General features: G+C 37.4%; 53 protein-coding genes, 1 other RNA gene, 1 pseudogene and 1 other annotated feature (1 of these 56 running past the window's edge). Of the genes and pseudogenes, 29 read left to right on the top strand and 26 right to left on the bottom strand.

Features of this window, described 5'->3' with window-relative positions:
* The 18 genes and pseudogenes from N7603_RS04485 to N7603_RS04400 form a co-directional block, all read left to right on the top strand.
* Window positions 1–842: transposase (locus tag N7603_RS04485; protein WP_262096156.1), on the top strand; the 842-nt coding region annotated here is incomplete at its 5' end.
* Window positions 843–1,034: 192 nt separating this feature from the next.
* Window positions 1,035–1,964 (top strand): hypothetical protein, encoded by a 930-nt coding sequence (locus tag N7603_RS04480; RefSeq protein WP_262096155.1) that lies wholly within the window; start codon window positions 1,035–1,037, stop codon window positions 1,962–1,964.
* Window positions 1,961–2,701: a type III pantothenate kinase gene (locus tag N7603_RS04475; protein WP_262096154.1), complete on the top strand. Its 741-nt coding sequence runs from the start codon at window positions 1,961–1,963 to the stop codon at window positions 2,699–2,701. The genes N7603_RS04480 and N7603_RS04475 overlap by 4 nt, the downstream gene beginning before the upstream one ends.
* A 69-nt stretch (window positions 2,702–2,770) precedes the next feature.
* Window positions 2,771–4,441 (top strand): phospho-sugar mutase, encoded by a 1,671-nt coding sequence (locus N7603_RS04470; protein ID WP_262096153.1) that lies wholly within the window; start codon window positions 2,771–2,773, stop codon window positions 4,439–4,441.
* Window positions 4,442–4,452: 11 nt separating this feature from the next.
* The gene (locus N7603_RS04465; protein ID WP_262096152.1) at window positions 4,453–5,697 is read left to right on the top strand and encodes an aminopeptidase P family protein; all 1,245 of its coding nucleotides are present in this window, start codon (window positions 4,453–4,455) and stop codon (window positions 5,695–5,697) included.
* Window positions 5,698–5,778: 81 nt separating this feature from the next.
* The gene (locus tag N7603_RS04460; protein ID WP_262096151.1) at window positions 5,779–6,405 is read left to right on the top strand and encodes a hypothetical protein; all 627 of its coding nucleotides are present in this window, start codon (window positions 5,779–5,781) and stop codon (window positions 6,403–6,405) included.
* Window positions 6,402–7,184, top strand: a complete 783-nt coding sequence (locus N7603_RS04455) for a hypothetical protein (protein WP_262096150.1) — start codon at window positions 6,402–6,404, stop codon at window positions 7,182–7,184. The genes N7603_RS04460 and N7603_RS04455 overlap by 4 nt, the downstream gene beginning before the upstream one ends.
* Window positions 7,171–7,743, top strand: coding sequence for an ATP-binding cassette domain-containing protein (locus N7603_RS04450; protein ID WP_262096149.1), 573 nt, complete (start codon window positions 7,171–7,173; stop codon window positions 7,741–7,743). The genes N7603_RS04455 and N7603_RS04450 overlap by 14 nt, the downstream gene beginning before the upstream one ends.
* The gene (locus N7603_RS04445; protein ID WP_262096148.1) at window positions 7,730–8,398 is read left to right on the top strand and encodes a hypothetical protein; all 669 of its coding nucleotides are present in this window, start codon (window positions 7,730–7,732) and stop codon (window positions 8,396–8,398) included. Before N7603_RS04450 ends, N7603_RS04445 begins: the two co-directional genes overlap by 14 nt.
* A gap of 61 nt (window positions 8,399–8,459) precedes the next feature.
* Window positions 8,460–8,586 (top strand) — a sequence feature (ribosomal protein L20 leader region).
* Window positions 8,587–8,598: 12 nt separating this feature from the next.
* Window positions 8,599–9,150 (top strand): translation initiation factor IF-3, encoded by a 552-nt coding sequence (gene infC / locus N7603_RS04440; protein ID WP_262096147.1) that lies wholly within the window; start codon window positions 8,599–8,601, stop codon window positions 9,148–9,150.
* Between the two features lie 18 nt (window positions 9,151–9,168).
* Complete coding sequence (gene rpmI / locus N7603_RS04435) at window positions 9,169–9,369, top strand: 50S ribosomal protein L35 (protein ID WP_262096146.1); 201 nt, start codon at window positions 9,169–9,171, stop codon at window positions 9,367–9,369.
* A gap of 10 nt (window positions 9,370–9,379) precedes the next feature.
* Window positions 9,380–9,733: pseudogene (gene rplT, locus N7603_RS04430) on the top strand (50S ribosomal protein L20); the annotation flags it as partial.
* 63 nt (window positions 9,734–9,796) lie between these two features.
* Window positions 9,797–9,934: a Rho termination factor N-terminal domain-containing protein gene (locus tag N7603_RS04425; protein WP_262096159.1), complete on the top strand. Its 138-nt coding sequence runs from the start codon at window positions 9,797–9,799 to the stop codon at window positions 9,932–9,934.
* A 68-nt stretch (window positions 9,935–10,002) separates the two neighbouring features.
* The gene (locus N7603_RS04420; RefSeq protein WP_262096145.1) at window positions 10,003–11,457 is read left to right on the top strand and encodes a hypothetical protein; all 1,455 of its coding nucleotides are present in this window, start codon (window positions 10,003–10,005) and stop codon (window positions 11,455–11,457) included.
* 27 nt (window positions 11,458–11,484) lie between these two features.
* Complete coding sequence (galU, locus tag N7603_RS04415) at window positions 11,485–12,366, top strand: UTP--glucose-1-phosphate uridylyltransferase GalU (protein WP_305071974.1); 882 nt, start codon at window positions 11,485–11,487, stop codon at window positions 12,364–12,366.
* Between the two features lie 322 nt (window positions 12,367–12,688).
* Window positions 12,689–14,332, top strand: coding sequence for a DEAD/DEAH box helicase (locus tag N7603_RS04410; protein ID WP_262096144.1), 1,644 nt, complete (start codon window positions 12,689–12,691; stop codon window positions 14,330–14,332).
* Window positions 14,333–14,412: 80 nt separating this feature from the next.
* Window positions 14,413–15,486: a Fic family protein gene (locus N7603_RS04405; RefSeq protein WP_262096143.1), complete on the top strand. Its 1,074-nt coding sequence runs from the start codon at window positions 14,413–14,415 to the stop codon at window positions 15,484–15,486.
* Window positions 15,483–16,019, top strand: coding sequence for an RsmD family RNA methyltransferase (locus tag N7603_RS04400; RefSeq protein WP_262096142.1), 537 nt, complete (start codon window positions 15,483–15,485; stop codon window positions 16,017–16,019). Before N7603_RS04405 ends, N7603_RS04400 begins: the two co-directional genes overlap by 4 nt.
* A gap of 27 nt (window positions 16,020–16,046) precedes the next feature.
* On the opposite strand, the gene fdxA is transcribed toward N7603_RS04400, so the two are convergent.
* Window positions 16,047–16,214 carry a 4Fe-4S ferredoxin gene (fdxA, locus tag N7603_RS04395; RefSeq protein ID WP_262096141.1) on the bottom strand — a complete coding sequence of 56 codons (168 nt, stop codon included), beginning with the start codon at window positions 16,212–16,214 and terminating at the stop codon, window positions 16,047–16,049.
* A gap of 136 nt (window positions 16,215–16,350) precedes the next feature.
* Between fdxA and N7603_RS04390 the strand changes: the two genes are divergently transcribed.
* Together N7603_RS04390 and N7603_RS04385 are read left to right on the top strand one after the other, a co-directional pair.
* A complete protein-coding gene (locus N7603_RS04390) occupies window positions 16,351–16,566 on the top strand; it encodes a YneF family protein (RefSeq protein ID WP_262096140.1) in 216 nt (71 codons plus the stop codon).
* Window positions 16,567–16,624: 58 nt separating this feature from the next.
* Window positions 16,625–17,506 carry a hypothetical protein gene (locus N7603_RS04385; RefSeq protein WP_262096139.1) on the top strand — a complete coding sequence of 294 codons (882 nt, stop codon included), beginning with the start codon at window positions 16,625–16,627 and terminating at the stop codon, window positions 17,504–17,506.
* 13 nt (window positions 17,507–17,519) lie between these two features.
* On the opposite strand, the gene N7603_RS04380 is transcribed toward N7603_RS04385, so the two are convergent.
* Together N7603_RS04380 and plsY are read right to left on the bottom strand one after the other, a co-directional pair.
* Window positions 17,520–18,326, bottom strand: a complete 807-nt coding sequence (locus N7603_RS04380; protein ID WP_262096138.1) for an AAA family ATPase — start codon at window positions 18,324–18,326, stop codon at window positions 17,520–17,522.
* 75 nt (window positions 18,327–18,401) lie between these two features.
* Window positions 18,402–19,073: a glycerol-3-phosphate 1-O-acyltransferase PlsY gene (gene plsY / locus N7603_RS04375; protein ID WP_262096137.1), complete on the bottom strand. Its 672-nt coding sequence runs from the start codon at window positions 19,071–19,073 to the stop codon at window positions 18,402–18,404.
* A 141-nt stretch (window positions 19,074–19,214) separates the two neighbouring features.
* Between plsY and parE the strand changes: the two genes are divergently transcribed.
* The 6 genes from parE to pyk all read left to right on the top strand — a co-directional run bounded on the left by parE (window position 19,215) and on the right by pyk (window position 30,128).
* The gene (gene parE, locus N7603_RS04370) at window positions 19,215–21,173 is read left to right on the top strand and encodes a DNA topoisomerase IV subunit B (protein WP_262096136.1); all 1,959 of its coding nucleotides are present in this window, start codon (window positions 19,215–19,217) and stop codon (window positions 21,171–21,173) included.
* Window positions 21,166–23,922: a DNA topoisomerase IV subunit A gene (gene parC, locus N7603_RS04365; RefSeq protein WP_262096135.1), complete on the top strand. Its 2,757-nt coding sequence runs from the start codon at window positions 21,166–21,168 to the stop codon at window positions 23,920–23,922. Before parE ends, parC begins: the two co-directional genes overlap by 8 nt.
* Before the next feature lies 1 nt (window position 23,923).
* Window positions 23,924–25,561, top strand: a complete 1,638-nt coding sequence (locus tag N7603_RS04360) for a nucleoside kinase (protein WP_262096134.1) — start codon at window positions 23,924–23,926, stop codon at window positions 25,559–25,561.
* A gap of 19 nt (window positions 25,562–25,580) precedes the next feature.
* Window positions 25,581–26,651: a hypothetical protein gene (locus N7603_RS04355; protein ID WP_262096133.1), complete on the top strand. Its 1,071-nt coding sequence runs from the start codon at window positions 25,581–25,583 to the stop codon at window positions 26,649–26,651.
* Window positions 26,652–27,488: 837 nt separating this feature from the next.
* Window positions 27,489–28,463, top strand: a complete 975-nt coding sequence (locus N7603_RS04350; protein WP_262096132.1) for an asparaginase — start codon at window positions 27,489–27,491, stop codon at window positions 28,461–28,463.
* Between the two features lie 249 nt (window positions 28,464–28,712).
* Window positions 28,713–30,128 (top strand): pyruvate kinase, encoded by a 1,416-nt coding sequence (pyk, locus tag N7603_RS04345; protein ID WP_262096131.1) that lies wholly within the window; start codon window positions 28,713–28,715, stop codon window positions 30,126–30,128.
* A gap of 81 nt (window positions 30,129–30,209) precedes the next feature.
* Here pyk and N7603_RS04340 read toward each other — a convergent pair whose 3' ends face one another.
* From N7603_RS04340 to lepA, 11 genes are all read right to left on the bottom strand, one after another.
* Entirely contained in the window at window positions 30,210–30,578 is a 369-nt protein-coding gene (locus N7603_RS04340; protein WP_262096130.1) for a hypothetical protein, read from the bottom strand.
* The gene (locus N7603_RS04335; RefSeq protein ID WP_262096129.1) at window positions 30,575–31,765 is read right to left on the bottom strand and encodes a hypothetical protein; all 1,191 of its coding nucleotides are present in this window, start codon (window positions 31,763–31,765) and stop codon (window positions 30,575–30,577) included. Before N7603_RS04335 ends, N7603_RS04340 begins: the two co-directional genes overlap by 4 nt.
* A 9-nt stretch (window positions 31,766–31,774) precedes the next feature.
* Entirely contained in the window at window positions 31,775–32,947 is a 1,173-nt protein-coding gene (locus tag N7603_RS04330) for a phosphopentomutase (RefSeq protein ID WP_262096128.1), read from the bottom strand.
* Window positions 32,947–33,846 carry a site-specific tyrosine recombinase XerD gene (xerD, locus tag N7603_RS04325; protein WP_305071973.1) on the bottom strand — a complete coding sequence of 300 codons (900 nt, stop codon included), beginning with the start codon at window positions 33,844–33,846 and terminating at the stop codon, window positions 32,947–32,949. The genes N7603_RS04330 and xerD overlap by 1 nt, the downstream gene beginning before the upstream one ends.
* Window positions 33,843–34,934 carry a radical SAM family heme chaperone HemW gene (gene hemW, locus N7603_RS04320; protein ID WP_262096127.1) on the bottom strand — a complete coding sequence of 364 codons (1,092 nt, stop codon included), beginning with the start codon at window positions 34,932–34,934 and terminating at the stop codon, window positions 33,843–33,845. Before hemW ends, xerD begins: the two co-directional genes overlap by 4 nt.
* 68 nt (window positions 34,935–35,002) lie before the next feature.
* Window positions 35,003–36,439 (bottom strand): UDP-glucose--hexose-1-phosphate uridylyltransferase, encoded by a 1,437-nt coding sequence (locus N7603_RS04315; RefSeq protein WP_262096126.1) that lies wholly within the window; start codon window positions 36,437–36,439, stop codon window positions 35,003–35,005.
* 9 nt (window positions 36,440–36,448) lie between these two features.
* Window positions 36,449–37,411 carry an aldose epimerase family protein gene (locus N7603_RS04310; RefSeq protein WP_262096125.1) on the bottom strand — a complete coding sequence of 321 codons (963 nt, stop codon included), beginning with the start codon at window positions 37,409–37,411 and terminating at the stop codon, window positions 36,449–36,451.
* A complete protein-coding gene (locus N7603_RS04305) occupies window positions 37,404–38,558 on the bottom strand; it encodes a galactokinase (protein ID WP_262096124.1) in 1,155 nt (384 codons plus the stop codon). Before N7603_RS04305 ends, N7603_RS04310 begins: the two co-directional genes overlap by 8 nt.
* Before the next feature lie 62 nt (window positions 38,559–38,620).
* A complete protein-coding gene (locus N7603_RS04300; protein WP_262096123.1) occupies window positions 38,621–39,097 on the bottom strand; it encodes an ABC transporter permease subunit in 477 nt (158 codons plus the stop codon).
* A complete protein-coding gene (locus N7603_RS04295; RefSeq protein ID WP_262096122.1) occupies window positions 39,094–39,330 on the bottom strand; it encodes a cupin domain-containing protein in 237 nt (78 codons plus the stop codon). Before N7603_RS04295 ends, N7603_RS04300 begins: the two co-directional genes overlap by 4 nt.
* A 340-nt stretch (window positions 39,331–39,670) precedes the next feature.
* Entirely contained in the window at window positions 39,671–41,494 is a 1,824-nt protein-coding gene (lepA, locus tag N7603_RS04290) for a translation elongation factor 4 (RefSeq protein ID WP_262096121.1), read from the bottom strand.
* A 193-nt stretch (window positions 41,495–41,687) separates the two neighbouring features.
* On the opposite strand from lepA, the gene N7603_RS04285 reads away from it, so the two are divergent.
* Window positions 41,688–42,644, top strand: coding sequence for a hypothetical protein (locus tag N7603_RS04285; protein WP_262096120.1), 957 nt, complete (start codon window positions 41,688–41,690; stop codon window positions 42,642–42,644).
* Window positions 42,645–42,747: 103 nt separating this feature from the next.
* Here the strand turns inward: N7603_RS04285 and rnpB are convergent.
* From rnpB to truB, 7 genes are all read right to left on the bottom strand, one after another.
* Window positions 42,748–43,078: RNase P RNA component class B (gene rnpB / locus N7603_RS04280), an RNA gene on the bottom strand.
* A gap of 35 nt (window positions 43,079–43,113) precedes the next feature.
* Window positions 43,114–43,449 (bottom strand): hypothetical protein, encoded by a 336-nt coding sequence (locus N7603_RS04275; RefSeq protein WP_262096119.1) that lies wholly within the window; start codon window positions 43,447–43,449, stop codon window positions 43,114–43,116.
* A 46-nt stretch (window positions 43,450–43,495) separates the two neighbouring features.
* Window positions 43,496–45,628, bottom strand: a complete 2,133-nt coding sequence (locus N7603_RS04270; RefSeq protein ID WP_262096118.1) for a polyribonucleotide nucleotidyltransferase — start codon at window positions 45,626–45,628, stop codon at window positions 43,496–43,498.
* 116 nt (window positions 45,629–45,744) lie between these two features.
* Window positions 45,745–46,014: a 30S ribosomal protein S15 gene (gene rpsO / locus N7603_RS04265; RefSeq protein WP_262096117.1), complete on the bottom strand. Its 270-nt coding sequence runs from the start codon at window positions 46,012–46,014 to the stop codon at window positions 45,745–45,747.
* A 99-nt stretch (window positions 46,015–46,113) separates the two neighbouring features.
* Window positions 46,114–46,437: a cyclic-di-AMP receptor gene (locus tag N7603_RS04260; protein ID WP_262096116.1), complete on the bottom strand. Its 324-nt coding sequence runs from the start codon at window positions 46,435–46,437 to the stop codon at window positions 46,114–46,116.
* An 86-nt stretch (window positions 46,438–46,523) separates the two neighbouring features.
* Entirely contained in the window at window positions 46,524–47,435 is a 912-nt protein-coding gene (locus tag N7603_RS04255; protein ID WP_262096115.1) for a bifunctional riboflavin kinase/FAD synthetase, read from the bottom strand.
* Between the two features lie 2 nt (window positions 47,436–47,437).
* Window positions 47,438–48,298: a tRNA pseudouridine(55) synthase TruB gene (truB, locus tag N7603_RS04250; protein WP_262096114.1), complete on the bottom strand. Its 861-nt coding sequence runs from the start codon at window positions 48,296–48,298 to the stop codon at window positions 47,438–47,440.
* A gap of 86 nt (window positions 48,299–48,384) precedes the next feature.
* Here truB and N7603_RS04245 point away from each other — a divergent pair, with 86 nt between their 5' ends.
* The gene (locus N7603_RS04245) at window positions 48,385–48,831 is read left to right on the top strand and encodes a GNAT family N-acetyltransferase (protein ID WP_262096113.1); all 447 of its coding nucleotides are present in this window, start codon (window positions 48,385–48,387) and stop codon (window positions 48,829–48,831) included.
* A 40-nt stretch (window positions 48,832–48,871) separates the two neighbouring features.
* On the opposite strand, the gene trxA is transcribed toward N7603_RS04245, so the two are convergent.
* Together trxA and N7603_RS04235 are read right to left on the bottom strand one after the other, a co-directional pair.
* Complete coding sequence (gene trxA, locus N7603_RS04240; protein ID WP_262096111.1) at window positions 48,872–49,189, bottom strand: thioredoxin; 318 nt, start codon at window positions 49,187–49,189, stop codon at window positions 48,872–48,874.
* Window positions 49,190–49,264: 75 nt separating this feature from the next.
* Window positions 49,265–51,580, bottom strand: coding sequence for an endonuclease MutS2 (locus tag N7603_RS04235; protein WP_262096110.1), 2,316 nt, complete (start codon window positions 51,578–51,580; stop codon window positions 49,265–49,267).
* A gap of 63 nt (window positions 51,581–51,643) precedes the next feature.
* Here N7603_RS04235 and rnhC point away from each other — a divergent pair, with 63 nt between their 5' ends.
* Window positions 51,644–52,516, top strand: coding sequence for a ribonuclease HIII (gene rnhC, locus N7603_RS04230; RefSeq protein WP_262096109.1), 873 nt, complete (start codon window positions 51,644–51,646; stop codon window positions 52,514–52,516).
* Window positions 52,517–52,542: 26 nt separating this feature from the next.
* Here rnhC and N7603_RS04225 read toward each other — a convergent pair whose 3' ends face one another.
* The 3 genes in view from N7603_RS04225 to N7603_RS04215 are tightly spaced (each overlapping or abutting the next) and all read right to left on the bottom strand, a layout consistent with a single transcriptional unit that may run on beyond the window.
* Window positions 52,543–53,454 carry an RluA family pseudouridine synthase gene (locus tag N7603_RS04225; protein WP_262096108.1) on the bottom strand — a complete coding sequence of 304 codons (912 nt, stop codon included), beginning with the start codon at window positions 53,452–53,454 and terminating at the stop codon, window positions 52,543–52,545.
* Window positions 53,451–53,906: a signal peptidase II gene (lspA, locus tag N7603_RS04220; protein ID WP_262096107.1), complete on the bottom strand. Its 456-nt coding sequence runs from the start codon at window positions 53,904–53,906 to the stop codon at window positions 53,451–53,453. Before lspA ends, N7603_RS04225 begins: the two co-directional genes overlap by 4 nt.
* On the bottom strand, window positions 53,903–54,217 hold the 3' portion of the coding sequence (locus tag N7603_RS04215) for a hypothetical protein (protein ID WP_262096106.1). The gene runs 81 nt beyond the window's last position; the window shows 315 of its 396 coding nt (coding positions 82–396); its start codon lies off the right edge, out of view; it ends in the stop codon at window positions 53,903–53,905. The genes lspA and N7603_RS04215 overlap by 4 nt, the downstream gene beginning before the upstream one ends.

Raw genomic sequence — 54,217 nt, 5'->3', positions numbered from 1 at the left:
CAAAACAAATTCATAAGCACACAACCGAATTAAACCATTTAAGTGATTTATCACTAGATATCCCCACACCCAAATGTATCCAAACCAAACCAATCAAAGAAATCACCATCAAGTCCTACTATGATGGAAAGTACATCGAAGTGGTCTATGTCTATTTAGATGAAACACCTAAAATGAAATTAGATGATCTTACCGAAACGATGGGAATAGATTTTGGGTATAACAATCTAGCATTTTGTTCCATAACCAATAATACAAACTTACTCATTGATGGAAAAAGGTTAAAGAGTATGAATCAGTTTTATCATAAACGAATCGTGAAACTAGCGAGTAGTAGACCCAATCAAAATGTCTTAACAAAACAAATGATTCGTCCAATGGATAAGCGTAACCATCAAATGGATTACGGCATCTATAAAGCAGCTAAACTCATTATCCATCACGCGATTGAAAACCGGGTTAAACAAATCATCATTGGTTATAATGATACGTTTAAAGATGAGCGACTATCTGACACGTATAATCAGTGGACGAAAAGTATACCTATAGCGAGACTAAGAGACCGAATCCTTTATTTAGCTGAACAGATAGGTATTGAAACCAAAGTGATTAATGAAGCATATACTTCCAAAGCGTCCTATCTAGATCAAGATGAATTCGTAAAAGGTGATTTCTCAGGTGTTAGAATCAAAAGAGGTTTGTATAAGAGTCAAAAAGGCACTTTGATAAACGCTGACCAAAATGCCTCATTAAATATGATTGGAAAAGGTAATCCCGATGCCTTATGGATAGGGAATAAAGGAGTGAACACTCCTAAGCGTACATACCTATTTGGTGTGTAGTCGTTTTTAAATAAGACGAGTTAAATCGTTAAGTGGAAATGAATCATTCTTTAAAGGGTGATTTATTCACCTCTTTGTTCCTAAATGAGGATTTACAACAAAAACGAGTACCTTTTTCTTGAAGTGAAATTTAAAAAGCATTATAATGACACTATACTTATGGGACCCTTCGTGGCCTAAAAAGGAGAAAATATGAGAGATAAGAAATTGTTTCAACTCACACTGACCGCCGTATTTGTGACCATTATTTTGACGATGTCATTATTACCACAAATTGGATTCATTACGGTAATGCCTGGGGTATCTGTTACCTTAGTACACATTCCTGTAATCGTCGGTGTTTTTTTACTGGATCGTCGTAACGCGATCATTTTGGGTTTCTTTATGGGGCTAGGTTCGCTCATGGCTTCCTATATTTATGGAGCAACCGCATTCGATTTGGCATTTCAATTACCCTGGATTTCGGTTTTACCACGTATGTTGTTCGCTTGGTTAGCGTTTGAAATCGTACAGTTATTTAAAACGATTGAAACCATCAAATTGGGTAAAATCATCTTATTCGGATTGGTATCTTTAGTTACATTATTCGCATTATTCTATGGTTCAAAAGCGATTGTGACTGCGAATGCATGGGCAGAATACAATACCAAACAAGCTGAAATGGTCAGTCTTAGAAGTGAAGCAGATTCAATTGAAGACGACAAACCCATTGAAGCTCTGGCATTAAGAGCAGAAGCTTTGGTCATCGAACTTAATTTACCGACTTTGAGTGAAGAAGCAACGAATCGTGAAGCCAAAGTTTTAAATATTACAACACCTTTAGTTCTCTTACTTAGTGTCTTATTTTTAGTTGTTTACTACTGGTTTATAGAAAAACACCAAGGTAGTTTTGTATTTATACCATCGTCATTCATCCTCGCAACCGTAATTCATACCGTTTTAGTATTGGCGACAGTAGCCATCTTTAAGCCAGCCATTTTCAGTGCTGGATTTACCGATGTGATTTCGATTATTTATGGTATCGCAATGACCAATGGTCTAATGGAAGCCTTAGCAGCTGTCTTAATCGGAACTCCAATCATTGTGGGTATATTAAACTATACAAGAAGGGAACTTATATGATAATTCTCATTGATGTGGGAAATACCGAAGTTAAAATCGGGATAACTCAAGGCAAATCGATTGACCAAAAATTTCGTATCACAACCGATCGAAACTTGTCTGCTGATGCCTATTACTTACTGATAAGTCCATTTATTAAAGGCGAAAAAGTCGAAAAAGTGGCTATCTCATCGGTTGTTCCAACTGTAACTAAAGCTTTAAGAGACATGTTTACTAAGTATTATCAAACTCAACCACTAATAGTGGGGCCTGGCATTAAAACCGGTATTAACGTCAAAACCGATTATCCAAAAGAAGTTGGTGCTGACTTAATTTGCGCTGTAGCGGGAGCAAGAAATGAACCCACACCTGTTTTAATTGTGGATTTAGGTACTGCAACCAAATACATCTATATGGAAAAAGCAACCATCAAAGGTGTCATCATTACCCCAGGTGTGATGATTTCAATGCGTGCGATGGTTTCGAATACGGCATTATTACCAGAATTTGACTTAGAAGTACCTTCAAAAGTACTGGGTACCAATACGATTGCGTGTATGCAATCCGGTGTAACTTATGGGGTTGCTGCTCAAGTCGATGGCTTAGTCGAACGTATCAAAAACGAAGTGGGTGTTCCATTTAAAGTCATCATGACCGGTGGATTATCTGAAATCATAGAACCACTTTGCCATACTAAGGTCGAACGTGATGAACATCTCGTCCTTGAAGGCTTACTGGATATCCTTTTAAAAAATTAACAGCTTCGGCTGTTTTTTTGTTAATTTATTGTCTGAATCGTTTATAATATTCACATGAGGAGTGATTATATGGATTATATCCAAAAATATCAAGCTTGGGTAAATAACAATACCTTAGATGCAACATTAAAACAAGAACTATTAAACATGACAGATGCCCAAAAAGAAGAGGCATTTTATGTCGATATTGAATTTGGTACAGGTGGGATTCGTGGCCTCATGGGCGCAGGAACCAATCGTGTTAATGTCTATACCATCATGCGCGCTACTTTGGGATTCTCACGCTACATTTTGAATCAAAATCGAAACAAACGTGTCGCAATCTCTTACGATAACCGTTTAAATTCATACGCTTTCGCAAAACGTGCAGCGGGTGTATTAGCGGCTCAAGGCATCGATGTGTTTATCACAAGTGCTTTACGTCCAACCCCATATCTATCCTATATGGTTAGACATTTTGATTGTGATGGCGGTATTATGATTACGGCTTCACACAATCCAAAAGCTTACAACGGATATAAAGTTTACGATGAAACTGGATGCCAAATTGTCCCACGTATTGCTAATATCGTGATTAGTGAAATTCAATCGATTGATGATTATTTCAATATTGATTTTGAAGAAACATCTCCATTTATTCACTGGGTGGATGAGTCTTTTGATGAGCACTATCTTGAAGCAGTTAAGACCATCCAAATTGAAGATTTACCAAATAAACCATTAAAGCTTGTATACTCTCCACTTCATGGAACAGGTGGAACGATGGTCCCTAGACTATTAAAAGAGCTTGGCTACAAAGTAATCCCAGTCGAAAGCCAAATGGTAAATGATCCAAACTTTGGAGCAACACAATCTTCGAACCCAGAAGAAAAAATAGCTTATGATGGCGCATTAGCACTAGCCAAAGAGGTTGGTGGCGATTTGGTATTGGTTACAGACCCAGACGCAGATAGACTTGGTGTCATGGTTAAACACCAAGGTAAATTCCACTTCTTAAGTGGTAATCAAACCGCAGCCTTAACGCTTTACTATATCCTTTCTCGAAAACAAGAGAAGGGCCTAATTCCTGATAATGGTTATGTATTTACAACCAACGTAACTACCCCTTTGATCGATAAGATTGCGACATCCTTTAAACTCAAAGTAGAAACGACTTTAACTGGATTCAAATTCATTGGTGAAAAAGCGAGAGCCATTGAAGGCAAAGGTGTTTACATGTTTGGTTGTGAGGAGTCTTACGGGTCTTTAGTATCGGATTTTGTTAGAGATAAAGACGCAGTTCAAGCTGTTTATATGCTTTCTGAAATGGCCACTTATATGCACAGTCAAGGTAAAACACTGATTGACCTGCTTACAACAGTGTACAACACCTATGGTTACTTCTTAGAAGAAACCCTGAATTTAAACCTTTCTGGTATTGAAGGTAAAAAGCGAATCGAAGCGATTATGACATATTTTAGAAACAATCGTTTATCGATTAAAAATAAGGAAATCGTTCAAATTGATGATGTTTTGAAACTTCAAACTTGGCGAAAAACAGGTATAGAAGCGCTAGACTATCCATCTTCAAATGTCTTGAAGTTTTATTACCGAGACGGGTCTTGGATTGTTTTAAGACCATCAGGGACAGAACCTAAATTAAAGATTTATATGTCTGTTGTTGGTAATACCAAACACGATGCAGAAGAGGCTTTAGAAAATTATAAAATCACCGTTCAAGGGTTACTTGGACAAGTATAGGAGTATAAATTATGTATACACACAATCGAAATCAAGTATTTAAAAAGATGGAACAACAAAGTTTTGCAGTATTCTTTTCTGGTATCGCACCACTCTCAACTGCAGACGAACAATATCCATTCGAAGTCAATCGTAACTTCTTTTATTTAACCGGTATTGAACAAGAAGATGTCGTACTCGTGTTATTTAAGGGGGCGGGATTAGAAAAGGCATTACTATTCATTGAACCTGTTGACCCTGTTCAAGCCCTTTGGGTCGGTGCTGGTTTTACTAAGGAAGAAGCGATGTTGAAATCTGGTATTACCGATATTTATGATCGTAAGGATTTAGATTCGGTGATAAGCCGCTACCTCCAAGATTCAAGAGCTGCGATATTTGGCGCAATTAAAAACTTATACTTAGACTTAGAACGTAGAGATATACGTCATATGCCAACCCTTGCAAATCAATATGGGCAAATGATGACATCAAAATATCCTAACTTAATTGTCGGTAATTTACACTCTGAATTGGGTGAACTTCGTAGTGTCAAACATCCAGAAGAAATTGAAACGATGAAGCACGCGATTAAAATTACCAAAGAAGGTATTGAAGCCCTCTATCATGCTGCAAAACCTGGAATCAAAGAACACCAATTAGAAGCTCACTACAACTTCGTATTGAATCAACATGGTGTTAAACCATCATTTGGTACCATTGCAGCTCAAGGTGGGAACGCAACCATCTTACACTACCGTAAGAATAACGCAATGATTGAAAAGGATAGTCTTATTTTATTTGACCTTGGTGTCCAATATGAAATGTACTGCTCTGATATCACCCGTACATTCCCTGTTAGTGGTAAATTCACAGAACGTCAAAAAGCGTATTATGAAATAGTTCTTGAAGCCAATAAACGCTCCATCGAATTCTTAAAACCAGGTGTAACATTCAAGGAATGGAACGATTTTGGGAAAAAGATTTTAGCTGAAGGGTTGATCAAACTCGGTAAAATCAAAGAAGAAAGTGAAGTTACAAAATACTATTATCATTCGTTAGGTCATTTCTTAGGGTTAGATGTCCACGATGTCGGTAATTACACCAAACCATTTGAAGCGGGTCAAGTCTTAACGGTTGAACCGGGCTTATACATCGCCGATGAGGGTATTGGTATTCGTATTGAAGATAATGTCTTGCTAACACCCAATGGTCGAATTAATTTATCGGAATCCATCATTAAGGAAGTTAAAGATTTAGAAGCGTTCATGAAAAAATAATCAATTGAAAGAGAATGAATTTCATTCTTTTTCTTTTTTTTTCGTCTTTATTTGTATGTATTGGGTAAAGGAGGTTTCACAATGAAAAAATACTATTTAGCTTGTTTACTGATATGGTTACTTTGTTTAGTAAAAACGCCTTTAAATGCGAATGCGGATTATTTAGCCTACGAATCCATTACTTTGAATGAAGGGGAGTTTTTAAGTGAGTACAGCGAAACCGATTATAAATCTTATTTGAAAAAGGTGAACAAAAGACGATTTGCGGGCTGGAATGTTCATTATGTTCACTCAGATCTTAAAGTAACCTATAAAACAGAATCCGTCTTTTCTTATTATAATGATGGGACAACACCGATTGAATACTCGTATAAGTTTGAAAGTACTTATACAACCTCACGGAACATCTCATCGACGGGTTCGATTGGAATCAACATGTCAGGGCCAGTTAAGAAGTTTAAAGGGAATCTAGATGGGTCGTTAAAAATTACAGCACAAACTGAAACAGCACGTAAAGAGGTCGAATCCTGGCAAGTGAAGATGCAAGTTGACCCTCAAACGATGGCTAATTTATATGTTGTTGGTGAAGGTAAAATTACTAACGGGGTAGCATCCAGGTATCTCTTTTGGATTGAATTAGAAAAGGGTGGGTTTGAAGTATTTACCATCACGACACAATTCTACCGATTAGAAAAGGTGAAAATATGAGGAAATTCGCATTTGTGTTCGTAACGGCTGCGATGATACTTCTAATCGTATTAAGCATCCAAGCTGATCGTATCCCCTCTGATAAACTTTTGTTTAAACAAACTTTATATTCTCAATTAACCACGGATGATACCCTCATCGTTGAAGGATTTGCTAACCGCAAGAATTTATATACAGATAGTGCAGCGATTGAGTCCATTTACTTATCTAGTTTGGATGAACATTATAAACTTGTTCCGACCCTAGATATGATTGAAAAAGGTGGAGAATACAATTACTTAGGGGATGTTTACATCAAATATCGATATATTTTTAAACTGCCTAAGTTAGAAGTGGATTATTACATTAAATCCTGTTATATGACCATGATTTTAAAGAACGGCGATCATTTACAAGTCAGTATTGGACGGTTATCTTTAATGCGTCCGAGTCATCAGTCAGACTTGAGTATTGTTAATCAGTATGGTGAAAATGAAGAGGGTAGTTCGTATTTATCTAAAATTACATTAGACGTCAAAGCAAATCGACTGCTAACAATTCAAACGATTTGTTATACTGTTTCACACTGTACACCAATTGACCAAGTAGTTACCGACTCCAAAACCATTCATATTGATTTAGGACTCGATGTATTTCACTTCAACCAAACCCCTCTTAGGGTTAATTACCTCATCGATGGCATTGAGCATTCAGAGACCATCGATACATTCAGATATTTTGAAACGCTGTCTTCGGATATCCCTGAAAACAGTCAAAACCGCGTCTATGTCATTGATTGAACTGAGAGAAGTCTCAAAACGCTATGGCGACCACACCCTTTTTGAAAATCTCAGTTTGTCATTTGATACAGGTACTATTCACTTGTTGGTAGGTAAGAATGGATCAGGAAAAACAACATTATTAAAGTTGTGTATGAACCGAATCCAAACCGATTCTGGAAGTATTTATCATCAAAAGAAACTAAAATGTCGCTACATGCCGGATTTCGTTGAATTACCTTACGTCGACCGTCCTTTTACATTCATCAGTTGGATGTTATCGATAATGCGTGTACCACTGGACTTGAAATGGTTATCTGAACTGGATATTGACATGGGTAGTGAGGTATCGAATTTATCGAAAGGTAATAAACAAAAAGTATTACTATATTTAAGTTTGGTAGGTTCACCGGATGTGGTATTCATGGATGAGCCCTTTACGGCTTTGGATGATAAAACCATCAAGGTTGTGATGAAACGGATTGCTTACTTACAAGCACAAGGCACCTGTATGATTATATCTACCCATGAAATCAAACTTTTTTCGAAATTGGACGTCGTGATCCATGCACTGGATTAAGTTTTTTCAATACGAGTGGGTCAAAAAGCGTAGCCGTAAATGGCTTTTAATGAACTTAGGGATTAATTTAATTTGGTTATGTTTGTTATTGTATTTTAGTCAATTGTGGGGACCTTCACTTGAGCGCGCATTGGATGCACGTTATTTAATCACTTACTATAAAGAACAAAGCAGCTACATTGCGTATCTATTGATCGGTTTTAATATCATCAGACATTCACTCGATTGGATGGGGGAAAAACATGTTTTTTTAGAAGTGATGTTTGGACCTCAGTATCTATTTTGTAAATGTGTTTTATTTTTGGTTGAAACCTTATGGAGTGTTTGTTGGTATTTTCTATGGATTCAAGTCTTTTATGTCTACGCATTTAACGATTTCACGTTTTTAATCGATATTTGGATTAAATTAGCTGTAAACGCGTGCGTATTTAGTGGATATGTGGTATTATGGAACAGGATTAAATCGAATTTGAGTATGGTCTTTGGATTATTACTTTTGGTATTGCACCCAAATCTGAACCATATATCCATTAGATGGGTTGATTTTCAAATTATATTACCGTTCATGACAAATCATTTTCCGAAACATGCGATTGGGCTCGTTATGCTCTATTATTGGTTGGGTTTTCAAATGAGTTTGTTGAAGTCGAAATAATATTCAATTTGTCTTGACATCCCCTTGTGAATTCGATATAATACATAAGGAAACTAGAAATAGTGAAAAGAAGAAGTACCTACTTCTCGCCTGATCGATGAATCGGTAGGCAAAAAGTCACGTTAAATTTATACGAAATTAACGTCAATAAGTGGGTACCGTAAATGTACGCACTTTTTCTTTTTAATAACACTTAGGAGGTGGAGTTTATCAAGGGTCCTGTTAAAGGCAATAAGCAAGTTGTGGATGTCTTAGTAAATGAAGGCATTCAAGCACGAGAAATGTTGGTCATTGACGATCAAGGTCAAAATTTAGGATTAATTAAAATTCATCAGGCTTTATATGAAGCCCGTGCCCGTGAATTAGATCTTGTGGTTGTATCCCCAGATTCTAAACCAGTGGTTGCGAAAATCATGGATTATTCTAAATTCAGATACGATCAACAACGTAAACAACGCGAAATGAAGAAGAATCAACATGTCGTTGATGTGAAGGAAATTCGTTTATCCCCAGTCGTCGACAAACATGATTTAGACACAAAAGCAAAACAAGCCATCAAATTCATTGAAAAAGGCGATAAAGTCAAAATCTCATTACGTTTCAAAGGCCGTATGATTGTGCATAGCGATCAAGGTATCAAGGTAATGGAAGGCTTTATTCAATCCTTAGGCGATACTGTCGTGGTTGAGTCCGCAGTGAAGATGGAAGGCCGTCAACTATTTGCGACGGTCGCACCAAAACCAACCAAATAATAAAGGAGAGCAAACATTATGCCAAAACAAAAAACACATAGCGGTTTAAAGAAGAGAATTAAAGTTACTGGCTCTGGTAAACTTATGAGAGGCCAAGCTTATTCAAATCACTTAGCTGCAAGCAAAACAACAAAACAAAATAGACAATTAAGAGGCGAAACAGGTGTGTCTGCATCAGACTACAAACGTATTAAACAACTGATTTCGAACTTGAAGTAGGAGGACACACATGCCAAGAGTAAGAGGAAACGTGCAAACAAGAGCACGCCGTAAGAAAATATTAAAATTAGCCAAGGGTTACTTTGGTTCCAAACACACACTGTATAAGACAGCCCATGAAACCGTCATGAAGGCGCTTGCTTATGGATACAGAGACAGAAAACAAACAAAGAGAAACATGCGCAAACTCTGGATTACCAGAATCAATGCAGCATGCAGATTAAATGGATTCAAATATTCATCTTTAATCAATGGTTTATTAAAAGCTGGCGTACAAGTTAACCGTAAGATGTTAGCTGACCTTGCTTTAAATGACCCTAAAGGTTTTACTGCAGTTGTTGAAGTCGCTAAAAAAGGTTTAGCTGGCGAAATCAAACCACAAGCTGTTGAAGCAAAAGTAGTTGTTAAAGCTGCTAAAGTTGAAAAAGTGGCTGAACCACAAGTTGAATTAGAATCCTTGACTGTTGCACAATTAAAAGAAATGGCACAAGGTTTAAACTTATCCGGTCTTTCTGGTTTAAAGAAAGCTGAATTAATCGAAGCCATCAAACAAGCTCAAAAATAATCAAAACAATAAAGAATGGACACTCCATTCTTTTTTTTGTATAATTTAGTATATACCGAGGGTAAAATATGTCACGCCGATTACTGATTGCTTTAACTATAGGGTCATCCATCATCGTAAGTATGGTGATTGCATCCTATTTTCTAAAACCGGATGAACAGACCATCTATGTATTGATTAGCGTGTTGTTTCTACTATACGTTGCTTTATATTTATTTGGTGGTCTAGCTAAACTCATCGTATTCTTTATATACGGTGTTTTAATTGCGGTTTCGTTAGCGTTATTGGATGAACGGTTCAGTCTGGTCATCATTTTCATAGGAACCCTCTTGTTTGTTTTAAATCCATTAGCAGATTTTGAAAACTATATGAATAAAACCTTGGATGACCAAGAGATTGAACCTTTTAAAGTCACTTGGTTAGGTAAGTATGAGACTTTTTATGCTTATCGAAAAGAAATGAAGTCTCATTATCATCTACCCCAAGTTCGAAAACTCTATACGAAAAAATGGTACCAAAAAGCCCGTACATTTATGGTGTTTGGGTTGTTTGCTATCGATATTTTCATGTTGATGTTTGTTGCGAATGACATTGCTATCTTTAGAACCATTACACCAAATAATGTATTGATCATCTATTTCATAACGATTGTATTCATCATGATGGTTTTCTTACATAAAAAAGGATTTACCACGATGATGCGTGTTGTGAGACTTTCGGTGTTCTTACCGATTATTTTCATTCTCGCCATCACGGATGACATCTCAAATATGCATAAATGGATCTTTTTACCGATGTTAACGGTATTTGGTCTAACGATGGGGATCATTGAACTTGTACGTTATTATGGACGTGTGACTTACAGTGCTTATCAATATTACGATCAAGACCGTAATGAACTCGTTTTTGCTAATGCTTTATTTGAACCCTTAGTGTATAATGAACATACGACAGAAATTGGACACTTCGGCATGGAGGTCTCTCTAGAGACATTTCAAACCCATTTGATCGAAATTTTGGTTTATGCAAATCTCTTTAAATTCATCATTACGGCTTATACACATAACAAGAAGTACGCTTATATTTATGTTGAATATCACCCTTCACAAAATAAACGTATATTAAAGTTTCAAACGTTTTTGGAAGGGGTATTCAAAACACATGTCGGTTTAAGACAGTTTTCGGATCTCAACCGTAAATTCTATGAAAACACATTCTTTCACAATCCGGATTATATTGTAGCTAGAGCGCTCAATTTAGCCCACTTACTCAATGAACTTGAAATCCGTGGTGAGGTTATTCTTTCCATGGTTGTTTATTTCAAACATAAGAATCATGTCAAAAACTACTTAAAGGCTTATCCATCGAAAGAACTCGATTACAATGAATCTGATGTAATCACTATGCAAACCAATGTCAAAGTGATTAACCTCGATTATATCATCGAGAATACGGTGCGAGACATATTATTAGAGTTAAAGATGAATCAGGGCACATATGTGCGCCTCATGCTTTACTATTAGAAAGGAGATACGCAACGCGTAATCACTATGATTAAAAAAGCAGTTATTCCAGCCGCAGGGTACGGTACAAGATTTTTACCCGCAACCAAAGCCCTCGCCAAAGAGATGTTTCCGATCATCGATACCCCGACGATTCAATACATTGTCGAAGAAGCCCTCGCTTCAGGGATTGAGGAAATTCTTATTATCGTTTCTGCCAATAAGAACGCCATTATGGATCATTTTGACAGAAACCTAGAACTTGAAAATATCTTAAGAGAAAAGAACAAGAATGTTGAATTGAAAATCATTACAGATGTATCCAACTTGGCTAACATCCACTACATTCGTCAAAAAGAACAATTGGGGTTAGGTCACGCTGTATTGTGTGCGAAGGCTTTTATTGGTAACGAACCTTTCGCTTTATTATTAGGGGATGACCTTTATGTAGGTAAAAATGAACCGGTCTTAAAACAATTGATTGACAAATACAACACCTATGGTGGGTCTTTCTTAGGGACACTTCCGGTTAGTTATGAAGATACTCAAAAGTATGGGATTTGTGAACCTATTGAAGAACTTGAATCCGGTCTTTATAAACTTTCTTCCGTAGTCGAAAAACCAAAACCCGAAAATGCACCTTCTCGAAGTGCAATCGGAGGGCGCTATATTTTGAGTCCAACGATTTTTAAATACCTCGAAAATCAACCCCGTGGTGCTGGCGGTGAAATCCAATTGACCGACGCAATTAAGCGCATGATGGCGGAAGAATCGGTATTTTCTTACGATGTGGTTGGCAAACGTTATGACATCGGATCACGTATTGGTTATATCGAAGCGACCCTTGATTTTGGACTCAAGCGTGAGGACGTCAGACCTCAAGTCATTGACCTCTTAAAGAAGAAATTATCGGAGCTTGAATCCAAGTAGCGGATTTGACAAGACTTACCTTAGAGTGATACAATGAAAGTGCCTAGAAGGTAAGCTGTGGAACCCAACCATCCGAAACGGGAATTGAGTCCTTGCGGGGTTAGAAAGCCTATATATTTAGGAATCACAAAGTAAAGGACGATTTTACCCACTGTAACACTTTATGTTCTCACACCTTTCTAGGTAATATATGCTAAATTAAGCCCATTTTTGATGGGCTTTTACTTTGTAAGCACTTTTACAAATTAAAGTTCTAAAACTTTAGGTTTATCGCAGTAAATATGATATAGTATTAAGGTATTATACAGAATTGAGGACTTAGATGATTACATTCAAAGATTTAAACTTACACGAAGATATTCAGAAAGCGATAGACAAATTGGGATTCGTTTATCCGACGGATATCCAAGCCGAATCGATCCCAGTGGTTCGAGAAGGCAAAGACATGATTGGGCAAGCCCAAACAGGTACAGGGAAAACATTCTCTTTCGCGATTCCAATTATCGAAAAGATTGATATGAATAACCCTAATGTACAAGCGCTTATTTTATTGCCAACGAGGGAGCTTTCGCTCCAAGTCTACGCTGAATTTTTAAAACTAATTCGCTTCTCTAGACAAATAAGAGCTACCGTTGTTTACGGTGGTCAATCGATTGAAAGACAAATCAAGAGCTTAAAGGAAAAACCACAAATCATTATCGGAACCCCAGGTCGTATTATCGACCACATGACACGTAAAACGCTCGATTTCAGCAACTTACGTATGCTTGTTATGGATGAAGCCGATGAAATGTTGAAAATGGGCTTCCAAGAAGATTTAGAAATTATATTGAAAGATACGCCGAAAGAGCGTCAAACCGTGCTCTTTTCAGCTACCATCCCACCTTTCATAAAAAAAGTCGCTTCCACTTATCAAAAGGACCCTGTCCACATTAAGATCGAAGCGAAAACTTTAACGGTTGAAAAGATTAAACAAGTTTACTACGAAGTGAAAAAGGAATACAAAGATGACTTATTGGTCAGATTGTTAGACTTTTATCATTTCAAATCGATCATCATTTTCGCTAACACCAAAGCGGGCGTCGATGATTTAGTAGCTTACCTTCAAAATTTAGGATACAGTGCAGACGCGTTACACGGTGACTTAAAACAACTTCAACGTGATCGCGTGATGAACGCATTCCGTCAAAGAAATGTCAAAATTCTGGTTGCTACAGACGTTGCAGCACGTGGATTAGACATCAATGACGTCGAAGCGATTATCAACTACGATATCCCACAAGAACTCGAAGTTTACGTTCACCGCATCGGTAGAACCGGACGTGCAGGTAAGAGTGGCTATGCCATTACACTATCGAATGCTTGGAATCGTCGACGTATCAAAGAACTTGAAGGTTTTACCAAATCACCATTGGAATTGAAAGAAATCCCAACGGTTGAAGACATTCACGCTGTGACCATTAAAGGCATTTACAACCAAATTGCTGACATGATCAATGAAAAGCGCGAACACAAATTTGAAATTGTCATCCAAAAACTATTGGCAGACGGCTACGATGGTATTGACATCATCAACGCTTTAATGACGATGTCCATTGATGACCAAGAAAAAGAATACCGCGATATTCCGGTTGATAAACCACGTGAAAGGAAAACTTTTGATCGTAACGACCGTGATTCTAGACGTTCAAAAGACGCATCTGGTGAAGGTAAAACTTATAATCGCGATAATCAAAAACAATTTGTCGAATTTGAAATCAACTTCGGTAAAGCCGATCAAATCCGTGCCGTGTCTTTATTGGATTTATTTAAGAAAGAAGCAGACTTATATACCGGTAATGTCGGTGATATCACCATCAGTGATACCAAAACTGTATTCCAATTAAACAAACAATCCATGAATCGCGTGATGAGTTTGAATGGTAAAAAATTCAAGAACAAAACGATTAAATTGAAGAAACTTTAAAAGGCATCCAAAATGCCTTTTTTTGTCATTCTTATTGCTTAATTACGCGATTCTTTGGTATAATTTAAGTAGGTGATAATATGCTAGGTACATACGAACAAAGGCCTTACGGGGTGAAGAAAATTCAAGGATTTATACCCTATACTTTGAATGGTCTACACATAACCTCTAAAAAAGATCCAAGGATTGATAAACTTGTGGACGAAATTCAGGCCATGTTGCCATTGGAATCGCCACTCAATAAAGCGTTCTTTCGCTTAATTCAAGACGCAGAAATGTTAGATTGGATGCGTACCTCGATTGGAGATTATGCATTTGCTGATTTATACGCACCAAGTGGATTCAATTTGTTTTATAATGACTTACTGGGATTTCAACAAGTTTTTGATGAAGGTCCAGCACACATTAAAAAAATCGGTTATGCAAACCGATTCTTAAAAGATTTACACTATGCCCTTTTCTCAAAACATCAAAATCAGTATCCAGGAGAATTTCGCCGCACACAATCGTACGTTGGTCAATCCATTGAACAAGCGACCTATATTCCACCAGACTCCGAATCCATGATCACATTAATGGAAGAAATGGAACTCTTCATGTACCGTGATGACATCTCTGTATTTGTTAGATCGGCACTGATGTATTATCAAATTGCAACCGCATTGCCATTCTTGATTGGTAACGTTGAACTTGCAAGACTGGCTTCGCAACTCTACTTAATTGAATTTGATGGGATTAAGCACTATATTCCGCTTTCAAGACATCTAAAACAAGTAGAAGATGTCCGTAAGAAGGCTTTAGCTGAAGACGACATCAATGGGTTCATTGTGTATTATCTTCAAGGAATTAAGGCCGCAATCAAAGATGCGAACCGTATGATTGCATCCTACAACCGTCTAAAACTCAAACAAGAAGAAAAAATCGAAGAGAGTGACCATACGATTTACCAAAAACGTCGCTTGTTGGAAATGCTTCACGTGAGCCATCGTGTCATTTACTTAGAAAATGAACCGCTTCAAGCGCAATTCGGTGTATTGTCGAAAACCATCATCAAACGGTACCGCGATTTAATGGATTTAGACCTAATTTCAAAGAAAACCACGTATTTCAATAACTTATACTATAATAAGGCCATTTTGAAGTTGTTCGAATGAAACAGGTTAAATTAAAACTCATCGCGGGGAAATACAAAGGGAAAACCCTGGTCAGCTACAGCGAAGACACACGCGAATCAGCACAGATTGTAAAAGGTGCTGTGTTCAACATGTTGTTTGAAGTCAATGGTAGGGTACTCGATTTGTTTGCAGGGTCTGGTGCTTATGGCTTTGAAGCACTTTCTAGAGGTGCAAGCGCGATTTATTTGAATGACCAACACCCACATGCAATCAAGTCTTTAAAAGCGAATAATCAAGCATTAGAGGCTAATGCGGTCATTACTGCATTTGAATATAAGGACGCTATTCGTTACTATGAACGTCAATCGATTCGATTTGATTATATCTTTTTAGACCCACCCTATGCATTCGAGATAATGCCAATCATTGAGGCCGTCATCCCGATATTAAATGAGAATGGTAAAATCATCATCGAGATTGAAAAAAAGAACTCTTGCCCAGAATTAGCGGATTTAACACTTCTTAAGGACCGAGTTCACGGGATTAAACGGATTGGCATCTATCAAAAATAAAAAAAAGCACCCACTTGGGTGTTTTTTTTATCGTTCTGAAATAGCTCCTACTGGGCAACCTTCTTGGCAAGCTCCACAGTCGATACATACGGATTCATCAATCACGTAAATGTCGCCTTCAGAAATGCAGTCTACTGGACATACTGATTGGCAGTTTCCACATGCAATACAGCTGTCATCGATCCATCTTGGCATAATCATCACTCCTCATACTTTATTATAGTATCTGTCAAGCAAAATGTAAACCCGTATTTTGTGTTATTTCCGTGAATGACTTGCTTTTAAAAGCGCTATTTAGTATGATATTATTGTTATTGAAGGAGTGAATTATATGGAATGGCTATGGTATTTATTAACAGGACTTGGTGGTTTATTGGCTGGGGGTATCGCAGGGTTCTTTATTGCCCGTGCATGGTTTAAAAATTACTTAAAGAAAAACCCACCTGTCAATGAACGAATGATTCGCGAAATGATGCGTCAAATGGGCAGAACCCCTTCTGAAAAGCAAGTTCGACAAATATTAAATTCCATGAATCAAGTTAAATAATGGGTGTTCAAAAACACCTTTTTATTTTTTGTGATAAAATGAGAGTTGAGGTAACGCTATGAAAACATTCTTACGGTTATTGATTGGATTATCCATTCTATCCTATTTAAACGTACTATTCTTAAACTATCAAATTCATACGGACGGGCTCGATACGATTCACCCCTTCTGGATTTTTACGATGATTGCACCAGTGATCCTAACGATGTTTGGATTCTCTGAATCTTTTAAACACTTGAAACGCTACACTTTGATCGATTTTCTTTTAAAGGTATCCATCATCTTTGTTGTATTGCGAGCGAGCAGCTTAGATACACAAGGGTATTTCTTGTTTAATATGATTACGATTCCATTGTTTGTTGCAGACACTTTAGTTGAGTGGTTTATGCTAAACGACTATGAGAAACTCTTACAGGAGACTAAAGAACCAGAATCGTCCTACATTAAGCTGATTGAAGAAACTCAAAAACACCCTAAGAACAGTTTGTTGATTCAAGATCGCTACCTAAAGGGCATCAAGTATTCTAGAACCCTCGTTCAACTCTTGATTGCTGGTATCATTGAAATATTCGGTATCATTTCGGTATTATCTATTTTGAAATACCACCATTTGGTTGCAGGTATCCTATTAGGACTCGCTGCGATTGCAGCTTTGTTGATATCTGCATTTACGTATAAACACGTGCTCACCTTACATCACCGTATTAAGGCTCAAATTCCTCGTAAACGATTTGTTTGGAACTATATAGCGGTATTCTTACTCATTTTGTCTATTGGTGTATTAACCACATTTATCGGGGTGTTTGAACTCTCTTTAGATTATTACTTAATACTACCAATCTTCTACGTATTTGCGATGCCGATTGTCATTACGAATAATCGATTTGCGAAACAGTGGATGGATGAAACAAAAACACTATTAGAACAAGACCCTGAATAAAATAAGAAAAGTCCTACTCGGACTTTTTTTTGTATAAATGTCTAAAAAATTGTTCTTTGTGATTTAAAAACTGTTTTAATAACTGTACAGATTCGATGTCCTCGTAAGAAACTTTGGAGATACTTTCTGATTCAATGGCATAAATAGTTGCGCCAGGAATGGCCATGAGAATAGGGGAGTGAGTTGCGATGATAAACTGATTGCCTTCATCGATGGCTTCATCTAAAATGGAGAGTAACGTAATTTGATTTTGAATCGATAATGGGGTTTCTGGTTCATCTAAGAAATAGAGTTCGTTTTTTCGTAATCGAGATTTGAAAAAATCCAAATACGCTTCCCCGTGGGATGAGGATAATAAATCCTTTTGATAGAGGTTATTAATATCATTTAGAGTACTCATGTGAGGCATTCGAGCTAGTGATTTTGAAAACTCAGATTTATTTTTGTATTCGATTTCGATTTCATCTAGAGCTTGTTTAGCCTCTTGACGATTCAGTTCGAGTCCATGAATGTAGGTGGTAAAATCCTCAGCACTGAAGAAGAATCCTTTTGGTTTTGTCCGGTAATAAGACACGATGGGCTGATCGAATACAGATTTCAAGGGGGATCCTTTTTTTGCTGTATTATTGGAGACACCCTCAATTCGGTACAACTTGACCACATCGTTCATCATTTTGAGTAACGATGACTTACCAGCGCCATTTTCACCGACTAAGATCGTAATTGGATTTTTAAATTCGATTTCTTTACCGAAAAAAGGTAATTCATAGGGATAACCTCGTTCATCGGTTATTGGAAATTCTACGGACTTTAATAACATGTTGATCACATCCTACTGTAAGGATAACATATATTTAAGCATATAAAAACCCTTCAATTTGAAGGGTTTAGTCATTTATACTTTTTTCTTTGTGAAAGACATTTTATTTTCGGTACCATTCAGGAGTCTCTTATAGTTTTCACGGTGTTTATAGAAAATGAATAGGATCATGAATGAATAAACGATTAAAACAAAGAGTTGTTCTAATAGGATGTCCCTTAGCCAAAATTCAATAAACGCAGCGATGAATACGGTAATGGCTGCTAAAGTCGAACCGAGTGATGCATACTTTGTTAGAATGACAACAATGATATAGGTTAGAATACATAGAACACCAGCAATCGGTGTCAATGTTAAAACGATACCTGCAGAGGAAGCCACTGCTTTTCCACCCTTAAAGTGATTAAATAATGGTAATGTATGACCGATTACAGCGACCACACCAAAGATGATTTCATAATCATATGCCTGTTCGAATATCACGATATTTGTTGTCAATTCGATGGTGGTTTTCAATATTCTAACGATGATGATTGGCAAAGCACCTTTCAATGCGTCAAGCGCAAATGTCAGAATTCCTAGCTTCAATCCCATCACTCTAAGTGCGTTAGATGCACCGATATTTTTGGAGCCGTGCTCCCTTAAGTCAATTTTGAGAAAAACCTTCCCAATCCATAGCCCATTAGGTATAGAACCTATTAAATAAGCGAATAAAATTAAACCGATTTGTATAGCGATAAAGCCCATCTTTTCACCTCGTAACGACATTATTATATCATATTATTTTAAATTCCAATTAAAATAGTGCATATCTTGAAAATGACTATATTTTATGTTGTGAAAACGTTTTAAAATTTGGTATAATAACACTGAGCAAGGACTGATTTAATGGAAGAATTGAAGAAGACATATACAGAGGATTCGATCCAGATATTAGAAGGTTTAGAAGCAGTTAGAAAACGTCCTGGGATGTATATCGGTTCAACCGATACCCGTGGTCTCCACCATTTGGTTTGGGAGATAGTTGATAACGCGATTGATGAAGCCTTATCTGGATACGGTTCAGAAATCAATGTCACGATAAAAAACGATAATAGCATTGTGATCAATGATTTTGGTCGTGGTCTACCCTACAAAATGCACAAGTCAGGGCGACCAACGACAGAAATCATTTTTACTGTTTTACATGCCGGTGGTAAGTTCGGCGGTGAAGGTGGATATAAGGTTTCAGGGGGGCTACATGGGGTTGGTGCTTCAGTTGTTAATGCCCTTTCGACCTTTTTAGAAGTCACCATTTACCGCGATGGTTTAATCATGCAACAACGATTCAGCGAAGGTGGAAAGATTATATCCCCATTAGAAGAAATCGGAAAAACCAGACGAACAGGGTCTACAATTTGGTTCAAACCTGATCCGAAGATTTTTTCCACGACGTTATACAGTTACGATACCATTAAAGACCGTCTCCGTGAGAGTGCTTTTTTAATACGTAATCTCAAAATTACACTATCAGACGAAAGAACCGGTCAAAATGATGTATTTCAATATGAACGTGGGATTTCTGAATACGTAGAGTATCTCAATAAAGGAAAACAAGAATATCACCCAGTCATGGATTTAATGGGTGTATATACGATTAATAAAACAAATGATATTGAGGTTGAAACGGCTTTCCAATTTACGAACCAGTATAGTGAAACCATCATATCTTTTGTTAATAACGTTCGTACACGTGATGGCGGGACACATGAAACAGGATTTAAGAGTGCCTCAACACGGGCGATCAATGATTACGCTCGTAAGTATGGCATTCTAAAAGAGAAAGATCAAAACCTAGATGGCGTCGACATCCGTGAAGGGATGACAGCAGTTATTTCGGTACGTATACCTGAAGCTTTCCTAGAATTTGAAGGCCAGACCAAGTCTAAATTAGGATCTCCTGAAGCGAGAAACGCGATGGAATCTATCATTTATGACAAAATGACTTACTATCTTGAAGAAAATATGGAGTTTTCATCTGGGTTGATTAAACGTGCTTTAGACGCCTATAAAGCGCGCGAAGCTGCACGTAAAGCCAGAGATGAAGCGAGAAGCGATAAAAAGAAAAACAAAAAAGAAGTATCCTTATCGGGTAAGTTAACGCCAGCTCAAGGAAAAGATAAAACTAAAAATGAATTATTCCTAGTCGAAGGTGACTCCGCTGGTGGGTCAGCTAAACAAGGCCGTGACCGTAGATTCCAGGCGATTTTGCCACTCCGTGGTAAAGTCATCAATACTGAAAAGGCGACTGTCGATGCAATCTTAAAGAATGAAGAAATCAATACCATCATTCATACCATTGGTGCGGAATTTGGAGCCGATTTTGACATCAATAAATGCAATTATAATAAAGTCATCATTATGACCGATGCCGACACCGATGGTGCGCACATTCAAGTCCTTTTGATTACCTTTTTCTTCCGCTATATGAAACCTTTAGTAGAGGCAGGAAAACTCTATATCGCTTTACCCCCTCTTTATAAAGTGACTCAAAAAAAGGGTGGTAAACTGATTTCCAACTACGCTTGGAATGATATTGAATTGAAACGTTTGACCCAATCCGGTAACACAACCATTCAACGTTATAAAGGGTTAGGGGAAATGAACTTTGATCAACTTTGGGAAACAACTATGGATCCCAAAACACGTACACTCATCCAAGTTAAGCTCGAGGATGAAGGAGAAGCAGAAAAACGTGTCTCTGTATTGATGGGCGATCAAGTTGGCCCACGTCGTGAATGGATTGAACACAACGTTGAATTCATTGATGACGATGATTATCAAATCAAGGAGGTAGATTATGAGTAAAAAACCAGTCTCCCAAGCCTTGGATACATTCATTGAGGAAAAAATCACGTCTGAACGTCTCGAAGACATTGTCGGTGAACGTTTTGGGCGCTATTCTAAATACATTATTCAAGATCGTGCACTACCAGATGCTCGCGATGGACTCAAACCAGTCCAACGACGCATCCTTTTTGCCATGTACAAAATGGGAATGTTTAACGACAAACCATATAAGAAATCAGCTAGAATTGCAGGGGAAGTCATGGGAAAATACCATCCACATGGCGACTCCTCGATTTATGAAGCAATGGTTAGAATGTCTCAAAACTTCAAAATGGGTGTATGTCTAATCGATATGCATGGAAACAACGGTTCGATCGATGGCGACTCTGCTGCGGCGATGCGTTATACAGAAGCAAGATTATCCAAAGAAGCTGAATATCTGATTATGGACATCGACAAACGAACTGTCCCATTTATTCCTAACTTCGACGATGAAGAAATGGAACCTACTGTTTTACCCGCTAAATTTCCAAACCTTTTAGTCAATGGCGCAAACGGTATTTCATCTGGTTATGCAACTAAAATTCCACCACATAACCTTAAAGAAATTATTAAGGCGACCATTGAACGAATCGACAGACCCGATACCACCGTTGAACGCATCATGAAGATTGTTCAAGGACCAGATTTCCCTACAGGGGCTATCGTTCAAGGGAAGGACGGGATTCGTCAAGCATTTGAAACTGGTGCAGGTAAAGTTATTGTTCGTTCGAAAACTTTCTTTGAACCTTTCAATAAGGATCAAATCCGTATTGTCGTGACTGAAATCCCATTTGAAGTCAATAAGGCTGAATTGGTTAAGTCTATAGATATGCTTCGAATTGATAAAAAATTAGAAGATATCCAAGAAGTTCGCGATGAGTCCGACCGCGAAGGGATGCGTATCTCGATTGAACTCAAGAGAGATTCGAATCCAGATATTTGCTTAGCCTATCTTTTAAAAAATACTGATTTACAAATTACTTATAACTACAATATGGTAGCGATTCACCATCAAAGACCTGTCCAAATGGGCATTCTTGAAATTCTAGATTCGTACATCAATCACCAAAAAGAAGTCATCACCAACCGTTCTAACTATGAACTTGATCGTGCAGAAAAGCGTCTACACATCGTTAATGGGTTGATTAAAATGGTCGATGTAGTTGATGAAGTCGTTCATATCATTCGCCAATCCAAAAATAAACAAAACTCGAAAGACAATATCATGGCGGCGTTTGGGTTTACTGAACTTCAAGCTGAAGCGATTGTAACCTTACAACTATATCGTTTAAGTTCAACGGATATCGATGCACTCATTAAAGAGTCTAACGAATTAAATGAACGTATTCTATGGTTAAACAAGGTATTGTCAGACGAACAAGAACTTTTAACTGTCATTAAAAAGGAATTAAGAGAAGTGTCTTCTAAGGTTGGCACAGATCGTAAAACCCAAATTGAAGAAGAAATCTCTACCATTAAAATTGAAAAGTCAGATTTAATCAGTGAAGAACGCGTTCGTGTTGGGGTAACTAAGGATGGCTATATTAAGCGATCAAACCTCAGAAGCTATGTGGCTTCCAAACAACCTGGATTAAAAGAACAAGATGGTATGTTATTCGATCAAGAAGTATCGACCAAAGATACTCTATTGATGTTTACGACCCTAGGTAACTATTTATATATGCCGGTGTTTGAAATTGAAGAAACCAAATGGAAAGATTTGGGCTCTTTCATCAACAACATCATTCCAATTGAAAAGAATGAATTTATCATTAAAATCTTCTCCATAAGTCATTTTGATGAAAATCAAACACTCTTGTTGATCACAGAATCTGGTCAAATTAAGCAAACTAAACTATCCGATTTTAATGTATCCCGATATACTAAACCAATTCGTGCAATGAAAGTTGACGAAGGTGATGAATTGACTTCCGTTGAACTCGGACCAAAACAAAACATCATCGTATTTACAAAACTCGCGAATGCACTCCGTTTCGCAAGCACAGATGTACCAATTTACGGTACACAAGCTAGCGGAATTAAATCTTTATCGTTAGCCCCTGATGACAAGGTTGTTAAAGCGATTTATGCGAAGTCTTCAGATGATTTAATCATACTAACATCGCTTGGTAATTTAAAACGCGAGAAAGTCGCCAATATTCCGTTAACTAAGCGTCTAAAGAATCCAATATCCTTGTTCTCAATCAAGAAACGAAATCCGCACCACATTCGTGATGTCTCAAGGTTATCCTCTGAGCAAATTAAAGCGAACGCAGGGGTCTTAATCACAGCAAAATTGGGTTCTATTCAACTCAAAGTTGAAGATATTAAGAGTAGTGCTGAATATGGTAAACCATTTGTCGATTTCAATACATTTGGTAAATCCTTGTTTATTACTTTAGATGCAGTGAGCGAGTCTAATGAAGAAGAAATCATTGAAAAAGGTGAAGCTGTCCAAAAAGCGAAGGTAGTCAAACCTGTTAAACCGAAAGAAACCTTTGTAAAAGAAACAGTGGTCGTTTCAACGCCTGTTGAAATAACTACTGAAAAGCCTATGGAAAATTCTATTGAAGTTATTAAAGAGGAAACTGTTAAGGTTGAATCTATTGATGATAAACCGCTTGATAAAGCCGTAGAACCAAAGCCTGAAGGAAAAGAAAAGGCAAGTAAAGTTCAAATTAAAAAATTATCTCTCTTCGATGAAGAAGAGGATTGGAAGGAGTAGTATGATTAAAGTAACAGTTAAAAATCAAGTCATCGAACTTGACCAAGGGATTACCTTGGAAGCTTTAAAAAACCAACTTGGCGTCGAAGCTTATGCAGCAACCGTCAACAACCGAATTCGCGAGTTAACATTCCCGTTGACCAAGAATTCTGAAGTGGTTTTCTTAGATTTAAAGGACCGTGATGCAGTCCGAATTTACGAAGCGACATTGCGTTATGTGATTGCGATGGCAGTTAAAAATCTCTATCCAAATGTCACCGTTAAATTCAATTATAGTGTCTCTAGAGCCATTTTAGGGGTACTAGATAATCTTAATCAAAAGATTGATCGTAACATCATCAAATCGATTGATTCAGAGATTAAACGCTTGGTTGAACTCGATTTACCCATCATTCGTAAGAACATGGATTTAGAGGAAGCGATTGAACTGTATAAAAACAATGGCCATTTAGATAAAGTAGATATCCTTAAGTACCGTGATGAAGACAAAGTGAATCTATATACTTGCGGCGAATACTTCAATTATATGTTTGGTTACATGCTACCTAGCACAGGGTATTTGAAACAGTATTTATTGAGCCTATATCATCCGGGGTTTATCATTCAATACCCAAGAAGTGAACTAGGTGGCATCATTCCACCATTCGATGACGCACCAATTTTCTCAAAGACCATTAAAGAAGCGACAAAATGGGGTAAACTCATCAATGGTGAATACATTTCTAAACTCAATCAATACGTTGAAAAAGGCTTAGAAGTTGAATTGATTAACATGTGTGAAACTAAACACAACCGTCAAATGGCTGAACTAGGAGATAGGATTGCTGCCGATATCGATTCGATTCGTTTAATTGCGATTGCAGGACCTTCATCGTCTGGTAAAACCACATTCTCGACCCGTTTACGCATCGAATTGCTATCCCGTGGGATTAAACCACTTATGATTTCGATTGATGACTATTACAAGCCAAAATCGGAAGCACCAAAAGATGAGTTTGGAAATCCAGATTTAGAACATATTGAAGCTTTAGACATCGATTTATTCGATGAACAAATGCTAGCTCTCATTCAAGGTGAGGAAGTTACATTGCCACACTTCAATTTCAAATTAGGTCGTCGTGAAGATGGTAAGAAAGTTAAAATCAGTGAAACTACACCAATCATTATAGAAGGTATTCATGCCCTTAATGACCGTTTAACCGAATCGATTCCGCACCATCAAAAGTTTAAAGTGTTTATCGCACCTCAAACTCAATTACACATTGATAATCACAATCCAATTAGTTTTACAGACTTAAGACTGTTAAGACGTATTGTTCGTGACCAAAAATTCAGAAACTCACCAGCGGAAGAAACCATCTCGATGTGGGCAAGTGTGCGTAGAGGTGAATTCAAATGGATTTACCCTTACCAAGAACATGCGAATTATGTATTTAACTCTGAGTTAACCTATGAATTGGCAGTTATGAAGAAACATGCATTCAAAACTTTAAATGCGATTCCAAGAGATTCAGAACATTTCATCACTGCGAACCGTCTCATCAAGTTCTTGAAGTATTTTAAAGACATCGAAGACGATTTAGTTCCAAATAACTCACTATTAAGAGAATTTATTGGTGGATCTGTATTCCACGTATAAGTATTAAGGAGGTGTTAGTTTGAAGTGTCTAGGTAATATGGAGCGTTTGCACATCCCCAATGACTTGATGATGCAACTATTTAGACTCTATGAAATGAAAGGCCAATCTTATTATTATAAAGCTTTGTTTAGCCGCGATGACGAAGTGATGGCTCGAACAACGTTAGAACTCGATACCCAGGCCTTAGCATACTTTTTAAAGCTCAGCTTAACACCTGCAAGAATCAAACTGCTCAGTGACCCTAAAAAGGATTTTGTACCGAAAAATCGGGATGAAATATTACTCAATAACATCAAAGACATCCTATTACGCATTCAAAGTTTATCAGATACCTTTGATTTGACAACCAATGAGGTTAAAGACCTAACATTGACTCTTTTTAGAGGTTATGATGACATTCGTTTAATCAAAGATCCAAAAGCGAAAATAGACCGTTTAGCGAAGTCTTTTGATGAATTGTCACCTGAAGATAAGCTTAAAAAAATAATTGATCAGTTTCATTATCATAGACGCAACAACAAGTATGAAATTGTCCAGATTATGACTAATTTTTACATCGATTTGGTTAAACTCAACCTATTCACTGACAAAAGTGATCTAATAGGTTTGATCGTCGTTTACACACTAGCAGCGAAGTATTTTAAGGTTTGTCGCTATGATTCATTCTTTCAAGCATTATTACCGCTTCAAGAACAATTTGGTAGTGCATTTATTCAAGCTTCTTACAACTGGAGTGAAGGATTCTCACAAACTGAGGCGATCCAACGTATTTTTGTCAACATATTAGAGACATTACATAAGAATGTCGAAGTCAAAGCGCATGAATATGAATTTGAACGCAAAATGAATAAGACCAACAGTATCGAAGGAACCATTTTAACTGGTCCAGCTACCTTCAGTAAGAAAGACATCCGTAACAAACACCCATATGCCTCAGATGCGACAATTAATCGAACGCTCATGAGTCTAAAGGAACGTGGTGTCATTAGACCCCTAGGCAGCGGACGAACCGCTCAATGGTTACGTGTGGCAGAAAAACTTGAAAAGTTTAACCCACAACAATTAGACTTATTCAATCACGCTGATTAAGAGAATCCAGAGAAAATCAGTTTAGAACGATTAGTAGAAAATCAACAACATGGAAACGAGTCAATGTTACCATGTTGTTTTTTATTTTTATTAGAGGTTAGAGAATTTGAAAATGAAATTAGATTTATGGAATGAGCACTACTGATCGAGGTGACTAAATAATATGAATCTTTGTTCATATTATATAAAACGCTTTTACTCTGTTTTCTGATCTCTTAATTATGGTTATTGGTTATGAGTTAAGAAAACCTAACCTGAGGGCGCTCATTACACAAATCAAACTATGAAAAAATACACCTATACGTAGTGATAAAAGAAGAAGATGAAGTAGTAAGTACACTATAGGTCATTTCCTTTAAAAAGGGTAAAATCTGTCAAAAATGACGATAGATAGACAAATATTAAGGCCAGCAGATGTCAATCGCGCAAAACACCTCTATCGTGTGTATTAAAATGTATAATAAAGCAAATATGAGTACGATTAAAGTGATATTGTAGCCGTCATATAGTTGATTAAAATATATAAAAAATGTTTTAATGATATAATTTAATCAAGAGAAGTTCTACTGTTTAGTTCTGAGTAAGTACCTATAATGTATATTATGTAAACCTATAATTAATTGCGTGGTAATGAGGATATAAGGTTTTATGTGGGAATGTTGATAACTTATAAGGGTTAAACTTTGGCCTTCTTTATTTGTGGTGTGTCTATTTTCCTGTTTTTAGACCTTCATTAGGTGTCTCGTTTTTGTTCTATGAAAAATCGCCCAAAGTCTCTCTCTAATTTATGTGCGTTTTGAATTACTTCATGGTAAAATAATCTCGGAGTTGATAACTATGAAAAAAATACTTATTGTATTCACGGGTGGTACCATTTCAATGACCAATGATGATCAAACATCAAAGTCTGTAATATCTAATAATGAATCAGATTTATTGAATAAAATAAGTAAGCGTTTTCATAATTTTGTCTTAGTTCCTCATTTATACTCGATGAAACCTTCTCCATCGATTACTCCTGATGACATGTTAGAAATTGGACAATTGATTGATCGCTATTTGATGGATGATGATTTTGCTGGTGCTGTGGTTACACATGGGACTGATACGCTTGAGGAAACTGCATACTTTTTAGATTTATATGTTAAGACTAAAAAGCCTGTAGTCATTACAGGATCAATGCGTAATTTCTCTGAGTTAGGTTATGACGGTTTTAGCAACTTGCTTTCGGCTATCTTAGTTGCTTCTCATCCAAGTTCTATCAATCGTGGTTGTTTGGTTGTCCTTAATGATGAAATCAACTCGGCGATTGAGGTCACTAAGACACATACGCTATCTTTAGATACGTTTAAGTCTATGGAATTTGGCCCATTAGGAATCGTCGATGAGCAGGATGTTATTTATTATCGTGATTCCGCAAAGAAAAAATATCACTTAACCCCTTCTCAATTGACTGCTCAGGTTGAAATTGTTAAGGTCGTTACAGGTCAAACTGGAGATATAATTGACTTTTTTGTGGATACCAAACGTGTTCAAGGTATTATCCTGGAATCATTTGGACGTGGAAATGTACCACCAATGATGGTACCTGCAATCAAACGTGCTTTAGATGCTGGTATTAGAGTGGTTGTGACTTCAAGATGTCCTAAAGGACGCGTACGCGACACGTATGGGTATGAAGGTGGGGGCTATCATTTAAAGCAATTGGGTGTTTTATTTGCCGGAGATTTATCTAGTCAAAAAGCACGCATCAAACTTTTATTAGCGATAAGCCAATCCGATTCAAATATCGAAAAATATTTTGAATTTTAGACTATTAAAGCCTAGCCTACCTAGGCTTTTTATTATGAATAAATTAAGTAAAGCGCTTACTTGATTTGACATCGTCATTTCGCGATTATGAGGTATAATATGAATATTTAAATCCTTTTGTGAAAATATGAAAATGTTAGCCTTTACTCTACCATTTTATGAAATATGTGGTAAAATACTAATGGATGTTAATTGAGGGTTAAAATAAACAAATTTGACCCCTAAATAATCGATTTTAGGAGGGCTATTATGAAAAGAAAAACGAAGATTGTTTGTACAATTGGACCATCTAGTGAAAATGAAGTAATGATTGAAAAAATGATTGAAGCAGGGATGAATGTCGCTCGACTAAACTTCTCTCACGGATCCCACGAAGAACACCGTAACCGTATCGAAACCATTCGTCGTGTTGCAGCCAAAATGGGCCGTTATGTTGGTATTTTAGCTGATACGAAAGGTCCAGAAATTCGTACTGGTGTATTCGAAAATGGATTTGCTTCCTTCAAAAAAGGCGATATTGTTAAAGTTCATAAAGAACCCATTCTAGGTACTAAAGAAGCCTTCCATATTGACTCTAGAGAACTCTTTAACGATATTAAAGTTGGCGATTTCTTATTAATCGACGATGGTAAAATGCGTTTAAATATATTTGAAGCCACAAATGACGTATTAACCTGTGAAATATTTAATAACGGTGTGATTAAGACTAAAAAAGGTGTTAACGTACCTAACGTCAAGTTATCTATGCCATTTGTATCGAAGAAAGATCGCGAAGACATCCAATTCTGTGCTGAAATGGCTGTTGATATGATTGCATTATCCTTTGTAAGACGCAAAGAGGATGTCCTAGAAATCAAAGATATCCTAAAAGAATTAAATGCACCAAAGATTGAAATCATTGCGAAAATCGAATCTCAAGAAGGTGTCGATGAGCTTGAAAATATTCTAGATGTTTGTGACGGTGTCATGGTTGCTAGAGGTGATTTAGGCGTTGAAGTTTCAACTGCACTTGTGCCTTTATATCAAAAGAAAATCATTTCTGTTGCCAACGCTAAAGGGAAACCAGTTATTACTGCAACCCACATGTTAGAATCAATGATGTCAAATCCACGTCCTACACGTGCAGAAGCTTCTGACGTCGCTAATGCGATTTTGGACGGTTCTGATGCGATTATGTTATCCGGTGAATCGGCAGCTGGTGAATACCCAGTAGAATCCGTTTTAACTATGGATACTATTGCTAAAGCGATTGAAGATAATATTCCTTATTATGAAAAACTTCAAAAGGCGATTCAAACATCACAATCAACAGTAAACGATGCTATCGGCATTTCTGTAAGCTTAAGTGCACTTACCTTACCAGATGTCAAAGTGATCATTGCGTTTACTGAAACCGGTGGTACTCCAAAGCGCCTTTGTAAATTTAGACCATCTGTACCAGTGATTGCCGTATCCAATAACAAAGCAACCTGTGCACAACTCACTTATTATTGGGGTGTATTCTCTGCGTATCGTAGAGACTTTACAGATATGGGTTCTTATGACCGCGTCGCGATTGATGTTGCTAAAGAATTTGGATTCCAAAAAGGCGATAAGATCATTATTACTTCCGGTTGGGCTCAAAAACATGGTTCGACTAACACACTAAGAATCATCGAAATTTAATGACTAATTTGATAGCACGAACTCGATGTTCGTGCTTTTTTTTGGCAAAAAAAGAGTTCAGCTATTGACTGAACTCTCTTATTATTTTAGTTTCATCCCAACACAGGACCATTCTTCATTCAAAGCGACATTTGCGTAGGGTTTAATACCATATTCAGTGCCGAGTTCGAAGAGCGTGTCACGGTTGATGTCGTAGGATTCATATCGTAATTTCTTCGGATAGGAAACCCATAATCGGGTATCTGTATTCATGGTCTCCATGATTGGAGTGATGCGTTCAATAAAGTCTTGTTGTGAAGCCACAAACAAATGGTAGAATGTCGGGTTATCCCCTTCGAAATCAATAATATCTTGGTCTTTCACCATATTAATATAACTTTCAGGTGCGTAGAAATGCCTTCCTATAGTACCTTTTTTGATGCGCATTTTATTGAATACATTTAAGTTCATTCTCTGACCTCTGTCGAGGTATCCATCGTTGAAGGTGTAAAAGCATCTTCAGCAGTTGTGGGTTCAGCCTCAACAACTTCCTTTACTTTTTTCTCTCTGGGTTTTCGCGGTTTTTTGATGACAGTTTCGCTTTCTTCGCCAACTTTGACTTCTGTATCTGTCGAAACAACGGCCGGTTCTTCGGTCATTTCAACTTCAACCACAGCTTCAGGTTGAATCGTTTCAGACACTATCTTTTCATCATTTATCTTGTTCTTTTTGGCACGTTTTTTAGAATCGGCTTTCTCAGAAGTGTGTTCGAGTTCAAGTTCTTGTTTAGCAACAGTTATAGGATCAATCGCTTCTATCTTCGCTTTATTTTCTTCAAATTCACGTTTCAAAGTGGCTTCTTTGATGCGTTCGATTTCCAGTTCTTTTTCCTTTTTGAGTCGTTCAAGTTCGAGTTCACGAGTGCGGTTTTCTTTAATCGATTGTTCTCGGATTCGGATTTCATTTAATTCAAACTCATCTTGGTCTAGTTTATACTTAATCGCATCGTGTTCTTTCTTTTGCTGTCTTCGAATTTCAGACTCACGAAGTGTTTTATTGGTGGATAAAACCATATGTCGACGTAGTTTTGCGAAAGGTCTAAAGACTAATCCAACAATTAAACCCGTGCGTTCAAACAAGTTATATTGACCGGATTCAAAACGAACACGTTTCGCTTCAAGACATTCTTGTCGTTTTAATTTGAGGTATTCTTTCTTCATAAAACTGTTGTTGATCTTTGGTTTAATGGACTTTCTCAAGCCAATTTCGTTTTCAACATAGATTCTAAATTTACGGTATTTCTTGCGATTCGAAAATACGAATTGCTTGATGTTTGATAAATTGAATCGCACTTGGTATTTACTACGCGGTGCAATCATGACCATTTTTTCTTCAAGTGGATGAGAAACGTTCCCAAGTTCAACCCCAACAACGTTGATGTGGTTAGTCGAAAACGCCTTGTTAATGATGGTAAGATTGATGTAGTGATCGCCTTCTATTTCTAAGAGCGATTCTAAAATGTAAAACTCCTGTTCCCCAACACGATTCGCGATGCGTGATAAACGCATCATGATTAGAATCGAGGAAATAAATAAGACAAGCAAACCTGAGAAAACAATGATTTCTTCAGGAGTTAAAGCCTGTAACCATTCTAGCATAGAGCCCTCCTATATTAAATCCAAAAATGAATGACCATTTTCAGTCTTTTCAACTTTAAAGTTATCCGAGATGGTGGCTGCAATATCAGCGAATGTTCTCATAACAGGTAATTGTTTACCTGGTTGTCCTTTACGATAGACAAGTAGCGGTACGTATTCACGTGTATGGTCTGTACCATGGTGAATTGGGTCATTACCGTGATCGGCTGTAATCATCAATAAATCGTCTTCGTTTAAATGTTCCATTAGTCTTGGAAGGTCACGATCAAAAGATTCAATCGCTTTACCATAACCAATTGGGTCACGGCGATGGCCATACAACGCATCAAAATCGACAAGATTTAAGAAGCAAAGCCCTTTGAATGGGTGGTTTTTCGCAATCTTAATGATTTTATCCATACCGTCTTCATTAGATTGTGTACGTTCATAGTGGTTAATACCCTCACCAACGAAGATATCATTAATCTTACCCAGTGCGATCACATCTAAACCGGATTCATCCATGAAGTTCATGGTTGTCTTCGCAAACGGTTTTACAGCGTAATCATGACGATTTGGGGTACGTTTGAAATTGGTTTTATTTGTTCCAACAAAAGGTCTTGAAATGATACGAGCGACTTTCCATTCGTCTTTCATCGTAATTTCACGGACAATTTCACAAATACGGTATTGTTCGTCTAGTGGAATGATGTCTTCATGCATCGCGATTTGGAGCACTGAGTCTGCAGAGGTGTACACAATTAGTGCACCAGTACGCATGTGTTCTTCACCGAGTTCAGCGATAATTTCAGTACCAGATGCTGCAACGTTACCGATGATTTGTTTACCTGTTTGTTTGGTTATTTCATCGAGTAATGCCTTAGGAAAGCCAGTATCGGTGAATGTTTGGAATGGTTGGGTAATATAGAGCCCCATCATTTCCCAGTGTCCTGTCATGGTATCTTTACCAATGGAAGCTTCTTGAATTTTGGTGTAGCTTGCAAGTGGTTTATCTACAGCAGGGACTCCTTTGATTGGAACAATATTACCATAACCTAATTTTTGCATATTTGGAATGTTTAGCTGCATACGTTCAGCGATATGCCCAATGGTGTTGGAACCAACGTCATTGTAATCTTTAGCATCTGGGGCTTCCCCACAACCTAAACTGTCCATGACGATTAAAAATACTCTTTTATACATTATTCTTTCTCCTTTGCACGTGGATGTGTATTTAAATAGACATCTTTTAAATGTTTTTGACTGATGTGTGTGTAAATCTGAGTGGTCTGAATGTCTTCATGACCGAGTAATTCTTGTAGGGTTCTTAAATCAACACCAGCCTCTAACAGATGGGTTGCGAATGAGTGTCTCAACATATGAGGCGAGACATCCTGTTCAATGCCTGCGGATTTTGCCAGTTTTCTCAGGATTTTGAAGAATCCCTGTCGGGAAAGTCGTTTCCCATCTTGGTTAAGAAATAGGTAGTCTACATTCCCCATTGTAAGTTGATTTCGTGATTTTGTCAAATAGACCCTGAGAGCCAAAACTGACATTTCCCCTAAGGGAACCTCACGCTCTTTGTTACCTTTACCAACGATTCGAACATATCCATCCAGTAAATGGATGTCAGACGTCTTTAAATCCAACAATTCCGAAACACGTAATCCAGAACCATAGATGAGTTCAAGTAAAGCTTGGTTTCGAAGTGCAAGAGGATCAGAACCTTTGACAGCCTCTATCAATCGGACCACTTCGGGAATGGATAGCACTTGAGGTAGAGTTTTTTCAATCTTAGGGGATTCAATATCATAGGCCACATTGGTGTCGGTTTCTTTTTCGGATAAAGCGAACTGATGGAAGCCCTTGATGGCGGTTAATTTTCGCGACATCGACTTACTCGACATCGATTTCTTATGCATAAATTTGAGATAGGCTTCAATGTGTTTACGTTCCACTTTGTGAATCTTCGTAATTTCATAGGTCTTTTCGATGAATAATCGATATTGATCCAAATCTCTTAGGTAAGCCGTTATGGTATTCTGACTCAGCCCTTTTTCTCGCTTTAAAAAATACTGATATTCACTCATCAAGTATTTCATAAGAATACCTCAAATACCTGATTACCGAGTAGTAAACCTTTCGAGGTTAACCTCAAACAGTTATCCACCAGTTCAACTAGCCCAGTTTCGATGAAATATTTCAATCTGGGATAATTTTCAAATAGCTTAATGGAGAATTCTGATTCAACTGAAGGTATATGAATGCCTTCTAAACGTCGTAATCCAAAAATGAGTGTATCTGATTGACGTTGAGCCAACGTTTCTTCGTAAGAAGATTCTATGAATGATTCATAATACTTGGTGAGTAATCTGTGGTTCTGATAACGAATTTTACCGTCAAAACCATGTGCACCAGCACCAATTCCAATATAGGGTGCCATAGACCAATAGAGTTGATTATGATTGGATTTTAAGCCATCTTTACAAAAATTAGAAATCTCATATTGTTCAAAACCGAGTGTATTAAGCCGCATTTGAATGTATTCATACATATCGGCTTCTAAATCAATGTCGGCTTTACGGAACTGTTTTTTAAGGTATTGATGATAGAACACTGTCTTCTCTTCTAATATCAATGAATAATAGCTGATGTGTTTGATCGGGAGACTCGAAACGATATCCAAATCATATTTAATAGAATCCATGGTTTGTCCAGGAATCGCAAAAATCAAATCGATACTAACATTTGTAATACTCTGTTGATTCAAATCACTTAAAGTATATAGAACCTGCCCATTATCGTGTTTACGACCAATGTAATCTAAAATGGGTTGTTCAAAGGATTGAACCCCTAGACTAACCCGATTGATACCATACTGTTTAAATAAGGCACCTTTTTCATGCGTATAGGACTCTGGATTCACTTCAATCGTATACTCAATTGGATTTAGGTCCTTAAGCATTTCAAAGAGTATCGTGAGTTGTTTTAGATCGAGCATCGATGGCGTACCTCCACCAATGTAGACGGTATCAAAGTGACGCTCGGATAACGGTATTTGATCGAACTCGCGTTTTAGATGAACGAGATACTCATCAATCATTTCCCTGTTTTTTGCAACCCTTTTAGCGAAATCACAATAAAAACAAATGTGTTCGCAAAACGGGATATGGACATAGAGTCCTTTCATAGTAATCACCTAATACAATTATATCATAGGTTTACATAATAAAAAAACAAACCAAGCAGAAACTTGGTTTATTTTATCGATAAAATGAATGCCTTCATGGCTTCAATGCCAGTTGAATTCAGTTTGAACACGCCAGCATGTTCTAATACAGTTTGAAACTTTAATCCCACAGCTTGGTATAAGTCTTCGAGTGTATGAACAGTTTGTTCTTTTTTCAGAGTATCCAACCATACTTTATGAATGGTTAGAGATTCATGCCAATTACCAGTTAACACATAATTGAGTCCATCTTTTAATTCTTGTTTAAGACGACCAGGGAGAATCGCTAAGCCCATAGCTTCAATTAACCCGATATTTTCTTTTTTGATATGTTGAACATCTCGATGTGGATGAAATATCCCTTCAGGATGTTCAACAGATGTTCGATTATTTCTAAGAATGATATCGATTGTATAGGTGTTTTGAACTTTTCTTACAATCGGAGTGATAGTATTATGTAAACCATTCGTCCTTTTCAAAATCGATAACTCTGGATTTTCGTAATCAAGCCAAGCGGATAAAATCCGATTTGTTAGAATGACGAGGTCTTTACGATTATCACCCTTAAGACGAATCGTGGATAAAGGCCAATACAAATGACTGATGAATACAGTTCCAGATTGAATGGTAAATAGAGATTTTGCTTGTTCAATTGGGAATTTATGTTTTCCCCCTTGAAAGTGGTCATGATCGAGAATTGAACCGCCAACAATTGGAATATCCGCGTTAGATCCAATAAAGTAATCAGGCATATAATCGACAAAATCTAAGAGATATTCGAAGGTTTCAGGTCCCATCTTCATGGGGGTATGGGTATCACTTAACACAATACAATGTTCTTGATAATACGCATAGGGTGAATATTGAAAATGCCATAAACGGTTATGGAGTGTAACAGGAACAATCCGTAGATTCATTCGCGCATTCGCATAGTTTTGTTCATTTTCTTTGCATAAAACGCATTTAGGTCCAGATTTGGGTAAGTCTTTTTGTTCCAAGGCTTTCGCAATATCTTTGGGGTCTTTTTCGGGTTTGGATAGGTTGATGGTTAAATCCAGGGGCCCGTACTTGGATGGATAACTAAAGGAAACGTTTTGTGCAATTCGTTTTGTCTTGATGTAATTGACATCGATGGACATTTGATATAAATATCGAAATGCGTCCTGGCGATTATTCTGATAAAGGCTTAGGAACGTCTTTTTGGTCTCTTTTGGGGAAGGCATTACGGTATCATACAAGAGTGCTTCAAATGCGTCTCGTTCCGTGAGGGTATTGGGTTCAAATAATCCTAAATCAAACCCTAGGTCCAATAGATTCTCAATAACTTCGTCTATTGGGGAATTTACAGTATGAAAAGCAACTAAAGGCTGTTTATAGAGTTTAAATAAGATTTCCAACGAGGGTTTCGGATCTGAAATCCATTGGTGGTTCAGTCCGTAAGTAACTAAAGCTAAGAGTGCGTCCATAGGTATCTCCTAAAATTCGAATTCAAAATCGATGAAATGCTGATAGGGTTCATCCTTTTTTAAGATTGCAGAATGTAATTCAGGATGATGAATCCCGTCTGGTTCGTATTGGCATTCGAAGGTGATACTCGAATGAATGCCATGTGGAACTGAGGAATTTAGTGCTTTTTTGGATGAGAAATTGTGTGTATAGATGACGACACTTGGGTAATCACTATAGACGTTGAGACCCCTCTTTGATTTGGGATCATATAGACGGCCTACAAGTGGATTGGAATTGAGAATAAAACAATGATCTAACCCTTTTTGAGTGGTGTTGATTAAACTCAAAACGCCGTTCCTGAGCCGTTTTAACTGTTTGAAATCAAATGGTGTATCATTCACATCCGCTTGCTTGATCAAGCGATAGTGATCATCTAGGACATTATAGGTATCGGCATTTAACATCAGCTCGTGGTCTAAAATAGTTCCACCTTCAATATTGAGATTAAAATAGGTGTGGTTCGTCAAGTTGCAAAGTGTATCCTCGACTGCATTTGCTCGGTATTCAATGTGGAGGGTTTTATCCATAACTCGATATAATACATGGACAAACAGGTCGCCTGGAAACGTCAGAGACGCTGGATCGAGGTAACTCAAAATGACTTCATTCTTTTTTTGAGTAGTAATTTCAAATGTTTGAGCAAAAATACCTTGCTTACCACCGTGCAGCATGAAGGATTGATTAGGATTGCATTCTACAGGATAGGACTGTTGATTCAGCGTGTAGGTAGGTCCAAATAAGCGCCCTGAAGTTCGGCCAATCGACTTCCCATAATAATTTGAGCTGGTTAAATAGTCCTCTGGATTTGAGGTGGTAACCAATACAGGTATTTCCTCATCAGATTTAAGGTAGATTTGATAGATTCCCGCACCCAAGGTCGAAATAATGACTTTTAAATACTTGTTTTCGATGGTAATAAATCTATTCAATGCGCTTCACCCCATCTGTAAATAAAACATCGTAAAAGGCAGGGGTTAGACCAGTTTTTTCAATATAGTGAGCTTTCACGAGGGTTTCAAACTGCTTTAAGGATGGGTTTGGTACGAGAGCAATCGCACACCCACCAAAGCCCGCTCCAGTGACTCTTGATCCAATAGCCCCGGCTTTAATGGCCCCTTCAACGAGGACATCAAGGTGTAAACCAGTCACTTCATAATCGTTTTTGAGAGATGCATGAGAGGCGTTTAGTAATGCTCCAAACCCTTTAGCGTCCATTTCGGCCATACGCTTTTCAGCCTCAATGACACGTGCTTGTTCAGTGACAACGTGTTTAAAACGTTTTACTAAAATTGGGTCTTCAATCAAGTATTGGAGAGATTCAAACTGTAGAGGGGTAATTTCACAAAGGGTTTCAACAGTCACATGAGTTTGAACCCGTTTTAATACCGCCTGGCATTCCGCCACGCGTTCATTATATTTTGAATCGGTATTCTTACGTTTATAATTGGTATTCATGATTACCCAAGTATACCCATCGAATGAAGCGTTCACAGGTTTGGTGGCTAAAGTTTTCGTATTCATAATCAACGCTTGATTCGCTAAACCTTTTGCGATAATCAATTGATCCATAATACCACAATGCATCCCCATATAGTTATTTTCAACTTCTTGACCAATTAAAGCAATGGTTTCTCTAGAAATTTCTAAATCGAATACATCGGAAAATACATAACCTACTAATACTTCTAGAGAAGCGCTAGAGGATAAACCAGATGTAGGTGGTAAATTGCCTTCAATGAGAATATCTAACCCGTGCGGGATGTGATAGCCTCGTTTCAATAGCGTGTCGATGATACCTTTTGCATAATTGACCCATCCGTGTCCAGGGTGATAAGCTAAATCGTCTAGAGTGACCGTTACGATGCCTTGATCACTAAAGTTTGACGAATAAAATCGAATTGTATGGTCGTTTCGTTCACGAATGGCTGCATACGTACCAATCGAAATGGCTGCTGGGAACACCAATCCACCATTATAGTCGATGTGTTCACCAATGAGATTAACGCGACCAGGCGAATAATAAAGTCGTTCTGGTTTGGTTTGATAAACTTGTTCAAAAACGGGTTTCAGTTCCATAATAGTCACCTTCTAATCAAATTATACTATAGTTACAAAGATAAAGCACTGAACATCAGTGCTTAACCTTTAACGGATCCACCCGTGACACCTTCGACATAAAACTTTTGCATAAATATGAAGAGCACCGAAATCGGAATGGACACAATGACTGCACCAGCCGTGAATAAAGAGAAATAATTATTGACTAAGTTACGACCAAGCATGTTATATAAGCCAATCGCAACCCTGAATTTATTGGTATCGCGAGAGGTCATGATGATATTCGCGAATACGAAATCCACACATGGTGCTAGGAAAGCCAATAAAACGGTATACACAATGATTGGTTTAGATAGTGGGATGATGATTCTCCAAAAGACATCCCATTGGGTCGCCCCATCGATTCTTGCGGCTTCATCGAGCGATTTTGGAATGGTATCAAAGAAGCCTTTTGCTACTAAATACCCCAGTCCCGAACTTGCAGAATACACAATGATTAAAGCCAATAAACTATCTGTTAAACCCAATGATTTAAGAATGAAATAAATTGCAATCATGGATAATATTGCGCAGTGTAGCCAGGCGGTACGTAAAAAAGATCTCCTTTTTTCAAAAAGTATTTTTTTGCATTTAAAATGAATACGCCAGATCCATACAAAACAAAATGAAAGATGTGATTGGGTTTAATATCCATCAAAATACGTTTATCGGGTTTACACTTTTCTCGGCCACATTCGAACAAGGATAATTCCGTGAAATTTGCTACAAGCAGGTTATCTATTGCGTTCATAAATTCACCTTCACCTTCATTATAGTATAAAAACGCTTACATCTAGATAGATTATAACATTCATCTTATATTTCCATATATACATAAAATTAAATTTAAATTAGTTTTTTACATTGCGTAGAATTTTACATGTATACGTGAATCTATTACTACCTATTTTATCGCGTGTTTTAGGGGTTATATAGTGAATTATCAATGGATTGTATATATGAAAATAGTACATTTTTATATTATTAATATGAACAATTGAGGATTATTATCAAACAGAACCACGTAGATTTATATATATACTATTGATTAAATTATATCAAAATATAAAAAAAACATCCCGTTTAGGATGTTAGTCTTCGGAATTGGATAAGATGGCTAAGAAAGCTTCTTGTGGAACGTCAACCGAACCAACCGCTTTCATTTTCTTCTTACCTTCTTTTTGTTTTTCTAATAATTTACGTTTACGTGAGATATCGCCACCATAACATTTCGCTAAGACGTCTTTACGCATAGCTTTAATGGTTTCTCTCGCAATGACTTTATTACCGACAGCAGCTTGTACTGGGATTTCAAACATTTGACGAGGAATCAATTCCTTCAGTTTCTCAGTGATAACTTTACCGCGTTGGTATGCAAAATCACGGTGTACGATTAGGGATAATGCATCCACGATTTCACCATTCAATAGAATATCCATCTTTTGGAGTCGAGACTCTTTATACGTACCGATCTCGTAGTCGAAAGAGGCGTAACCACGGGTTGAGGATTTTAACTTATCAAAGAAGTCATAAACGATTTCAGATAATGGTAATTCATAGTGAATCATGACTCTGGTTTTATCGAGATAGTTCATATCCATGAAAATACCACGTTTACGTTGTGCTAAATCCATAACAGCACCTACATATTCTGAAGGACACATGATGGTTGCGATGACGTAAGGTTCTTCAATCGATTCGATTTCCTGTGGTGTTGGTAATTTGGACGGGTTATCGATGACTAATTGATCGCCATTGGTTAAATTCACATGGTAGATAACCGAAGGTGCTGTCGCGATTAATTCAATACCAAACTCACGGTCTAGACGTTCTTGGATGACTTCCATATGAAGTAAACCGAGGAATCCGGTTCTGAAGCCAAAACCTAAGGCTTGTGAAGTTTCTGGTTCAAATGCCAAGGATGCATCATTTAAAGCAAGTTTATCTAAGGCATCTTTTAGATCATTTAACTTGGATGAATCAATTGGATATAAACCACAGAATACAACTGGATTTAATTTGCGATAACCAGGTAAAGCTTGTTTAGCACGGTTATTCTTCAATGTAATCGTGTCGCCCACGCGTACGTGCGCAATATTTTTAATAGCTGCAGTTAAGTAACCGACGTCACCAGCAGCTAGAAAGTCACGTTTTTCTTCTCTTGGAGCATGAACGCCAACTTCAATTACTTCATAGGTGGCACCATTGCTCATCATTTCAATGATATCGCCCTTTTTAACAATACCATTTTTAATACGTATATATGGGATAACCCCACGATAGGCATCAAAAATGGAGTCAAAAATTAACGCTTGAAGGGGCTCATCAATCGAACCTGTAGGTGCTGGAACATGGGCAACGATTTGCTCCATAATTGCTTTAATTCCAATACCTGATTTTGCGGATGCTAAAACCGCATGATCAGCAGGTATTCCGATGACATCTTCGATTTCAGTTCTCACTTTTTCTGGATCAGCACTTGGTAAGTCGATTTTATTGATTACTGGTAATATTTCTAGGTTGTTTTGTAAAGCTAAGTGGACGTTTGCTAGCGTTTGGGCTTGAATCCCTTGAGCTGCGTCTACGACTAAAATCGCACCTTCGCAGGCGGCGAGGGAACGGGAGACTTCATAGGTGAAGTCAACATGTCCTGGGGTATCGATCAAGTGGAATGTATAGATTTCGTCATCCTCTGCCTTATAACGGATTTCAACAGCGGTTAACTTAATGGTAATACCACGTTCTCTTTCGAGATCCATCCCATCGAGGATTTGCTCTTTCATTTCACGTTGAGTTAACGTTTGAGTTTGTTCAAGTATACGGTCAGCCAAGGTGGATTTACCGTGGTCAATATGAGCGATGATTGAGAAGTTTCTGATTCGTTTTTGTCTGTCTAATATTTCTTGTCTATTCAAAGGGGTGCACATCACTTTCTAACGTTAAAATTTTATCATTTTAACCTCTTATTAGCAAGATATTTTATTTTACGGAGATTTAGTCAATGTGAAAACGTTTTAACAAGGCGATTACAAAATTTGTCATTGCATTTTGATTGACATAAGATTATAATTAAAGTGTAAAAAATCAATTCATAGGAGGAATTTAATAATGAAAAAGATTTTGGTATTACTACTTGTAGTAGTAGCCGCTTTTGGTTTGTCTGCTTGTAAAGAAAAAGAATTCAAAGTAGACGGCGAATTCACAGCATTCGAACTTGGTGTTAGCAGTAATGCACCACAAGTTACAATGGTAACTGTTTCTATTGAAAAAGGTAAAATCGCTGGATACAACATCGACGTTCGTCAAGGTAAGAGAACTGCAACAGTAACTGGTGAAGGTGAAGCTGCAGTAACTACTTATTCATGGGCATGGAACGCAAAGACTAAAAAAGAACTTGGTGACGATTATGGTATGGCTAAAACCGAAGGCCAACTAGAATGGTACGAACAAGCCGCTAAGATTGAAGAATACCTATTAAAGAACGGTGTTGATTCATTAGACGGAACAGCAATCGGAACTGCATTTGCAGTTGATGCTATGGCTGGTGTTACAATCAAGAATGCTTATACTGCTGTTGCAAAAGCTGCAGTTGAATTAGCTAAACAAGGAAAATTCCAAACAGTATATTGCTCTGGTACAGACTTCTATTTCGCATCAATGGTCGTATCTCCTAAAGGTAAAGTTTCAGATTTAGTTATCGATACTCGTCAAGCTACTAAAGATGCTAACGCTGGTACATTCGCATGGAACGCTAAAACTAAACAAGAACTTGGTGCAGCATACGGTATGAAGGGTGTAGGTCCTAAATATGCGTATTCAAATGGTGCTTGGTCAGTAGTCGCTGGTCAAAAATCAACTCTTGAATGGAATGAACAAATCAAGTTAATTACTGATTATGTTAATGCAAATGGTTGGGATGGTTCAGTTGATCCACTAGTAGATCGTTCTGGTGCTAAAGGTGGCGTCCAAGTTGATGCATTAGCAGGTGTAACAATCAAAACTTCTGGATATTTCACACTACTTGATAACCTTTTCGGTGCAGTAGGCAAAGGAATCATCAAATAATTAATACTTAGTAACTAAAATGCTGTCGCGAGATGGCATTTTTTTTATCTAAACTTAACAAAAAAGACCAATTGCTTGGTCTCTTTCTTTAAAAGGGGTCAATTTGCATAAGCCATGTTCTGTTCTCTTTCGAGTGTAATCATTTATCTCTAGTGATAGCCCGAAACTACATTCATTTATGTGTTTCAGGTGCCCCTACCAAAATTTGGGTTACTAGCTTGTGGGGTTTACCGCGTTTCATTCAATCGTTTCCAATTGACTCGTTTCTGTGGCACGTTATGGGGAATCACATAGTTACCTTTAGTGACCCTACCCGCCATTACACTTTCGTGTATCCTAAGTTATTCTTTCCTTAGGCACAAACACTACAGTCATCGCAGACTGTGCTAGCATGGACTTTCCTAACCGGTTACCCGGCTCGATTACCTTCAATTGACGTCATTAATTCTATAGCATATTCGACTAAATGTCAAGGTTTAATAAAGATATATGTGATACCATCATTGCCTTTTCGATAGTCCGAATCAGTTTGAATTAATGGCTTATATTTTTGTATGAGATCCGCGTAGCCCATAAAGGAAACCAATGCTTCTCCTGGTATGTAATCTTGGATTTGATGTTGAGCCTTTAGTGTTTCTAAAGTAGTGTGAACCATTTGTTTAATCTTACCACCAACACCTGTTGAACCATATCCATGGATAATTTTTATGACTTTTTCATTTTTGTGAATACGGATACCATTCAATAGACGTGCACTTGCAACGGAAACTAAAGGTTTATCGGATTTGATATCAATTGTAATCATCATAGACTCCTATTAAAAAAGATGCCAAAGCATCTTTTCTTATTTTTTATTGTTCTAAAGCGTCTTTTCTAGATAAATCAATACGGCCTTTATCGTCGATACCGATGCATTTAACAAGGATGACATCACCGACAGAGACGATACCTTCGACTTTTTCAACGCGTTCTTTAGCTAACTTTGAAATGTGAACGAGGCCTTCTGTGCCTTTCCATAATTCTACGAAGCAGCCGAATTTTTCGATACGAACTACAGTACCTTCATAAATCTTGCCGATTTCAGCTTGACGAGTCAAGTTTTCAATCATCGCTTTAGCTTTCTTAATCCATTGCATGTCAGAGTGCATAATGAATACGCGACCATCTTGTTCGATATCAATCTTCACTTGGTTGCAATCCTCGATGATTTGGCTAATAATCTTACCACCGGCACCAATCACGTCACGAATCTTATCCGGATTAATCTTCATCATGACTACTTTTGGAGCGTATGGAGATAAGTCTTCACGAACTGTAGGAATGGTTTGTAACATGTGATTCAAGATTTCTAAGCGACCTTCTTTAGCTTGTGCTAAAGCTTCTCTTAGGATGTCTTCAGTTAGTCCATCAATCTTGATGTCCATTTGAAGTGCTGTAATACCGTCCTTTGTACCAGCAACTTTAAAGTCCATATCGCCGAAGTGGTCTTCTAAGCCTTGGATATCGGATAGGATGGTATATGCTTCACCTTTTTTAATTAAGCCCATCGCAATCCCTGCAACAGGGGCCTTTAATGGAACACCAGCAGCCATTAAGCTCATAACACCGGCACAGATGGAAGCCTGTGAGGTTGAACCGTTTGATTCAAGGATTTCTGAAACCACACGGATTGTGTATGGGAATTCTTCTTCATTTGGTAATACTTGAAGTATCGCTCTTTCACCAAGCGCACCGTGACCAATTTCACGACGACCAGGTGAACCGTAACGTCCAGTTTCACCAACTGAGAATTGTGGGAAGTTATAATGTAACATAAAGCGCTTAGAATCTTCAGGGGATAGACCATCAATAATTTGGTTTTCACCTAAGGAACCTAAAGTTGTGATAGATAATGCTTGGGTTTGACCACGTGTGAACAATGCAGACCCGTGAACACGAGGGAGTACATCGACACGGCTTGAAAGTGGACGAATTTCATTCACTTTACGACCATCTGGTCTTACTTTATCTTCGGTAATGAGGCGTCTAACTTCATCAATTTCGATGTTTTCAAGCGTCATCTTTACAGATTTCATATAGAGATCTTTGGCTTCTGAGTCAAATACTTTAACCCCTTCAACGTCTTTAAAGAACGCCTTATTGCCAAATTTTTCAATTGTTTCTTCAACAATCACGTCAATTGCGTGTTGTCTTTCGTGTTTACCTTTAACAGATACAGCTTCGACTAAGCGTGCTTCTGCAAAAGCTTTAACTGCTTTTTCAATGTCTTTATCTGCTTCAAATACTTCGAACGAAGCCTTTTCTTTACCAAGTTCTTTTTGAATCATCTCTTGGAATTCTACAATCTTCTTGATTTCAGCATGACCAAACATTAAGGCTGCTAACATATCTTCTTCAGAAACTTGTTTTGCGCCTGCTTCAACCATGTTGATGGCTTCTTTAGTACCTGCAACGGTTAAGTCGATGTCGCTTTGTTCCATTTCAGCAACTGTTGGGTTGATGATAAGTTTGCCATTGATGCGACCTACGATCACACCTGCAACACCCATTTTAAATGGAATATTTGAAATCATCAAAGTTAAGGATGAACCAATTAACGCAGTCATTTCTGGGGTTGCGTCATGATCAGATGACATAACGGTATTGATGATTTGAACTTCGTTTCGGTAACCATCTGGGAATAATGGACGGATTGGTCTGTCAATTAAACGGGAGGTTAGGGTTTCGTGTTCGGATGGACGTCCTTCACGTCTTAGGAATCCGCCAGGGATTTTACCAGCTGCGTATAGTTTTTCTTGATATAGCACAGTTAGTGGGAAAAAGTCTTGTGTGGATGCAGTGTCTTTTGCAACCGCTACAGATAATACTGCTGAATCTCCGTAATAAAGCATCGCAGCAGCGTTGGCTTGTTTAGCTAATTCGCCGATTTCGACTCTTAGCGTACGGCCACCAATGACCGTTTCATAAATTCGTTTTTCGCTCATAATATAAAAATCTCCTTCATTTTATATTTTCTATCTATTTATATATGTATGCCTTAATCATTATACACCAAATAGGGCTTGTTTACTAGTAAAAAAAAGATTGCTTTCGCAATCTTTTAGCCACGTAGATTGAGTTTTTCAATCAAAGCAGTGTAAGCGACTAAATCAGCTTTCTTTAGGTAAGCTAATAATCTCTTACGTTGACCAATCTTTTGGAATAGGCCGCGTTTCGAATGGAAATCGTGTGTATGAATAGCTAAGTGAGCATTCAATTGGTTGATTTCTTCGGTTAGGACTGCGATTTGAACTTGTGCAGATCCTGTGTCTTTATCATTGATTTGGAAATCTTTGATAAGCGCTTGCTTCTTTTCTTTTGTAATTGCCATGTTTTTTATCCCTTTCTCGTTTAACTAAAGACTAGGAGGCACCCATAATCCTTGTCAACGCCATTAACATTTTAACATAAATTGAGTGAAATGCAAGAACTAAATCTTAATAAATTGTTCTACATTGATGACAAATACGGTAGAGCCACCGACTTTGACTTCAACAGGTAAACTTGAGAACATACCGAATTCACTAATAATGGAATTTGGAACAAGTTTTGCACGTGTTTTGCTGTGTTCTTCGATGATTTCTAGAATTCTTGGTACTTTTTCATCGTTAGTACCAATGAGGAAAGTTGTATTGCCTGTTAAAAGAAATCCACCGGTTGTTGCTAGTTTTGTTACAAAATAATTTTCCTTAACTAAACCTTTGGATACCTTGTTTGCATCATCGTTGGATATAATTGCTAAGACTAATTTCATAGTATACACCACCTTACCCTTATTTTAACACACGGTTACTCGCATATCAATTGTTAGGATGAAAAATACTAAAATATGTAAACGGATTAAGCATCAATTTCACAACCACCCGAGGATAATCGCTTGACATCAAGAACATCCTTTTGGAGTTGTGCAATTAAGGCTTCTTTGGATTTGAATTGTTGTTCTGGTCTAAGATAAAGTCTAAAGAAGATTTCGAGCTTCTTTCCATAAATTGTTTCATTAAAATCTAGGATATAGACTTCGACACGCTTTTTTACACTATAATTGATCGTTGGGTTATACCCGATATTGAGTGCCCCAGGATAGAGGTTACCTTCATAAAGAACATCCACATAATAAACACCATTTGGTGGAAGCACATAGGTTTCTAAATCTAGATTTGCTGTAGGCATCCCTAAGGTACGTCCGACTTTATCTCCATGAATAACGACCCCTTCGATACTATAAGGTCTACCTAGTAAGAGTTCTGCTCGAGCGAGCTCACCACTATATAGAAGATCTTTTATATAGGTTGTAGAAATACGAGTATCTTGATGGGTTATATTATCTAATATGATCACTTCGAAATGTTGTTTTAAGTCTTCTACATGGCCTGAAGCATGTGAAGCAAAACGGAAATCTACACCTAGGACTAAACGTTTAACATTGAGTGCTTTTAATTGAGCAATAAAGGCTTCTTTAGTTGTTGAAGCCATTTGTAGGTCAAAATTCGCGATGAATAAATGTTCAATTCCCATGGATTCAATGAGTCTGATCTTCTTTTCTAAAGACATCAAAATAACATGGTCTTTCATACCGCGTAGAACTTTCATTGGATGAGGTGAAAAAGTCAATACCGCACTTTCAGTATCTGGAAAATGAGTTTTTTGAATTAGGCCTTGATGCCCCAAGTGTAATCCATCAAAATTACCAATTGTCATGGTTAATGGTCGGTCATTTTTGAATGCGTGAAAATCATTAATTTGTAAGTCCATCTTCATTCTCCTAACTGGATTAAGGGTTTATAATTCTTACCATCTTTCTTGAAGATCGCGATGGGTTGTTCTTGTTTATTATAAGCCGTAAATGGCCCTTCCATAGTCGTTTGTCGTTCATCGAGACGGACACCATTGCGAATGAGTGGAATTAAGTAGTCCTCAATCACCAATTTTGGAAGGGATTTTGCGTAATCTTCTAAGCTGAAATTTGGTAATGTAAATTCATCGATTTCCGTTAAACGGTAAGCAGTGGATATAGAATATCGCCCAGATTGTGTTCTTCTGAGTGCACTTAAATGACTAGGAATGCCTAAAACTATCCCAAAATCATGTGCAATGGATCGAATATAGGTACCTTTTGAGACCTCAATCTCAAAGGAAAAACTGTTTTGGATTAAGGCAGTTGTCCGAACGAAACTAAGGATTTCCATAGGACGTTCTTCGATTTCAATTGATTGTTCTTGTCGAGCATATTGATACAATTTTTTACCTTGAATTTTAATCGCTGAGTAAATTGGTGGAACTTGAGAATCCTTCACTAAAAACGATTTAATGGTCGTATCAATATCGAGTTCATTCAAGGTAAAATCAGTCATAGTTTCCGTGATTTTACCCAAACGGTCGTAGGTATCTGTAGCAGTACCAAAAGTTATGGTACCTTGATAAGATTTAGTTTCCGAGGTTAATAAATCGGATAGTTTGGTCGCTTTTCCAACGAGGACCACCAACAAACCTGTGGCCATAGGGTCGAGTGTTCCCGCATGTCCGATTTCTTTTGTATTGAGTTTTCCGCGAAGTTTTCTAATAACATCAAAGGATGTCATACCTGCGGGTTTATCGATTAAGAAGATGCCTTCCATAATATCACCATTTCTATTATACAATAAAATGAAAAGATTACTCGAAAAACATGATTTCGAGTATAATAATCTAGAGGTATTTTTTTATGATTATCATGCAAAAAACATTTAATGATCTTTCCACAACAGAACTCTATCAAATCCTTAAATTACGTAGTGATGTATTTGTCGTTGAACAAAATGCCGTGTATTTGGATTTAGACGATTTGGATTACCATTCCACACACTTTTTTGTCGTTGAAAACAACGAAATTGTCTCTTATGTGAGAACAATTCCCTTTGGATATAAATTTGAAGATGCATCTTCTTTAGGCCGTGTGGTTACCTATCCTAAAGCACGTGGTAAAGGCTATTCTAGACAATTGATCAATCGTGCGATTGAACACTTATTTAAAACTGAATCAATCATTCGAATCGAAGGTCAAAGTTACTTAAAAGCATTTTATGAAAGTTTTGGGTTTGTCGTAACTAGTGACATATACTTAGTCGATGGCATCGATCATTACGCTTTAGAATTAAAAAAGCGCTCGTAAATTACGAACGCTTTAAACTACACGGTGAAGACCGTGTTTTTTATTTGTTATTTGCTTGAATCCATTTCCAAACAGCATCTTTAGGAGCGAAACCACTTTGTCTAGAGACTTCGACACCGTCTTTAAATAAAATCAAAGTTGGGACACTGGTAATACCGTAAGTTTCTTTTGCTAAAGGTCTGTATTGGTCAATATCCACTTTTACAAATGGAATTTGAGGTTGTTCTTCAGATAACGACTCAAGTTGTGGCATCAACATTTTGCATGGGCCACACCAGGTTGCGAAAAAATCTACTAAGACAAGGCCTTGACGTCCCACTACTTTTTCAAAATCACTGCCATCATACGTAATAAGCATAAAATACCCTCCATTTAATCTTTACTTAAGTTCATTATAAAGTATGTAAACGCTTAATTCAAGCCTAAAGCAATCTTATTTTAAAGTAATAATGGTCACACCTTGAAGGCCTTCACCTTCACCACCATAGCGATAACCAGATACATAAGGTGAATTTTTAATTACATCATAAACGGCTTTACGGACTGCTCCAGTACCAAAACCATGAATAATTCGTACTGTACGCATGTGATTCAACACAGCTGTATCTAAGAATTTTTCCAATTCTTCTTTAACGTCCTCAAAGCGATAACCACGTAAATCAAGTTCCATTTTGACATCATTTGAAGGTAATTTTGACTCAACAGGTTTAGATCTAATGACGCGTGGTCTTATTTTAGGTTCTTCCGTAGGTTTGAGGTCTTTTGGATCAAACAAGAGTTCAAACACCCCAAATTTTACTTTGAACTGGTTTTTCACTTTTTGAGTGATAACACCGTTTTGATCGTAAGACTTGATGAATACATGGTCGCCTACTTTTAGGTCGCGAATGATTTCTTTTGGAATATCATCGAAATCCAACTGTTTAAACTCATATTTAATTTGGGCAATCTCATGGTCTTTTAAATCCTTCATCGATAGGATTTCAATGAGTTCTTGAGCTTTCTCAAGATTCGCCTTCATTTGCTTATCAGCTTGGGCTTTGGTCTTCGCTAGAATAGCATCCTTTTCTGCTTCAAGAATTTCGATTTTTTTCGCATAATCCGCCTTTAATGCTTGAATGCGATCGAGTTCTTCAGTCAAGGCTTGTTCTTTCTTCTTAACGTTTAGGGATTCCTCTTCAAACGCTTTGATTGACTTCGTTAAGTCATTTTCCTTGAGCTTAGAATAACCTTTCGCTAAATCAATGACAGTGTCGTTTAAACCGAGTTTCTTCGCGATATAAAGGGCATTGGATGCACCACTGATACCATAATTAATGCGGTATAAAGGTTTTAAGGTGTCGTTATCAAATGCGACGCTGGCGTTCGCGATGTGTGGATGTGTATAGGCATAAACTTTAAGTTCTGAATAGTGAGTTGTGACAATCATTCTTAGATTATAGGGTTCTAAATAATCTAAAATGCCCATTGCGAGAGCACTACCCTCTTGTGGGTCTGTACCACTTCCGAGTTCGTCAAATAGAATAAGGATATCGTCACTGGCCACATCGACAATTTGCTTAATGCGTTTCATATGAGATGAGAACGTCGATAAGGATTGCAATATCGATTGTTCATCCCCAATATCAGCATAAACCCCTTTAAACATCGATAGGTGACCTGTGGATTTCATCGGGACTAATAGACCTGATTGAGCCATTAGAGTTAGCAATCCAGTTGTTTTTAACGCAACCGTTTTACCACCGGTGTTTGGTCCAGATATCAGGATGGTGCGTTTGATTTTGTTCAGTTCTAGTGAAATCGGGACGACTACTTTAGGATCAATTAACGGGTGTCTTGCATCGACGAGTTCGATATGCCCCTGATTGTTCATGTGCACAGGATACCCATCCATATCTAAAGCGTATTTGGCTTTAGCTTGTAATAAATCGAGAATTAATAACGCTTCTAAGTTCCCTTTTAGTTCTTCAACATCATGCTTCAAGGATGCTGAGATTTCTTCTAATATTTTAAGGATTTCTTGTTGTTCAGCAAAACTTAAGCGTTCAAGTTCTACAGTTTTTTCAATGGTTTCAATCGGTTCAATGAAAGCTGTTGTACCAGATGAGGATTCATCATGGATGATTCCCTTAAAACTGTGTTTAAAATCCGCTTTAACTGGTAAACAATAACGATTATTTCGCATGACAATCATTTGATCGTTTAATTGAGAAGCACGTTTTTGTAAAAGGCTATTGAGGATTTCTCGTCTTTGTTGTTCTAGACGTCGCATTTGCTTACGAATTTGACTTAACGCTTCTGAAGCCGTGTCTAATACTACGCCATCTGGATCGATTTTAGAGTCAATCAAAGATACTAAATGATCTGTAGGGAATAATTGTTCATATACAAATTGGAGTTTATCAAAAGGCATTTTGTTACGGATAATTTCACGAAATGACTGAATAATATCTCGTGTCATGACCATAAACAACCTCATACTGAGAACATCGTGTACGGAAAGAACTTGTCCTATTTGGATGGCGTTAAATAACTCATGAACATCATAGTCTTCGATAAAAGGAAAAGCCCCCATTCGAGCAATCAAATCTAGGGTTTGTTTTGTTTTAAGTATTTCATTATTAACCGTTTCTAGGTCCGTAAAAGGGACTAGGTTAAGGATATTTTGTCGAGTTGTATCACACATCGCGTATTTGGATATTCGCGCCAATACGACATCAAACTCGAGCGCTTTCATAGCGTAACTCATAGTATCACCTATTACATTCTATCAAATTTTATGGTATAATCATATATAGTCAGGAGAAATTATATGGCAAATTACAGTTTGAGTATATCACCCGAACAATTAAATACTTTAATCCATGCATATAAAACGTTCGAACGTGAGGCCTCGAATCAGTATGTAGCCTTTTCGGCTGTGAAAAATGGATTAACCATTCACGCTTATAAAACTGGTAAAGTCGTCCTTCAAGGCGACTACGAGCAAGAACTTAACCATATCAAAAGCATTCTAGGGATAGAAACCTACGCTGCGATTGGTTCGGATGAAGTTGGAACCGGGGATCTTTTTGGCCCCATCGTGGTCTGTAGTGCTTATGTTTCTAAAGAAGACATTGCTTTTTTAGAATCTTTAGGTGTTAAAGATTCGAAAGCCATGACCGACGCAATGATTTCTAAGATTGGACCGATTTTGGCCAATCGTCTCATCCACTCGATTTTAATACTTAATCCAGAGAAATATAATGAGATGGTTCGTAAAGGTTATAATATGAACAAAATAAAAGCCTATTTACATAACCACGCTATTATCAAGACATCTGAGAAACTATCGGATAAAGTACCTGTGATACTGGACCAATTTTGTGAACCACCGATTTATTTCAATTACTTGAAAACAGAAAAACTCATTTATCGTGATATTCAATTCTATACAAAAGCTGAAAGCGTACACATCAGTGTAGCTGCAGCTTCCATCATTGCACGTTATGCCTTCTTAGCGAAAATGCAACAATTTTCTAAGTATATGGGCATCACTTTGTTAAAGGGTGCTGGTAGCGAAGTGGATAAGCAATTAGTCGATATTTATAAATCTAGAGGTTACCAAGCGTTACCTCCAATTACGAAGTTAAACTTCAAGAATTTAGCGAAAAATCACATTGAAACACCCTTAAAAATAAATTGACCTCCACAAACGTGGAGGCCTTTTTTTTAGAGTTGATCATGTTCTAATTTATCAAGGGTTTCTTTGAAAACTTCAGGTGCTTCATGGGTGAATTCCAAGTACTCTCCTGTTCTTGGATGAATAAATCCAAGTGTTTTCGCGTGTAAGAACTGACCAGTTGTACCATAAATGGGTTTATGTCCATAAAGTGGGTCACCTAAGATTGGATGTCCAATGTATTGCATATGCACACGAATTTGGTGTGTTCTACCCGTTTCTAGTACACATTCAATAAAACTGTGTCTCTTATAGCGTTTTAGTACTCTAAAATGGGTAACTGCGAGTTTACCATTTTCGGTAACAGCCATTTTTAGACGATTCACTTCATCTCTTCCCACTGGGGTCGTAATGGTTCCAGAATCTTCTACAATTGGGTTCAGACAAATCGCTTCATAAACACGTCTAACGGTTTTATCTTGAAGTTGAATCACTAAGGATTCATGAGCAAAATTGGTTTTCGCAACAAGCAATAATCCCGAAGTATCTTTATCAATTCTATGAACAATACCTGGTCTTAGTGTACCATTGATGTCTGATAGGGTTTTAATTTGATGCTTCAGACCGTTCACTAAGGTGACTTCTTTGAAACTCACTGCCGGATGAACGACCATCCCTTGAGGCTTGTATACTACAGCGACATCATCGTCTTCATAGACGATTTCTAAGTTTAGATTGACAGGGTCAATTCGAATGACTTCATCAGTAGAAAATACGGTGAGTTCATCGTCAAAGCGAACAGCATAGCTCGGTTTGATAGGTTCACCTTCAATCAATACTTGTTTCGCATCAAACCATTTTTTAATTTGACTGCGAGTAGTTTCGGTTAATAATTGTGCTACAAATACGTCGGCTCTTAAGCCTACGTGTGCTGCTTCTACGTTAAATACCCATTTGTTCATCTTTTTGGCTCCAAGAAGAAAATATCAATTGCGAATAGAATAACACCGACAGTGAGTGCGGAATCCGCGACATTGAAGGTTGGAAATGTGTAACTACCAAAGGTAAATTGTAGAAAATCAATAACATAACGCAGACGAATTCTGTCGATAAAGTTACCCAATGTACCACCAATCATGAAGGAGACAGCGAGGCTGTAAACCCATTTGGTTTTAAAACTGATGGATTTGAATAAATAGATGAAGAAACCTAGTGAAACCAAGGTAACTAAGATGAGAAATAACCATTGTCCGGCAAAAATGCTCCATCCAGCCCCATCGTTGTGGTGTTCAACCAAATTGAAAAAATTTTTAATAATGACGATAGTTTGATCGCCTACATAAGTCACAGTAAGCCATTTAGTAAATTGGTCGACCAAGACGATTAGTCCAATGATGATAAAACCGATAATCATACGATGTATCCTCCAAAAATAAAATACAAGAGATAAACGAATCCAAACCATATTAATATGTAGAGTTTTGTTTTGAGTTCGAACAGCTGCTTTATTTTATCAAATTCTAAGTCTTTTGAATAGTCTTTTATCCATTCTGTTTGTAGTTTGTGACGTAAATAGATAAATAGCGCACCGATTAAAGCCCCATAGACAATCCAAACCTTCATATAGGTGACAAACATCATCAAATTAATAACGATAAGACTAGGCAAAAGGATGATTGCTAAGCTGAAAACGGTTGTATACAATGCATACAATAAGGCTTCCTT

The organism is Paracholeplasma vituli, assembly GCF_025446935.1.
GTDB classification, from domain to species: domain Bacteria; phylum Bacillota_I; class Bacilli_A; order Acholeplasmatales; family UBA5453; genus Paracholeplasma; species Paracholeplasma vituli.
Note: the sequence above shows the minus strand (reverse complement) of the source record. Positions and strands in the feature narration are given on the sequence as shown.

What these genes read in the sequence shown, in the direction of transcription:
- hemW (WP_262096127.1), bottom strand. Translation starts at nt 34,934, where the DNA reads ATGAAAGGACTCTATGTCCATATCCCGTTTTGCGAACACATTTGTTTT.
- N7603_RS04400 (WP_262096142.1), top strand. Translation starts at nt 15,483, where the DNA reads ATGAAACAGGTTAAATTAAAACTCATCGCGGGGAAATACAAAGGGAAA.
- N7603_RS04455 (WP_262096150.1), top strand. Translation starts at nt 6,402, where the DNA reads ATGAGGAAATTCGCATTTGTGTTCGTAACGGCTGCGATGATACTTCTA.
- N7603_RS04390 (WP_262096140.1), top strand. Translation starts at nt 16,351, where the DNA reads ATGGAATGGCTATGGTATTTATTAACAGGACTTGGTGGTTTATTGGCT.
- N7603_RS04285 (WP_262096120.1), top strand. Translation starts at nt 41,688, where the DNA reads ATGAAAAAGATTTTGGTATTACTACTTGTAGTAGTAGCCGCTTTTGGT.
- N7603_RS04350 (WP_262096132.1), top strand. Translation starts at nt 27,489, where the DNA reads ATGAAAAAAATACTTATTGTATTCACGGGTGGTACCATTTCAATGACC.
- N7603_RS04480 (WP_262096155.1), top strand. Translation starts at nt 1,035, where the DNA reads ATGAGAGATAAGAAATTGTTTCAACTCACACTGACCGCCGTATTTGTG.
- rnhC (WP_262096109.1), top strand. Translation starts at nt 51,644, where the DNA reads ATGGCAAATTACAGTTTGAGTATATCACCCGAACAATTAAATACTTTA.
- N7603_RS04410 (WP_262096144.1), top strand. Translation starts at nt 12,689, where the DNA reads ATGATTACATTCAAAGATTTAAACTTACACGAAGATATTCAGAAAGCG.
- N7603_RS04335 (WP_262096129.1), bottom strand. Translation starts at nt 31,765, where the DNA reads ATGCTAGAATGGTTACAGGCTTTAACTCCTGAAGAAATCATTGTTTTC.
- pyk (WP_262096131.1), top strand. Translation starts at nt 28,713, where the DNA reads ATGAAAAGAAAAACGAAGATTGTTTGTACAATTGGACCATCTAGTGAA.
- trxA (WP_262096111.1), bottom strand. Translation starts at nt 49,189, where the DNA reads ATGCTTATTACGTATGATGGCAGTGATTTTGAAAAAGTAGTGGGACGT.
- N7603_RS04340 (WP_262096130.1), bottom strand. Translation starts at nt 30,578, where the DNA reads ATGAACTTAAATGTATTCAATAAAATGCGCATCAAAAAAGGTACTATA.
- N7603_RS04295 (WP_262096122.1), bottom strand. Translation starts at nt 39,330, where the DNA reads ATGAACGCAATAGATAACCTGCTTGTAGCAAATTTCACGGAATTATCC.
- parE (WP_262096136.1), top strand. Translation starts at nt 19,215, where the DNA reads ATGGAAGAATTGAAGAAGACATATACAGAGGATTCGATCCAGATATTA.
- N7603_RS04460 (WP_262096151.1), top strand. Translation starts at nt 5,779, where the DNA reads ATGAAAAAATACTATTTAGCTTGTTTACTGATATGGTTACTTTGTTTA.
- N7603_RS04330 (WP_262096128.1), bottom strand. Translation starts at nt 32,947, where the DNA reads ATGTATAAAAGAGTATTTTTAATCGTCATGGACAGTTTAGGTTGTGGG.
- N7603_RS04275 (WP_262096119.1), bottom strand. Translation starts at nt 43,449, where the DNA reads ATGATTACAATTGATATCAAATCCGATAAACCTTTAGTTTCCGTTGCA.
- fdxA (WP_262096141.1), bottom strand. Translation starts at nt 16,214, where the DNA reads ATGCCAAGATGGATCGATGACAGCTGTATTGCATGTGGAAACTGCCAA.
- N7603_RS04445 (WP_262096148.1), top strand. Translation starts at nt 7,730, where the DNA reads ATGCACTGGATTAAGTTTTTTCAATACGAGTGGGTCAAAAAGCGTAGC.
- N7603_RS04270 (WP_262096118.1), bottom strand. Translation starts at nt 45,628, where the DNA reads ATGAGCGAAAAACGAATTTATGAAACGGTCATTGGTGGCCGTACGCTA.
- N7603_RS04245 (WP_262096113.1), top strand. Translation starts at nt 48,385, where the DNA reads ATGATTATCATGCAAAAAACATTTAATGATCTTTCCACAACAGAACTC.
- N7603_RS04260 (WP_262096116.1), bottom strand. Translation starts at nt 46,437, where the DNA reads ATGAAATTAGTCTTAGCAATTATATCCAACGATGATGCAAACAAGGTA.
- N7603_RS04405 (WP_262096143.1), top strand. Translation starts at nt 14,413, where the DNA reads ATGCTAGGTACATACGAACAAAGGCCTTACGGGGTGAAGAAAATTCAA.
- N7603_RS04255 (WP_262096115.1), bottom strand. Translation starts at nt 47,435, where the DNA reads ATGGACTTACAAATTAATGATTTTCACGCATTCAAAAATGACCGACCA.
- rpmI (WP_262096146.1), top strand. Translation starts at nt 9,169, where the DNA reads ATGCCAAAACAAAAAACACATAGCGGTTTAAAGAAGAGAATTAAAGTT.
- N7603_RS04315 (WP_262096126.1), bottom strand. Translation starts at nt 36,439, where the DNA reads ATGGACGCACTCTTAGCTTTAGTTACTTACGGACTGAACCACCAATGG.
- plsY (WP_262096137.1), bottom strand. Translation starts at nt 19,073, where the DNA reads ATGGGCTTTATCGCTATACAAATCGGTTTAATTTTATTCGCTTATTTA.
- galU (WP_305071974.1), top strand. Translation starts at nt 11,485, where the DNA reads ATGATTAAAAAAGCAGTTATTCCAGCCGCAGGGTACGGTACAAGATTT.
- N7603_RS04235 (WP_262096110.1), bottom strand. Translation starts at nt 51,580, where the DNA reads ATGAGTTACGCTATGAAAGCGCTCGAGTTTGATGTCGTATTGGCGCGA.
- N7603_RS04225 (WP_262096108.1), bottom strand. Translation starts at nt 53,454, where the DNA reads ATGAACAAATGGGTATTTAACGTAGAAGCAGCACACGTAGGCTTAAGA.
- parC (WP_262096135.1), top strand. Translation starts at nt 21,166, where the DNA reads ATGAGTAAAAAACCAGTCTCCCAAGCCTTGGATACATTCATTGAGGAA.
- N7603_RS04420 (WP_262096145.1), top strand. Translation starts at nt 10,003, where the DNA reads ATGTCACGCCGATTACTGATTGCTTTAACTATAGGGTCATCCATCATC.
- N7603_RS04300 (WP_262096123.1), bottom strand. Translation starts at nt 39,097, where the DNA reads ATGATTGCAATTTATTTCATTCTTAAATCATTGGGTTTAACAGATAGT.
- N7603_RS04470 (WP_262096153.1), top strand. Translation starts at nt 2,771, where the DNA reads ATGGATTATATCCAAAAATATCAAGCTTGGGTAAATAACAATACCTTA.
- N7603_RS04360 (WP_262096134.1), top strand. Translation starts at nt 23,924, where the DNA reads ATGATTAAAGTAACAGTTAAAAATCAAGTCATCGAACTTGACCAAGGG.
- N7603_RS04380 (WP_262096138.1), bottom strand. Translation starts at nt 18,326, where the DNA reads ATGTTATTAAAGTCCGTAGAATTTCCAATAACCGATGAACGAGGTTAT.
- N7603_RS04385 (WP_262096139.1), top strand. Translation starts at nt 16,625, where the DNA reads ATGAAAACATTCTTACGGTTATTGATTGGATTATCCATTCTATCCTAT.
- N7603_RS04450 (WP_262096149.1), top strand. Translation starts at nt 7,171, where the DNA reads ATGTCATTGATTGAACTGAGAGAAGTCTCAAAACGCTATGGCGACCAC.
- N7603_RS04475 (WP_262096154.1), top strand. Translation starts at nt 1,961, where the DNA reads ATGATAATTCTCATTGATGTGGGAAATACCGAAGTTAAAATCGGGATA.
- truB (WP_262096114.1), bottom strand. Translation starts at nt 48,298, where the DNA reads ATGGAAGGCATCTTCTTAATCGATAAACCCGCAGGTATGACATCCTTT.
- N7603_RS04465 (WP_262096152.1), top strand. Translation starts at nt 4,453, where the DNA reads ATGTATACACACAATCGAAATCAAGTATTTAAAAAGATGGAACAACAA.
- rpsO (WP_262096117.1), bottom strand. Translation starts at nt 46,014, where the DNA reads ATGGCAATTACAAAAGAAAAGAAGCAAGCGCTTATCAAAGATTTCCAA.
- N7603_RS04305 (WP_262096124.1), bottom strand. Translation starts at nt 38,558, where the DNA reads ATGGAACTGAAACCCGTTTTTGAACAAGTTTATCAAACCAAACCAGAA.
- lspA (WP_262096107.1), bottom strand. Translation starts at nt 53,906, where the DNA reads ATGATTATCGGTTTTATCATCATTGGACTAATCGTCTTGGTCGACCAA.
- xerD (WP_305071973.1), bottom strand. Translation starts at nt 33,846, where the DNA reads ATGAAATACTTGATGAGTGAATATCAGTATTTTTTAAAGCGAGAAAAA.